Origin of the sequence: Ralstonia pickettii (genome assembly GCF_001699815.1) — a bacterium.
Classification (GTDB): Bacteria; Pseudomonadota; Gammaproteobacteria; order Burkholderiales; family Burkholderiaceae; genus Ralstonia; species Ralstonia thomasii.
Window position 1 is genome coordinate 1 of the sequence record NZ_MCGB01000029.1, and the last position, 56,450, is coordinate 56,450.

56 protein-coding genes and 1 pseudogene (1 of these 57 running past the window's edge) are annotated in these 56,450 nt (G+C 64.1%); 44 read left to right on the plus strand and 13 right to left on the minus strand.

Features of this window, described 5'->3' with window-relative positions:
• Positions 1–217: hypothetical protein (locus BEK68_RS25915; RefSeq protein WP_212634770.1), on the plus strand; the 217-nt coding region annotated here is incomplete at its 5' end.
• Positions 218–536: 319 nt separating this feature from the next.
• Here the strand turns inward: BEK68_RS25915 and BEK68_RS05520 are convergent.
• The 9 genes from BEK68_RS05520 to BEK68_RS05560 all read right to left on the minus strand — a co-directional run bounded on the left by BEK68_RS05520 (position 537) and on the right by BEK68_RS05560 (position 8,796).
• Positions 537–1,001: a peroxiredoxin gene (locus BEK68_RS05520; protein ID WP_012435400.1), complete on the minus strand. Its 465-nt coding sequence runs from the start codon at positions 999–1,001 to the stop codon at positions 537–539.
• A 95-nt stretch (positions 1,002–1,096) separates the two neighbouring features.
• The gene (locus BEK68_RS05525; protein WP_012435401.1) at positions 1,097–1,990 is read right to left on the minus strand and encodes a 4-deoxy-4-formamido-L-arabinose-phosphoundecaprenol deformylase; all 894 of its coding nucleotides are present in this window, start codon (positions 1,988–1,990) and stop codon (positions 1,097–1,099) included.
• 35 nt (positions 1,991–2,025) lie between these two features.
• Entirely contained in the window at positions 2,026–3,084 is a 1,059-nt protein-coding gene (locus tag BEK68_RS05530; protein WP_012435402.1) for a bifunctional UDP-4-keto-pentose/UDP-xylose synthase, read from the minus strand.
• Between the two features lie 16 nt (positions 3,085–3,100).
• Complete coding sequence (locus tag BEK68_RS05535; RefSeq protein ID WP_024541672.1) at positions 3,101–4,030, minus strand: formyltransferase; 930 nt, start codon at positions 4,028–4,030, stop codon at positions 3,101–3,103.
• An 8-nt stretch (positions 4,031–4,038) separates the two neighbouring features.
• Entirely contained in the window at positions 4,039–5,034 is a 996-nt protein-coding gene (locus BEK68_RS05540) for a glycosyltransferase (RefSeq protein ID WP_004626514.1), read from the minus strand.
• Positions 5,035–5,041: 7 nt separating this feature from the next.
• Positions 5,042–6,202: a DegT/DnrJ/EryC1/StrS family aminotransferase gene (locus BEK68_RS05545; RefSeq protein WP_012435404.1), complete on the minus strand. Its 1,161-nt coding sequence runs from the start codon at positions 6,200–6,202 to the stop codon at positions 5,042–5,044.
• 40 nt (positions 6,203–6,242) lie between these two features.
• Positions 6,243–6,614, minus strand: coding sequence for an SMR family transporter (locus BEK68_RS05550; protein WP_012435405.1), 372 nt, complete (start codon positions 6,612–6,614; stop codon positions 6,243–6,245).
• Between the two features lie 126 nt (positions 6,615–6,740).
• The gene (locus BEK68_RS05555; protein WP_012435406.1) at positions 6,741–8,411 is read right to left on the minus strand and encodes a glycosyltransferase family 39 protein; all 1,671 of its coding nucleotides are present in this window, start codon (positions 8,409–8,411) and stop codon (positions 6,741–6,743) included.
• A 4-nt stretch (positions 8,412–8,415) separates the two neighbouring features.
• On the minus strand, positions 8,416–8,796 hold the full coding sequence (locus BEK68_RS05560) for an Mth938-like domain-containing protein (protein ID WP_004626524.1): 381 nt from the start codon (positions 8,794–8,796) through the stop codon (positions 8,416–8,418).
• 298 nt (positions 8,797–9,094) lie between these two features.
• Between BEK68_RS05560 and BEK68_RS05565 the strand changes: the two genes are divergently transcribed.
• The 32 genes from BEK68_RS05565 (at position 9,095) to aceA (ending at position 42,102) form a co-directional block, all read left to right on the plus strand.
• Complete coding sequence (locus BEK68_RS05565; RefSeq protein ID WP_012435407.1) at positions 9,095–10,336, plus strand: pyridoxal phosphate-dependent aminotransferase; 1,242 nt, start codon at positions 9,095–9,097, stop codon at positions 10,334–10,336.
• Positions 10,337–10,434: 98 nt separating this feature from the next.
• Entirely contained in the window at positions 10,435–11,754 is a 1,320-nt protein-coding gene (locus tag BEK68_RS05570) for a homoserine dehydrogenase (protein WP_004626528.1), read from the plus strand.
• Between the two features lie 15 nt (positions 11,755–11,769).
• Positions 11,770–13,215 (plus strand): threonine synthase, encoded by a 1,446-nt coding sequence (gene thrC / locus BEK68_RS05575; RefSeq protein ID WP_004626529.1) that lies wholly within the window; start codon positions 11,770–11,772, stop codon positions 13,213–13,215.
• A 4-nt stretch (positions 13,216–13,219) separates the two neighbouring features.
• Positions 13,220–13,837, plus strand: coding sequence for a uracil-DNA glycosylase family protein (locus tag BEK68_RS05580; RefSeq protein WP_012435408.1), 618 nt, complete (start codon positions 13,220–13,222; stop codon positions 13,835–13,837).
• Positions 13,838–13,918: 81 nt separating this feature from the next.
• The gene (locus BEK68_RS05585; RefSeq protein ID WP_012435409.1) at positions 13,919–15,178 is read left to right on the plus strand and encodes a molybdopterin molybdotransferase MoeA; all 1,260 of its coding nucleotides are present in this window, start codon (positions 13,919–13,921) and stop codon (positions 15,176–15,178) included.
• A gap of 12 nt (positions 15,179–15,190) precedes the next feature.
• Positions 15,191–15,448: a molybdopterin converting factor subunit 1 gene (gene moaD, locus BEK68_RS05590; protein ID WP_004626535.1), complete on the plus strand. Its 258-nt coding sequence runs from the start codon at positions 15,191–15,193 to the stop codon at positions 15,446–15,448.
• Between the two features lie 16 nt (positions 15,449–15,464).
• Positions 15,465–15,986 carry a molybdenum cofactor biosynthesis protein MoaE gene (locus BEK68_RS05595; RefSeq protein WP_004626536.1) on the plus strand — a complete coding sequence of 174 codons (522 nt, stop codon included), beginning with the start codon at positions 15,465–15,467 and terminating at the stop codon, positions 15,984–15,986.
• A gap of 15 nt (positions 15,987–16,001) precedes the next feature.
• Complete coding sequence (crcB, locus tag BEK68_RS05600; protein ID WP_012435410.1) at positions 16,002–16,382, plus strand: fluoride efflux transporter CrcB; 381 nt, start codon at positions 16,002–16,004, stop codon at positions 16,380–16,382.
• A gap of 146 nt (positions 16,383–16,528) precedes the next feature.
• Positions 16,529–18,706 (plus strand): 3-hydroxybutyrate oligomer hydrolase family protein, encoded by a 2,178-nt coding sequence (locus tag BEK68_RS05605; protein ID WP_012435411.1) that lies wholly within the window; start codon positions 16,529–16,531, stop codon positions 18,704–18,706.
• A 170-nt stretch (positions 18,707–18,876) separates the two neighbouring features.
• Entirely contained in the window at positions 18,877–21,465 is a 2,589-nt protein-coding gene (gene clpB / locus BEK68_RS05610) for an ATP-dependent chaperone ClpB (RefSeq protein ID WP_012435412.1), read from the plus strand.
• 283 nt (positions 21,466–21,748) lie between these two features.
• On the plus strand, positions 21,749–22,768 hold the full coding sequence (locus tag BEK68_RS05615) for a sulfate ABC transporter substrate-binding protein (RefSeq protein WP_012435413.1): 1,020 nt from the start codon (positions 21,749–21,751) through the stop codon (positions 22,766–22,768).
• Positions 22,769–22,805: 37 nt separating this feature from the next.
• Complete coding sequence (gene ssuE, locus BEK68_RS05620) at positions 22,806–23,429, plus strand: NADPH-dependent FMN reductase (protein ID WP_004626546.1); 624 nt, start codon at positions 22,806–22,808, stop codon at positions 23,427–23,429.
• A 117-nt stretch (positions 23,430–23,546) separates the two neighbouring features.
• Positions 23,547–24,539 (plus strand): sulfonate ABC transporter substrate-binding protein, encoded by a 993-nt coding sequence (locus BEK68_RS05625; RefSeq protein ID WP_065851590.1) that lies wholly within the window; start codon positions 23,547–23,549, stop codon positions 24,537–24,539.
• Between the two features lie 5 nt (positions 24,540–24,544).
• The gene (locus tag BEK68_RS05630) at positions 24,545–25,576 is read left to right on the plus strand and encodes an aliphatic sulfonate ABC transporter substrate-binding protein (RefSeq protein ID WP_012435415.1); all 1,032 of its coding nucleotides are present in this window, start codon (positions 24,545–24,547) and stop codon (positions 25,574–25,576) included.
• Positions 25,577–25,619: 43 nt separating this feature from the next.
• Positions 25,620–26,783 (plus strand): FMNH2-dependent alkanesulfonate monooxygenase, encoded by a 1,164-nt coding sequence (gene ssuD, locus BEK68_RS05635; RefSeq protein ID WP_012435416.1) that lies wholly within the window; start codon positions 25,620–25,622, stop codon positions 26,781–26,783.
• An 18-nt stretch (positions 26,784–26,801) separates the two neighbouring features.
• Positions 26,802–27,614 (plus strand): aliphatic sulfonate ABC transporter permease SsuC, encoded by an 813-nt coding sequence (gene ssuC / locus BEK68_RS05640; protein ID WP_012435417.1) that lies wholly within the window; start codon positions 26,802–26,804, stop codon positions 27,612–27,614.
• 19 nt (positions 27,615–27,633) lie between these two features.
• Positions 27,634–28,473, plus strand: a complete 840-nt coding sequence (locus tag BEK68_RS05645; RefSeq protein WP_004626557.1) for an ATP-binding cassette domain-containing protein — start codon at positions 27,634–27,636, stop codon at positions 28,471–28,473.
• 70 nt (positions 28,474–28,543) lie between these two features.
• The gene (locus BEK68_RS05650) at positions 28,544–28,759 is read left to right on the plus strand and encodes a TOBE domain-containing protein (RefSeq protein WP_004626558.1); all 216 of its coding nucleotides are present in this window, start codon (positions 28,544–28,546) and stop codon (positions 28,757–28,759) included.
• Positions 28,760–28,799: 40 nt separating this feature from the next.
• Complete coding sequence (locus tag BEK68_RS05655) at positions 28,800–29,684, plus strand: EAL domain-containing protein (protein WP_004626559.1); 885 nt, start codon at positions 28,800–28,802, stop codon at positions 29,682–29,684.
• Between the two features lie 10 nt (positions 29,685–29,694).
• Positions 29,695–30,369: an RBBP9/YdeN family alpha/beta hydrolase gene (locus BEK68_RS05660; RefSeq protein ID WP_004626560.1), complete on the plus strand. Its 675-nt coding sequence runs from the start codon at positions 29,695–29,697 to the stop codon at positions 30,367–30,369.
• Positions 30,370–30,486: 117 nt separating this feature from the next.
• A complete protein-coding gene (gene cysT / locus BEK68_RS05665) occupies positions 30,487–31,401 on the plus strand; it encodes a sulfate ABC transporter permease subunit CysT (protein ID WP_004626561.1) in 915 nt (304 codons plus the stop codon).
• A 1-nt stretch (position 31,402) separates the two neighbouring features.
• Positions 31,403–32,383 carry a sulfate ABC transporter permease subunit CysW gene (cysW, locus tag BEK68_RS05670; protein WP_012435418.1) on the plus strand — a complete coding sequence of 327 codons (981 nt, stop codon included), beginning with the start codon at positions 31,403–31,405 and terminating at the stop codon, positions 32,381–32,383.
• The gene (locus tag BEK68_RS05675; protein WP_012435419.1) at positions 32,380–33,489 is read left to right on the plus strand and encodes a sulfate/molybdate ABC transporter ATP-binding protein; all 1,110 of its coding nucleotides are present in this window, start codon (positions 32,380–32,382) and stop codon (positions 33,487–33,489) included. Before cysW ends, BEK68_RS05675 begins: the two co-directional genes overlap by 4 nt.
• A gap of 40 nt (positions 33,490–33,529) precedes the next feature.
• Positions 33,530–34,489, plus strand: coding sequence for a CysB family HTH-type transcriptional regulator (locus BEK68_RS05680; protein WP_004626564.1), 960 nt, complete (start codon positions 33,530–33,532; stop codon positions 34,487–34,489).
• A gap of 128 nt (positions 34,490–34,617) precedes the next feature.
• Entirely contained in the window at positions 34,618–34,929 is a 312-nt protein-coding gene (locus tag BEK68_RS05685) for a 2TM domain-containing protein (protein WP_004626565.1), read from the plus strand.
• Positions 34,929–36,197, plus strand: a complete 1,269-nt coding sequence (locus tag BEK68_RS05690) for a sensor histidine kinase (RefSeq protein WP_012435420.1) — start codon at positions 34,929–34,931, stop codon at positions 36,195–36,197. Before BEK68_RS05685 ends, BEK68_RS05690 begins: the two co-directional genes overlap by 1 nt.
• 3 nt (positions 36,198–36,200) lie before the next feature.
• Positions 36,201–37,034 (plus strand): LytR/AlgR family response regulator transcription factor, encoded by an 834-nt coding sequence (locus tag BEK68_RS05695; RefSeq protein WP_012435421.1) that lies wholly within the window; start codon positions 36,201–36,203, stop codon positions 37,032–37,034.
• A 68-nt stretch (positions 37,035–37,102) separates the two neighbouring features.
• On the plus strand, positions 37,103–38,830 hold the full coding sequence (locus BEK68_RS05700; protein WP_012435422.1) for a thiamine pyrophosphate-binding protein: 1,728 nt from the start codon (positions 37,103–37,105) through the stop codon (positions 38,828–38,830).
• A 46-nt stretch (positions 38,831–38,876) separates the two neighbouring features.
• Entirely contained in the window at positions 38,877–39,374 is a 498-nt protein-coding gene (gene rraA, locus BEK68_RS05705) for a ribonuclease E activity regulator RraA (RefSeq protein ID WP_004626570.1), read from the plus strand.
• Positions 39,371–39,793 carry a gamma-glutamylcyclotransferase family protein gene (locus BEK68_RS05710; protein WP_012435423.1) on the plus strand — a complete coding sequence of 141 codons (423 nt, stop codon included), beginning with the start codon at positions 39,371–39,373 and terminating at the stop codon, positions 39,791–39,793. Before rraA ends, BEK68_RS05710 begins: the two co-directional genes overlap by 4 nt.
• 344 nt (positions 39,794–40,137) lie before the next feature.
• Positions 40,138–40,401, plus strand: coding sequence for a hypothetical protein (locus tag BEK68_RS05715; RefSeq protein WP_024541673.1), 264 nt, complete (start codon positions 40,138–40,140; stop codon positions 40,399–40,401).
• Positions 40,402–40,797: 396 nt separating this feature from the next.
• The gene (aceA, locus tag BEK68_RS05720) at positions 40,798–42,102 is read left to right on the plus strand and encodes an isocitrate lyase (protein WP_004626576.1); all 1,305 of its coding nucleotides are present in this window, start codon (positions 40,798–40,800) and stop codon (positions 42,100–42,102) included.
• A 168-nt stretch (positions 42,103–42,270) separates the two neighbouring features.
• Here the strand turns inward: aceA and BEK68_RS05725 are convergent, their stop codons facing one another.
• The gene (locus tag BEK68_RS05725; RefSeq protein ID WP_004626578.1) at positions 42,271–42,705 is read right to left on the minus strand and encodes a universal stress protein; all 435 of its coding nucleotides are present in this window, start codon (positions 42,703–42,705) and stop codon (positions 42,271–42,273) included.
• An 84-nt stretch (positions 42,706–42,789) separates the two neighbouring features.
• Positions 42,790–43,719: a LysR family transcriptional regulator gene (locus BEK68_RS05730; RefSeq protein WP_004626580.1), complete on the minus strand. Its 930-nt coding sequence runs from the start codon at positions 43,717–43,719 to the stop codon at positions 42,790–42,792.
• A 218-nt stretch (positions 43,720–43,937) separates the two neighbouring features.
• Here BEK68_RS05730 and BEK68_RS05735 point away from each other — a divergent pair, with 218 nt between their 5' ends.
• The 4 genes from BEK68_RS05735 (at position 43,938) to BEK68_RS05750 (ending at position 48,564) form a co-directional block, all read left to right on the plus strand.
• Positions 43,938–44,636 (plus strand): haloacid dehalogenase type II, encoded by a 699-nt coding sequence (locus BEK68_RS05735; protein WP_004626582.1) that lies wholly within the window; start codon positions 43,938–43,940, stop codon positions 44,634–44,636.
• Positions 44,637–44,721: 85 nt separating this feature from the next.
• Complete coding sequence (aceB, locus tag BEK68_RS05740) at positions 44,722–46,302, plus strand: malate synthase A (protein ID WP_004626584.1); 1,581 nt, start codon at positions 44,722–44,724, stop codon at positions 46,300–46,302.
• Between the two features lie 243 nt (positions 46,303–46,545).
• On the plus strand, positions 46,546–47,016 hold the full coding sequence (locus BEK68_RS05745) for an SRPBCC family protein (protein WP_009238279.1): 471 nt from the start codon (positions 46,546–46,548) through the stop codon (positions 47,014–47,016).
• 90 nt (positions 47,017–47,106) lie between these two features.
• Positions 47,107–48,564, plus strand: coding sequence for a DHA2 family efflux MFS transporter permease subunit (locus BEK68_RS05750; RefSeq protein ID WP_012435425.1), 1,458 nt, complete (start codon positions 47,107–47,109; stop codon positions 48,562–48,564).
• Positions 48,565–48,607: 43 nt separating this feature from the next.
• Here the strand turns inward: BEK68_RS05750 and BEK68_RS05755 are convergent, their stop codons facing one another.
• Positions 48,608–48,877: an acyl-CoA-binding protein gene (locus BEK68_RS05755; protein WP_012435426.1), complete on the minus strand. Its 270-nt coding sequence runs from the start codon at positions 48,875–48,877 to the stop codon at positions 48,608–48,610.
• A 173-nt stretch (positions 48,878–49,050) separates the two neighbouring features.
• On the opposite strand from BEK68_RS05755, the gene tsaB reads away from it, so the two are divergent.
• Genes tsaB through BEK68_RS05770 form a run of 3 tightly spaced genes read left to right on the plus strand, consistent with a single transcriptional unit; the run spans position 49,051 to position 51,106 of the window.
• A complete protein-coding gene (tsaB, locus tag BEK68_RS05760; RefSeq protein ID WP_012435427.1) occupies positions 49,051–49,791 on the plus strand; it encodes a tRNA (adenosine(37)-N6)-threonylcarbamoyltransferase complex dimerization subunit type 1 TsaB in 741 nt (246 codons plus the stop codon).
• Positions 49,788–50,315 (plus strand): ribosomal protein S18-alanine N-acetyltransferase, encoded by a 528-nt coding sequence (gene rimI / locus BEK68_RS05765; RefSeq protein ID WP_004626595.1) that lies wholly within the window; start codon positions 49,788–49,790, stop codon positions 50,313–50,315. Before tsaB ends, rimI begins: the two co-directional genes overlap by 4 nt.
• Positions 50,312–51,106, plus strand: a complete 795-nt coding sequence (locus BEK68_RS05770; protein ID WP_004626597.1) for a uracil-DNA glycosylase — start codon at positions 50,312–50,314, stop codon at positions 51,104–51,106. The genes rimI and BEK68_RS05770 overlap by 4 nt, the downstream gene beginning before the upstream one ends.
• 27 nt (positions 51,107–51,133) lie before the next feature.
• Here the strand turns inward: BEK68_RS05770 and lplT are convergent, their stop codons facing one another.
• Positions 51,134–52,450: a lysophospholipid transporter LplT gene (lplT, locus tag BEK68_RS05775; RefSeq protein ID WP_004626599.1), complete on the minus strand. Its 1,317-nt coding sequence runs from the start codon at positions 52,448–52,450 to the stop codon at positions 51,134–51,136.
• 647 nt (positions 52,451–53,097) lie between these two features.
• Here lplT and alr point away from each other — a divergent pair.
• The 4 genes and pseudogenes from alr to BEK68_RS05795 all read left to right on the plus strand — a co-directional run.
• Positions 53,098–54,222, plus strand: a complete 1,125-nt coding sequence (gene alr, locus BEK68_RS05780) for an alanine racemase (RefSeq protein ID WP_012435428.1) — start codon at positions 53,098–53,100, stop codon at positions 54,220–54,222.
• Positions 54,223–54,290: 68 nt separating this feature from the next.
• Positions 54,291–55,661 (plus strand): DNA repair protein RadA, encoded by a 1,371-nt coding sequence (gene radA / locus BEK68_RS05785; RefSeq protein ID WP_004626603.1) that lies wholly within the window; start codon positions 54,291–54,293, stop codon positions 55,659–55,661.
• Between the two features lie 110 nt (positions 55,662–55,771).
• Positions 55,772–56,251 carry a disulfide bond formation protein B gene (locus BEK68_RS05790; protein ID WP_004626605.1) on the plus strand — a complete coding sequence of 160 codons (480 nt, stop codon included), beginning with the start codon at positions 55,772–55,774 and terminating at the stop codon, positions 56,249–56,251.
• 16 nt (positions 56,252–56,267) lie between these two features.
• Positions 56,268–56,450 (plus strand): annotated as a pseudogene (locus tag BEK68_RS05795) (DUF523 domain-containing protein); it runs 344 nt beyond the window's last position.

Here is a 56,450-nt window from a genome sequence, read left to right on the forward strand (position 1 = left end):
CTTTGCCGAAAGGCTTGAATTCAGCCGGGTCAAGCAATTGGGCTGGCTGGGTGGGCATGGTCGGCAGCGGCATGCTTCGATTACCTCTCTGGGTGGAACAACGACGAAACACCGCCCGCGCACGTGGCGAGGCGGTGCTGGCGGAAAACGCGGGAAAACGGATGGGCGCGTCGCGACGTTTGACGCGCAGACGACGGCCACAAAAAAGCCGCCATGACCTGCGAGAGGTGAGGCGGCCTGGATGAACGCCACGACAAGCTGCACGATTCGGACGTTCTGCCCAGCCTGCTTGCCGGGAAAAACGCAGAAGCGGTATCAGGCCAACTTGGCCGCCGGTACCGTCGTGGGCTATCGGAATGGCATCCGGATTTCGTACTCATCGGTTCCGACTGTATCGGAAGCTTTTGTGATTTGCAATCTGTCACATGTGACGTGTGGTGCGGCGCAAACTGATCACGACGGACGATGCGAAATCGACGGAAAAGCAAACGCCAGAAGCCGTACGGGCGCTTTTCCGACGGGTGGCTACCTTGCTGTTACAGCGCGCGTACCGCCGTCAGAACATCATCCACATGGTTGGGCACTTTCACGCCACGCCATTCCCTGCGCAGCACGCCCTTGTTGTCGATCAGGAATGTGCTGCGCTCGATGCCGCGCACGTCCTTGCCGTACATCTTCTTCATCTTGATCGTGTCAAAGATGTTGCAGACGGCTTCGTCGGCGTCGGAAATCAGCTCGAACGGCATCTCCAGTTTCGCCTTGAAGTTTTCGTGCGATTTCAGGCTGTCGCGCGAGATGCCGAACACCACGGCGCCGGCGGCTTCAAAGGCGTCGTACTGGTCACGGAAGTTCATCGCCTCGGTGGTGCAGCCGGGGGTGTTGTCCTTCGGATAGAAATACAGCACGACGATCTTGCCGCGCTGTGACGCCGGCGAGAACGTGATGCCACTGGTGGCCGGTGCGGAGAAATCGGGAAGAGGCTGGTCGAGCGTGACAGGCATGGTGTGTTCCGGAAAACCGCGGGGAAGAGACGGAAAGCTCGTGGACGGGCAATGCTCAGGCGCTGCGCCTGCCGCCCGACTGGAGATCGTGAGGATCAGGCCGGTTGAACGATCAGGCTGCCGCTGCGGCCGGCAACTTCGCCCCACGTGACGGGCTGCACGGGCAGGGTACTGCGATCGAGCGTTGCGTAGTAATCGCCCATCGACCCAAGCCGATGGCCTTGCGCGCGCCAGCCTCGCAGCAACTCGCTGAAGATCGGGGCGAGTTTCTGCCCTTCAAGTTCTGCATGCAAGGTAAATACCTGGTCGCGGTCGGACTCGGTCATCTTCAGGATGTGCCGGGCGACGTTGTCGAGGGTGATGTCTTCCACGCCAATCAGTTCGTCCAGCGTAGGCAGCGTGGTCGGCAATTGCACGTGGTTCAGCGCTTTGCCGTCAACGCTCGGGATGTACGGATGCGTGCCCCGGCCGTCGGAGGCGTAGGCCATGCCCCAGTTGTCGATCTGGCGGAAGGCGTGGTCGTTCATCTGCCAGCCCGCAGCGCCGTGCGTCACGGGAGGCTTGCCGAATACCTGGGTGAAACGCGCGTGAGCCGCGGTCATTTGGCGCGCGGTCCAGCCGGCATCGCGCTGGCGCACGTTGTCCTGCCAGAGAACGTGGTCCCACGTGTGGATGCCAGTCTCGAAACCTGCTTCGCCAATGGCGCGCATTTCGGCAGCGGCTTTGCGGCCGATGTCTGGTCCGGGCAGCAGCACGCCGTACATCAGCGTACGAAAGCCGTAATGCTCGACGACTGACGTGCGGGAGACTTTTTTCAGGAAACCGGGGCGGAAGGCCCGGCGCAGCGCCCAGCCGGTGTGATCCGGGCCGAGGCTGAAAAGGAAGGTTGCGCCAGCTTCGTGCTCGCGCAGCATGCGCGCGAGGTTGGGTACGCCTTCGCGGGTGCCGCGCAGGGTGTCGACGTCAATCTTGAGGACGATGAGGGCCATGAACCTGCGCGGAAGGTGCGACTGAGATGCGGCTTTTACTTGTTGCCGTTGCCGTCTTCGACCAGGCTGCGGGCTTCAGCCACGTGCGTGCGATACGCTTCGAAGATGTTCGCCAGCGCGTCCTTCATCACGGTGGTCGGCTTCCAGCCGAGGTCTTCCATGGTGTTGGCGATCTTCGGCACGCGGTTCTGCACGTCCTGGTAGCCGTTGCCGTAGTAGGCGCCGGAGGTCGTTTCCACCAGTTGAACCTGCTTGGCGGTGTCCTTGTACTCGTCGATCTGGGCGGCTTGTTCCAGCATCATGTTGGCCAGCTCGCGCACCGAGTAGTTGTTTGACGGGTTGCCAATGTTGTAGATCTTGCCCGAGGCCACGCCGTCCTTGTTGGCGATGATGCGTACCAGTGCGTCGATGCCGTCATCGATATACGTGAAGGCGCGTTTCTGGCTGCCGCCGTCGACGAGCTTGATGTTCTCGCCGCGCACGATGTGACCGAGGAATTGCGTCACCACGCGCGACGAACCTTCCTTCGGGGTGTAGATCGAGTCGAGGCCCGGGCCGATCCAGTTGAACGGACGGAACAGCGTGAAGTTCAGGCCTTCCATGCCGTAACCCCAGATCACGCGGTCCATCAACTGCTTGGAGCATGCGTAGATCCAGCGCGGCTTGTTGATCGGGCCGTAGACCAGCGGCGAGGCTTCTGGATCGAATTCCGAATCGCTGCACATCCCGTAGACCTCGGAGGTCGACGGGAAGACCAGGTGCTTGCCGTACTTGGCTGCCGAGCGAACGATCGGCAGGTTGGCTTCAAAGTCCAGTTCGAACACGCGCAGCGGGTCTTTGACGTAGGTCGACGGCGTGGCGATGGCCACCAGCGGCAGGATCACGTCGCACTTCTTCACGTGATACTCGACCCACTCCTTGTTGATGGTGATGTCACCCTCGAAGAAATGCATGCGGGGGTGGTTGACCAGGTCGCCCAGACGCTCGGTCTGCATGTCCATGCCATAGACCTCCCAATCGGTGGTCTCCAGGATGCGCTTGGACAGGTGGTGGCCGATGAAGCCGTTGACGCCGAGGATCAGTACTTTTTTCATGAAGGCAAACTCAAGATCAGGAGAGGGCGAGCTGGCTGGCGAGCTGCTGCGCAGTCACGACAGACGTTCCGCTGGCAGCTTGGGGCTCGACGCGCCAGAGCTCGTGAATGGCGATGGCTCCCCCATCGCCGCACACGCCGAACATCGCATTATCCACGACGTGCAGGCCCGGCGGCAAATTCGTAAAGGTTTGATGCGCCAGACGGGCTCGAGCGACAACGTAGCGCTCGCTGCTGGCGTCCGTAAAGGCGCCAGGGTAGGGCGGCGCCACGGCACGGATCAGGTTGTAGACCTGCTGGGCCGGTTTGGACCAGTCGATCCGGCCGTCTTCGGGTTTGCGGCCGCCGAAATAGCTGCCGTTGGCCAACACGTTCGGGTGCCGCGGAATGTGCCCGGCAATCATCGCGGGAAGCGCACGCCACAGGGTTTGCTCGGCCGCCACCGTGGCCTTCTCGAACACTTCGTGCGAGGTGTCGTCCGGCAGGATCGGCACGATGGTCTGGTCGACGATGTAACCGGCATCGGGCTTTTCGACCATCTCGTGCAGGGTGGCGCCGGTCTCGGTCTCGCCGTGCAGAACCGCCCAGTTGATGGGCACGCGGCCACGGTACTTGGGCAGCAGCGAACCGTGCATGTTGAACGCGCCGAATTTGGCAAGGCTCAACAGGCGCATCGGGATCATGTGCCGGTAATAGAATGAAAAGATAAAGTCCGGCGCAATGGCGGCGATCCGGGCGTGCAGGTCTTCACCGTTTGCATTGTCTGGCGTGATGTAGGGGATACCCAGTTCTTGTGCGGTCGCGCGCACGCTGCCGAACCAGATGTTCTCGGTGGCATTGTCTTCGTGCGTGACAACGAGTTCGACCTGGATGCCGCGGGCGGCCAGCACGCGCAGGCAGCGTACCCCGACGTTGTGATACGCAAAAACGACGGCGCGCCGCTTGATGTCGGAACTCATGCAACACCTCGCTGCGAGCCCGTCTTCAGATCGGCAGCGCCTGCTTCATGCAAATGTGAGGTTTCCTCCAGCACGCCCTGCACCAGATAGCGCGGGCGCTCACGCACCTGTTGATAGATGCGGCCGATGTATTCGCCCAGCAAGCCGATACCAAACAGCAGTACGCCCATCAGGAAGAACGTGATGGCGAACAGCGTGAACACGCCCTGGACTTCAGCGCCCAGGACGAACCGCCGTACCACCAGCAGGATGAACAGGACCGCCGAGGCGAACGACAGCAGCATCCCGATCGCCGAGAACCATTGCAGCGGTACCACCGAGAAGCCCGTCACCAGGTCGAAATTCAAGCGTACGAGCTTGTACAGCGAGTACTTCGACTCGCCCGCGAAGCGCTCTTCGTGGTCGACTTCGATTTCGGTGGGGTTCTTGCTGAAGGTGTAGGCCAGCGCCGGGATGAAGGTGTTGACTTCGCGGCAGCGGTTGATGGTGTCGACGATGGTGCGGTTGTAGGCGCGCAGCATGCAGCCCTGGTCGGTCATCTTGATGTGCGTGATGCGCTCGCGAAGCGAGTTCATCGCACGCGACGCGGTGCGGCGGAACCAGCTGTCCTGGCGCACGCGCCGGATGGTACCGACGTAGTCGTAGCCTTCGTCGAGCTTTTCCACCAGGCGGCCGATTTCCTCCGGCGGGTTCTGCAGGTCGGCATCGAGCGTGACGACGCGTTCGCCGCGCGCATGTTCGAAGCCGGCCAGGATGGCCATGTGCTGGCCATAGTTGCCGTTGAACAGCACGACGCGCGTGCTGTCCGGGCGCGCGCGGAACTGTTCGGCCAGCATGGCGGCGGAGCGGTCGCGGCTGCCGTCGTTGACGAACACGACTTCGTACGAAATGCCGAGTGCATCGAGTGCGGGATACAAGCGCGCAAACAGCGCGGCGAGCCCGTCTTCTTCGTTGTAAACAGGAATGACGACCGAGAGAGCGGGTGTCTTCATTATTGGATTATTGGTACTGGGCGCAAAGTTGGCGGACCGCGCTGACCACGCGATCCACATCGGAATCTTCCATGCCGGCAAACATCGGCAGCGTAACGATGGCACGGCCAATGCGTTCGGCCACCGGGAACATGCCCGGCTTCCAGCCGAGTTCGCGATAGAGCTTGAACAGGTGGATCGGCGGATAGTGCACGCCCGCGCCGATGCCCAGCGTCTTCAGGCCAGCCATGAACCCGGCGCGATCGACCTTCAGGCGATCCAGCGGCAGCACGATCTGGAACATGTGCCAGTTGGTATTCGTAAAGTTCTCCACCGGCAGCTCGACGCCGAACGACTCGATGTCGGCTGCGCGCATGCCGGCAAAGTAGCGGCGGGCTAGCGCTGCGCGGCGTGCAGTGACGGCTTCCAACTGAGCGAACTGGCCCAGGCCGATGGCGGCATTCACGTCCGTCAGGTTGAACTTGCCGCCCACCAGATCGACTTCCATGCCGTCAAAGCCGGTGCGCACGACGCCTTGCAGGCGATATTTTTCGGCCAGCACGGCTTCTTCGTGCGTGTTGAGCACCAGCGCACCGCCTTCGATGGTGGTGATGTTCTTGTTGGCCTGGAAGCTGAAGCTGACCAGGTCGCCGATCTGTCCGATGCGCTTGTCGCCCCAGCGCGAACCAATGGCCTGTGCAGCGTCTTCCACCACGCGCAGCTTATGGCGGCGCGCGATGTCGTACAGACGATCCATATCCACGGGCAGCCCAGACAGATACACCGGAATGATCGCCTTGGTACGCGGCGTGATGGCGGCCTCGACCTTGTCCAAGTCGATGTTGCGCGTCACGGGGTCGATGTCGACGAAGACGGGCTTGGCACCGACCGTCAGCACCACGTTGGACGTGGCGACCCACGAGATCGGCGTGGTAATCACCTCGTCGCCGGGGCCGATGCCCGCGATGCGCAGCGCGACTTCCATCGTGGCCGTGCCATTGGCGAATGTGCGCACGATGCGGCCGCCGAAGTATTCCGACAGCGCGGCTTCGAATGCGGCAACCTTGGGGCCCGAGGTGATCCAGCCCGAGCGCAGCACATCGGCCACGGCGGCGATGGTCGCCTCGTCAATGGTCGGGCGTACAAAGGGCAGGAACGGCAGCTCGGCAGTGGCGGTGGTTTGCGTCATGACTTGAATAGGGTTGGGTACTGGGCGCGCGCAGATCGGCTCACGAGCGAGCCAGCACAAGCACGCCGACGAGGATGATTGCGATGCCGATCAGGCGCTGCACCGACAGCACTTCGCCAAACAGATACCACGCCAGGAAGGCGTTGACTACGTAGCCCAGCGAGAGCATCGGATACGCGATGGTCACATCCACGCGCGACAGCCCGAGAATCCACACCACCACCGAGATGACGTAGCACGACAGGCCGCCAACGATGGGCCACTGCGTTGCAAGCTTGATGCCGATCGGCAGGATGTTGTCGGCCGAAAACGCAAAGCGGCCGATATTGTTGACGCCCGCCTTGAGTAGCAGTTGAGCGCAGGCATTGAGCATGACGCCTGTCAGGATCAGCCCGAAAGTGACCAGATTCATGTGTTCTTTTGATGTTTTGCAGACTGCGGCGGTTTCCCCGTGCGGATGTTCTCAATCCCGCCGTCGGGGCGCATGTTACGACAATTCCGCTTGCGCGCCCCTTTCGAGAATCCGTGGCGGTAAAACCTAGTTGCGCCGGACAATCACGCGGCGGGCATCGCGGGCGATCACGATCATCGGTACGCTCTGGGCTGTCAGCCGGTCATAGGTGCCCGGTCCCATCATGGCGACAGCTTGGCCGCCGGCTTTCCAGCGGGCCACGAACGCTTCGGTGGTCGGAACCCATTTGGCCGGCTCCTGTTCGACGCCAAAGGCCAATTCGTCGGGTTCCTGCACCATGATGATGGCCCTGCCGAGGTAAAACGGCATTGTATGGTCCAGACGCTCCACCGCATAGAACGGAACGTCTGGCTTGAGCCACGCCTTGACGGCCGGCACGAGATCGATACCCGACATGGAGCGCCCAAATGCCTCGTGACCGAGCATCGCCGCTGTAAAGGTAAGGAACCAAGCGCACGCAAATGCAGCCACGCTTTCAAAGCGCCTGTCCGCCAGGCGAAGCGCGAGCCACGTCAACCCGGCTCCCGCCACGAACGCCACAACCAGGAACATCGCAAACCTAGAAAACACTGCGTTCGGGTACATCTCCGACGACATGGTTGCCACGTAACCGCTGGCCGCAAGGCCAACCAGTGCCAGCGCCAGGAAGGCCTTGAGTTGCCAGCGCCATGCGGGCTCGCTGGTGTGCTCGAGCACCAAGGCCGCCAGAATCGCCAGCGCGGGAATGATCGGGAAGATGTAACCCGGCAGCTTCGAGTCCGAAATGCTGAAAAACGCGAAGATCAGGACGGCCCACAGGCCGAGCACCAGCGTCGGGCGGAAGCCGTTACTCGCGGTTTCGGCGCGCGCCATGGTTAGGCGCGCGGCGCCGGGCAATTGTGCCAGCCAAGGCAGGAAACCGGCGACCAGCAGAGGAACGAAATACCAGAGCGGCGCGTTGCGGTTGTGCACGGTCGACGTGAAGCGCTGGAAGTGCTCGTGCACGAAGAAGAACCAGGCGAATTCGGGGTTGCGCATCGAGATCAACACAAACCACGGCGCGCCCACGGCAAAGAAGACGATCAGTCCGGTCAGAAGATGCAATCGTTTCCACAGGGCCCAGTCGCGCGCGATCAGCGTGTAGACCACGAGCACAAAGCCTGGCAGCACCACGCCGATCAGGCCCTTGCTCAGCACCGCGAGCGCCATCGACGCCCAGCAGGCCCACATCCAGCCGCGTTGTTGAGCGCGTGTGGCATCCGGATGCTGGGCGAGCAGCAGCGCACCCAGCGCCATCGTCATGCAGCCGGCCACGCCCATGTCGAGCGAATTGAAGTGCGAACCGACGTTCCACAGGGGCGCGCTCACGAGCACCAGCCCGCTGATGATCGCCGTCCGCTTGCCCCACCAGCGCGCCGCCGCCAGCATCGTGAACACAATGCCGACGATGCCGGAAAGCGCGGTGAACAGGCGCGCCTGCCAGTCGCCGATGCCGAACAGCGTATAGGCGAGTGCGGTGCCCCACATCTGCAGCGGCGGCTTTTCGAAATACTTCAGGGCGTTGTAGCGGATGGTTACCCAGTCGCCGGAGACGAACATCTCGCGCGCGATTTCGGCGTAGCGGCCTTCGTCGGTGGGAATCAGGTGCCGATAGCCCAGCGTACCGAGCCAGACAGCGAGCAACGCAGCAGCCAGCAGCCACAGGGAGGCATTGCGCCAGGGTAGGGAGGGCGCTTGAGCGGTGCGGTCGATCGGCATGCGGTCAGGCACGCTCGATCAGCAGGGCGGCGGCCACCTTGCGGCCTTCCAGCATCAGGATGTTGTACGTGCGACCGGCCGCCTGCAGGTCCATGGCGTCTACGCCGATGCGCTTTTCGGTGAGCGGCACCGTCAGCCGCGGGTGCGGGAAGCGCAGCTTGTTGCCAGTTCCGAAGATCACCACTTCGGCGCCCAGTTCGAGCAGGCGGGCGAAATGCTCGGACGTCAGGTCTTCAAATCGCGACACATCCCACGGCACCACGGCGCCTTCAGGCATTACCAGCACGGAGTGCTCGTAGCGCATCTTGTTGATTTCGATATAGCCGTCGCCATAGCCGGTAACGGTATTGAGAATGGTCGACGAATCGGATGAATGGAGCTTCAAGGCGGGAATCCTATCGGGCGCGATGACCGCGGCACACAAGGCAGCATGCGGACAAAGGCGCTAGGTTTCAGACTTCCGGGCCGCTTTCGCTGCGTTGCAAAAATGCGCGCCTAAGTCTGTCATAATGGGCTAAATTATATCTTTTTCTCTCCTTCGCCCGCCGCGCCATAAGCGATGTCCGGCAAGGAACAAGCGCAGCGGCGCCTGCCGCTGTGTGGCGTTACCGTCGCCGCTTTGCTGCGCCACAGAATGCCCCGTAGTTCAAGCCCGTTCAACGTCGCCAATCGCCGCCTTGCCCGTGAAAACGATCCAGAAATCCGCCAAGCTCAACAACGTCTGCTATGACATTCGCGGCCCAGTGCTCGAGAAGGCCAAGCAGATGGAAGAAGACGGCCACAAGATCATCAAGCTGAATATCGGCAACCTTGCCCCATTCGGTTTCGATGCCCCGGAAGAGATCCAGCTGGACATAATCCGTAACCTGCCCAATTCGGCCGGCTATTCGGATTCCAAGGGCATCTTCGCGGCGCGCAAGGCGGTGATGCACTACACGCAGGAACAGGGCATCAAGAACGTCACGCTGGACGACATCTATCTGGGCAATGGCGCGTCCGAGCTGATTTCGCTGGCCACCAACGCGCTGCTCGATGCCGGCGACGAGCTGCTGCTGCCGGCTCCCGACTACCCGCTGTGGACCGCCGTGACCAGCCTCTCGGGCGGCACGCCGGTGCACTACACGTGCGACGAAGCCAACGGCTGGATGCCGGACCTGGACGACATCCGCGCCAAGATCACGCCCAACACCAAGGGCATCGTCGTCATCAACCCGAACAACCCGACCGGCGCATTGTATTCAGACGAGCTGCTGCTGGGCATCGTCGCCATTGCGCGGGAGCACGGCCTGGTGATCTTCGCCGATGAGGTGTACGACAAGGTTCTGTTCGACGACAACAAGCACACCGCGATCGGTTCGCTGTCGGAAGACGTGCTGACGGTGACGTTCAACAGCCTCTCGAAGAGCTACCGCTCGTGCGGTTACCGCGCGGGCTGGATGGTCGTGTCCGGCGACAAGCGCCCGGCCAAGGATTACATCGAAGGCCTGAACATGCTCTCGTCGATGCGTCTGTGCGCTAACGTGCCGGGCCAGTGGGCGATCCAGACCGCGCTGGGCGGCTACCAGAGCATCAAGGACCTGGTGGCGCCGGGCGGCCGCATGCGCCGTCAGCGCGACCTTGCGCACGAACTGATCACGGCGATTCCGGGCGTGACCTGCGTGAAGCCCAAGGCTGCGCTGTATATGTTCCCGCGCCTGGACCCGGTGGTGTACCCGATCGAAGACGATCAGACCTTCATCCGCCAACTGCTGGAAGAAGAACGTGTGCTGCTGGTGCAGGGCACAGGCTTCAACTGGCACTCGCCGGATCACTTCCGCATCGTCTTCCTGCCCCACGAAGACGACCTTCGCGAAGCGATCGGCCGAATTTCGCGCTTCCTGGAGCGGTACCGTCAGCGTCACGGTACTGGCATCCGGGCCGCATAACATCGGTCTTCCGCCAGATCAGTAATTGCGGGGCAGACCGAGGTGTCTGCCCTGTGTTTTTTTGCCTTTCGCTTTTTCGTTTCTTTACGACACGTCTCATGAATCCCATCAAGATCGGCCTGCTCGGGCTCGGTACCGTCGGTGGCGGTACCCTCAAGGTTCTGCAACGGAACCAGGAAGAAATCCGCCGTCGCGCGGGTCGCGGCATTGAAGTCGCCATGATTGCCGTGCGCAATCTCGACCGGGCCCGTGCCATCGTGCAGGAGGCCGGTGCGACCGTGCCGGTGGTGAACGACCCGTTTGCGATTGTGGATTCGCCCGAGATCGATATCGTCGTGGAGCTGATCGGCGGCTATGACCTGACGCGCGAGCTGGTGCTGCGCGCCATCGCCAACGGCAAGCACGTTGTCACCGCCAACAAGGCGCTGCTGGCCGTGCATGGCAACGAAATCTTCAAGGCCGCGCAGGACAAGGGCGTGATGGTGGCATTCGAAGCCGCCGTGGCCGGTGGCATCCCCATCATCAAGGCGCTGCGCGAAGGTCTGACGGCCAACCGCATCGAGTGGATCGCGGGCATCATCAACGGCACCACGAATTTCATCCTGTCCGAGATGCGTGACAAGGGTCTGGATTTCGATACGGTGCTCAAGGAAGCCCAGCGCCTGGGCTACGCTGAAGCCGATCCGACGTTCGACATCGAAGGTTTTGACGCCGCGCACAAGCTCACGCTCATGAGCGCCATCGCCTTTGGCGTGCCGGTGCAGTTCGAGCGCGCATATGTGGAAGGCATCACCAAGCTGGAAGCCGTCGACATCCGCTACGCCGAAGAACTGGGCTACCGCATCAAGCTGCTGGGCATCACGCGCCGTGTCGAGGCGGGCATCGAGCTGCGCGTGCATCCGACGCTGGTGCCGACCAAGCGCCTGATCGCCAACGTCGAAGGCGCGATGAATGCCGTGGTCGTCAACGGCGATGCCGTGGGCCCGACGCTGTACTACGGCAAGGGTGCCGGTGCTGAGCCGACCGCTTCGGCCGTGGTCGCCGATCTGGTGGACGTGACGCGCCTGCATACGGCTGACCCCGAGCACCGCGTGCCGCATCTGGCGTTCCAGCCGGACGCGCTGTCCGACACGCCGGTACTGCCGATCGACGAAGTGCGTTCGAGTTACTACCTGCGCATGCGCGTGGCGGATGAAACCGGCGTGCTGGCCGACATCACGCGCATCCTAGCCGAGGGCGGCATCTCCATCGACGCGATGCTGCAGAAGGAATCGCGCGAAGGCGAGCCGCAGACCGACATCATCATGCTGTCGCATGTGACGGTGGAAAAACGCGTGAACGCCGCCATCGCCGCCATCGAAGCGTTGCCGACCGTGCTGTCGAAGGTCACGCGCATCCGCATGGAAGAACTGAACTAAGCGCAGGACATGAGCATGCAATACCGATCGACCCGCGGCCACGCAGAGCCGCAAAGCTTCTCCCGCATCCTGCTGGGCGGCCTGGCGCCGGACGGTGGCCTGTACCTGCCTGAGCAATACCCGCAAGTCAGCGTTGATGAACTGACCCGCTGGCGCGACCTGCCGTACGCCGACCTCGCGTTCGAAATCCTGCGCAAGTTCGCCACCGACATTCCCGAGGATGACCTGCGCGCACTGACCCGCCGCACCTACACGCCTGAGGTCTACAGCAACGCGCGCGCCGGCGACAATACCGCCGACATCACGCCGCTGCACAAGCTGGGCGAGGAGGGCGGCACGTCGCTGTCGCTGCTGTGCCTGTCCAACGGCCCGACGCTGGCCTTCAAGGACATGGCGATGCAGCTGCTGGGCAACCTGTTCGAATACGCGCTCGACCGTGAACACGCCGAGCTGAACATCCTCGGCGCCACCTCCGGCGACACGGGCAGCGCAGCCGAATACGCGATGCGCGGCAAGCGCGGCGTGCGTGTATTCATGCTGAGCCCGCATCGCAAGATGAGCGCGTTCCAGACCGCGCAGATGTTCAGCCTGCAAGACAAGAACATCTTCAACATCGCCATCGAAGGCGTGTTCGACGACGCGCAGGACATCGTCAAGGCGGTGTCGAACGATCTCGAATACAAGGCACGCCAGAAGATCGGCACGGTCAACTCGATCAACTGGGCGCGCGTCGTCGCCCAGGTCGTCTACTACTTCAAGGGCTACCTGCTGGCTGCCCCCAAGATTGGCGACAAGGTGTCGTTCTGCGTGCCGTCGGGCAATTTCGGCAATGTTTGCGCGGGCCACATCGCACGCATGATGGGTTTGCCGATCGACAAGCTGGTTGTGGCCACCAACGAGAACGACGTGCTCGACGAATTCTTCCGCACCGGCACGTACCGCGTGCGTTCGGCTGCCCAGACGTATCACACGTCCAGCCCCAGCATGGACATCAGCAAGGCGTCGAACTTCGAGCGCTTCGTGTTCGACCTGTTGGATCGTGATCCGGCGCGCCTCGCGCAACTCTTCCGCGACGTGGACGAAAAGGGCGGCTTTTCGATGACGGGCAAGCCGGAGTTCGACCGCATCGCCGAGTTCGGCTTTGTCTCGGGCCGCAGCTCGCACGAAGACCGCGTCGATACGATCCGCGATGTGTTTGCCACCTACGGCACCATGATCGACACCCACACTGCCGATGGCGTGAAAGTGGCGCGCGAGAACCTGACGCCGGGCGTGCCGATGGTGGTGCTGGAAACGGCGCTGCCGGCCAAATTTGGCGACACCATTCGCGAAGCGCTGGACCGCGAGCCGGAACGTCCGGCTGGCTACGCCGATATCGAATCGCTGCCGCAGCGCTTCGAAGTCATGCCGGCAGACGCTGACCGCATCAAGGTCTATATCGCCCAGCACACCGGTCTTTAAAGCGATGAAAGCAGTGCCGGATGACGTGGCCGGAGCAGCGTTCGCGCGCTGCCTGCACGACATCCGCGCCTGCCGCGAGTGCAAGGGCGCATTGGCGCACGAGCCTCGCCCGGTGGTCGTGGCGGACCGCCGCGCCCGTGTCCTGATCATCGGACAGGCGCCCGGCCGCATCGTCCACGAAACCGGTATTCCCTGGAACGACCGTTCTGGGGACCGCCTGCGCCAGTGGCTGCAGATCTCATACGACGATTTTTATGCCGACCGGCGCATCGCCGTGGTGCCGATGGGTTTTTGCTTCCCGGGCACCGGTGCGAATGGCGACTTGCCGCCCCGCCCGGAATGTGCACCCAGATGGCACCGGCCCCTGCTGACGGCGATGCCCGACGTGAAACTCGCGCTGCTGGTGGGCACGTATGCCCAGCGCAACTACCTCGACGTGCCGCGCGACTGGTCGCTGACCGACGTGGTGCGCAACGGCCCCGTGCAGGACGCCGACGGCCGTGTGCTCCTCCCGCTGCCGCATCCGAGCCCGCGCAATCTGGCCTGGTTCAAACACAACCCGTGGTTTGACGCGCACATCGTGCCGACGCTGCGGGCCGCGCTGGCCGACGCATTCGCTTGATACGCCTGGGCTGATGCATGGCATTGGCCTGGAACCGATACAATCGAAATCTCCTTTTCGATTTCGCTTTCCCATTCCCGCATGTCCGCCAACGATGCTCCCGCCGTCAAACCGTCCTTGTTGACGCTCGATGCGGCGCTGTCGCAACTGCTTGCCGCAGTGCGCGCTTTGCACGAGACCGAAACCGTGTCGACGTTGCACGCCAACGGGCGCGTGCTCGCGCAGGCCGTGCGCAGCAGCTTGAACGTGCCGCCCGCCGACAACACGCAGATGGACGGTTACGCCGTGCGCGCCGCCGACATCACCGCGCCGGGTGCCCGCCTGAAGGTGGCGCAGCGCATTCCCGCGGGCCACGTCGGCCAACGGCTGAATCCGGGCGAGGCGGCGCGTATCTTTACCGGCGCGCTGATCCCGCCAGGCGCCGACGCGGTGGTCATGCAGGAGCAATGCAAGGCTGACCCGGACACGGGCACCGTCACCATTGACCACGTACCCGAATCCGGCGAATGGATCCGCCGCGCCGGCGAGGACATCGCCGACGGCGCCGAGATCCTGCCGCGCGGCACGCGCCTTGGCCCGCAGCAACTCGGCCTGGCGGCTTCGGTCGGCTGCGCCAACCTGCACGTGGTGCGTCGTCCGCGCGTGGCCGTGTTCTTCACCGGCGACGAGCTTGCCATGCCCGGCGAGCCGCTCAAGCCCGGCGCCATCTACAACTCCAATCGCTTTACGCTGCGCGCGCTGCTGGAAAACCTCGGCTGCGACATCACCGATTTCGGCATCGTGCCCGACACGCTGCAGGCCACGCGCGACACGCTGCGCGAAGCGGCCGAGGAGCACGACCTCATCATCACCTCCGGGGGCGTGTCGGTGGGCGAAGAAGACCACATCAAGCCCGCCGTGGAAGCTGAAGGGCGCCTGAACCTATGGCAGATCGCCATCAAGCCGGGCAAGCCGCTGGCCTTTGGCGAGGTTCGCCGCCCCGAAGGCATGGTGGGCGGCCCCACCGCATTTTTCATTGGGCTGCCGGGCAACCCGGTGTCGAGCTTCGTCACCTTCCTGCTGTTCGTGCGGCCGTTCATCCTGCGCCTGCAGGGCGTGGCCGATGTGGCCACGAAACGCATCCCGATGCGCGCCGACTTTGCGCTGCCCAAGGGCGATCGCCGCAACGAGTTCCTGCGTGCGCGCATCAACGCCAACGGTGGGCTGGACCTGTTCCCGAATCAAAGCTCGGGCGTGCTGACCTCCACCGTGTGGGGTGATGGCCTGATCGACAACCCGCCCAACCAGCCGATCGCGCAGGGCGATGTTGTCAGCTTCCTGCCGTTTGCAGGCCTGGTGTAAGGAGCGATGGCCATGCAGATCGAGCTTCGTTTCTTTGCCAGCGTGCGTGAACAGCTGGGAACCTCGCAGGAGCGGGTGGTTGTGCCGGAAGCGGTGCGCACCGTGGGCGATGTGCGCCGCTGGCTCGCGCAGCGGGGTCCGGTCTGGGGCGAAACGCTGGCCGAAGGCCGTGCGCTGCGCATGGCGGTGGACCACCAGATCGTACCGGCCGATACCGCCGTGCACGACGGCTGCGAAGTCGCCTTCTTCCCGCCCGTGACCGGCGGCTGAGCGCAGGAGACCGACCATGTCCGTCCGCGTACAGGAAGCCGACTTCGACCTCGGCGCCGAGATTGCAGCGCTCCGTGCCGGCCGCCCGAACATTGGCGCGGTGGCCAGCTTCATCGGCACGGTGCGAGATATCAACGACGGCACAGGTGTGTCGGAGATGGAGCTGGAGCACTATCCCGGCATGACCGAAAAGGCGCTCGCCGATATTGTGAGCGCGGCCATGCAGCGCTGGGAGCTGATCGACGCGCTTGTCATCCACCGCGTTGGCAAGCTCAAGCCGCAAGACCAGATCGTGCTGGTGGCGGTCGCGTCCAAGCACCGCGGGGAATCCTTTGCCGCGTGCGAATTCATCATGGATTACCTCAAGAGCGAGGCGCCGTTCTGGAAGAAGGAACAGACGCCCGAAGGCGCGCGCTGGGTTGATGCGCGTGTCACCGACGACAAGGCGCTCGCCCGCTGGGGCATTGCCACCTCCAACGGCGCGGCGAGCACGGCCAATCAGCCCGGCGCATCGGCGCAACCCAACGACTACGAATAACAAGGACGCGACCGCATGAGCGGAATGGGCTTTCTGGCAGTTGGGGTGGGTGCTGCGCTGGGAGCCTGGTTGCGCTGGGCGCTCGCCATCTTGTTGAACGCCGTCAATCCGGCCTTGCCGTATGGCACGCTGGCAGCCAATCTGGTGGGGGGCTACCTGATCGGCGTTGCGGTGGGTTTTTTCGATACGCATGCGGGGCTGCCACCGGAATGGCGTTTGCTGGTCATCACCGGTTTTCTGGGCGGGCTCACCACGTTCTCGACGTTTTCCGGCGAGGTTGTCGCCAACATCCTGGCCGGCGACCACGTGATCGGCGTGCTGCACATCGTGGCGCATCTGGGCGGCTCGCTGTTTCTCACCATGCTGGGTTTCTGGACGGTGCGCACGTTCAGTTGATGGCAAGGCCGATCGCGCGAGTTGAGTTGTAAATGAGAAGTTTGATTCACATACTGGTAGTGCCTGCGGTGGCGTAGGGACGTGCAGTATCGAGGGCCGCCGTGGGTTGCTTTGTGTTGTTCCATCCATAACGAGAAGGAGACGCAATGAAACCAACCCGAACGGCGCGCCTGCGAAGGCACGTCTCGCCAAGCAACCTCATCGCTGTCGGAGCCGTGCTGCTGGCCGGCTGCGGCGTGTTGAGCGCCTGCGGCGGCAGCAATGACGGCAACAACGTGCCGGGCAATACCAAGCCCGCCTTTGCCGGCAAGGTGACCATCAACCGGTACGACGGCATATCAGACGACCTGCTGACCGCCGGCCTGGGCGCAAGCGGCCTGGCTTCGGCCACTGCGCCCGCCATCGCCAACCCCACGGCGCCCACGGCAGCCGAGCTGCGCCGCCTGGCGATCTACGCCAACTACCGTGCGCTGGTCGACACGGCGGCCAAGGGCGGCTACGGCACGCTCTATGGCCCGAACGTCGATGCCAGCGGCAACGTCACGCAGGGCTCCGGCATGATCCCCGGCACCGAATACGTGACGTACTCCGACGACGGCACAGGGCAGCAGAACGTCGTGCTGCTCGTGCAGATTCCGGACAGCTTCGACGTCAACAACCCCTGCATCATCACCGCCACCTCGTCGGGCTCGCGCGGCATCTATGGCGCGATTTCCACCGGCGAGTGGGGCCTCAAGCGCAAGTGCGCCGTTGCTTATACCGACAAGGGCACCGGCGCCGGGCCGCACGACCTGGCTACGGACACCGTCGCCCTGCAGGACGGCACGCGCACCACGCGCAGCGCAGCCGGGTCGAACGCGCACTTTGCTGCGCCGCTCACCAGCAGCCAGTTGGCTGCCTTCAATTCGGCCACGCCGAACCGGCTGGCGTTCAAGCATGCGCATTCGCAGCGCAACCCAGAGAAGGATTGGGGCTTGTTCACGCTGCAGGCCGTGCAGTTCGCGTTCTGGGCGATCAACGACAAGATCGCTGGGACGAGCGGTGCGCTGGTCGGCAGCGCACTGCCGGTCCGTCCGGACAACACCATCGTCATCGCGTCGAGCATCTCCAACGGCGGCGGGGCGGCCATCGCGGCGGCAGAGCAGGACACCGGCGGGTGGATCGACGGGGTGGCCGTCGGCGAGCCCGGCCTGAACCTGCCGCCCAACACCGGTGTGCAGGTCGTGCGCGGCGGCACCACGCTGCCGACGACTGGCAAACCGCTGTTCGACTACGTGAGCTATGCCAATGTATTCCGGCTGTGCGCGGCGTCGTCTGCGAGCGTTGCCACCGCACCCGCGCAGGCGTTCTTTACGAGCCTCACGACGTTCCCGGCAGGCGTGCAGGCCAATCGCTGCGCCGCGCTCAAGGCGGCTGGGCTGCTGACGTCCACCACGGCGGCTGCCCAGGCCGACGAAGCGCTGCAGAAGATGCGCACCTACGGCTGGGAACCGGAGTCGGACCTGGTGCATGCGTCAATGTCGTTCTACGAGATCGACCCATCGGTGTCGACCACATTTGGCAACGCGCTTTCTCGCGCCAGCGTGACCGACAACCTGTGCGGGCTGAGTTTCGCGGCAACCGACGCGTCGTTCCATCCGACGGCGGTGAACGCCACGGCGCTTGCGCAGATGGCGGCGGTTGGCAACGGCATTCCGCCCACCTCCGGCGTGCAACTCGTCAACAACAACGCCCAGGGCGGCCCGACGCGCAGCAACCAATCGGTCGACTCCACCGGCACGCAGGCCGCCAACCTCGATGGCGCGCTTTGCCTGCGCAACCTGTTGACGGGCGCCGATGCCGCTTCACAGTCGCTGCAGGCCGGCATCAGCCAGACGTTGCGCACCGGCAACCTGCAGGGCAAGCCGGCGTTGATCGTGCAGGGCCGCAACGACGCGCTGCTGCCGGTCAACCATGGTTCGCGGCCTTACCTGGGGCTGAACGCCAGGGTGGAGGGCGGCTCGAGCAAGCTGTCGTATATCGAGGTGATGAACGCGCAGCATTTCGATGGCTTCATCGACCTCGTGCCTGGTTACGACACGCTCTTCGTGCCGCTGGTGCTGTATGAGCAGCGCGCGCTGGACGCCATGTACGCCAACCTGAAGAACGGCACGCCGCTGCCGCCTTCACAGGTGGTGCGCACCACTCCGCGCGGTGGTACGCCCGGTGCTGCACCGGCCATCAACGCGGCCAACGTGCCGAACTTCACGAGCACACCGGCCGCGGGCGACCGCATCTCGGTGACTGTGTCGGGCGGCGTTGCGACGGTATCGGTGCCCAACTGATGCGATAGCCAGGACGGTATTGACGCACTTGGGACGGCGGCGTGGCCTGCAGGCGCGCCGCCGTTTGTTCTGGCGCAAATCTGCGTCAAAACTCGCGTTTCCATGCTTGAAATGCCACCGAAGCTCCCTATCTTTCGGAGCAGTGAAACATTTTCCGCAAGGGGTTTTTAATGCGTTTGGACAAATTGACCACCCGCTTCCAGGAAGCGCTGGCCGACGCGCAGAGCCTGGCGCTGGGCAACGACAATCCGTACATCGAACCCGTCCACCTGTTGCTGGCCATGCTGCGCCAGCCGGATGGGGCCACCAAGAACCTGCTGGCCCGTGCGGGCGTCAATACCGGCGCCCTCGACACGGCGCTGGACCGTGCCATCAAGCATCTGCCGCAGGTGCAGGGTGGCGAACAGGTGCAGGTCGGCCGTGATCTGGGCAACCTGCTGCAGCAAACCGAGAAGGAAGGCATCAAGCGCGGCGACCAGTTCATCGCCAGCGAGCTGTTCCTGCTGGCCGCGGCTGACGACAAGGGTGAGGCCGGGCGCATTGCGCGCGAGCACGGCCTGTCGCGCAAGCCGCTCGAAGCCGCCATCGACGCCGTGCGCGGCGGCCAGACCGTCGGCAGCGCCGAGGCCGAAAGCCAGCGCGAAGCGCTCAAGAAGTACACCATCGACCTGACCGAAATGGCCCGGATCGGCAAGCTGGACCCCGTCATCGGCCGCGATGATGAGATCCGCCGTGCCATCCAGATCCTGCAGCGCCGCACCAAGAACAACCCGGTGCTGATCGGCGAGCCGGGCGTGGGCAAGACGGCCATCGTCGAAGGCCTGGCGCAGCGCATCATCAACGGCGAGGTGCCTGAAAGCCTGAAGAACAAGCGCGTGCTGGTGCTTGACATGGCAGGCCTGCTGGCCGGTGCCAAGTACCGCGGCGAGTTCGAGGAACGCCTGAAGGCGGTGCTCAACGACATCGCCAAGGAAGAGGGCCAGACCATTCTCTTCATCGACGAAATCCACACCATGGTGGGCGCGGGCAAGGCCGAAGGCGCGATGGATGCCGGCAACATGCTCAAGCCGGCGCTTGCGCGCGGCGAGCTGCATTGCATCGGCGCGACCACGCTGGATGAATACCGCAAGTACATCGAGAAAGACGCCGCGCTGGAGCGCCGCTTCCAGAAGGTGCTCGTGGGCGAGCCGAGCGTGGAGGCCACCATCGCCATCCTGCGCGGCCTGCAGGAGAAGTACGAACTGCACCACGGCGTGGAGATCACCGACCCGGCGATCGTGGCCGCGGCTGAACTCAGCCACCGCTACATCACCGACCGCTTCCTGCCGGACAAGGCCATCGACCTGATCGACGAAGCTGCGGCGCGCATCAAGATGGAAATCGACTCGAAACCCGAGGCGATGGACAAGCTCGACCGCCGACTGATCCAGCTCAAGATCGAGCGCGAAGCCGTCAAGAAGGAAACCGACGAGGCATCGCAGAAGCGCCTGGAGCTGATCGAGCAGGAAATCGAGCGTCTGCAGAAGGAGTACGCCGATCTGGATGAAATCTGGAAGGCCGAGAAGGGCGCCGCGCAAGGTGCGGCTGCGCTCAAGGAAGAGATCGACAAGATCAAGCTGGAGATCACCAAGCTGCAGCGCGAAGGCAAGCTCGAGAAAGTGGCCGAACTGCAATACGGCAAGCTGCCCGAGCTGGAAGGCAAGCTGAAGGCCGCCACCGCCGCCGAGTCTGCCGGCCAGAAGCAGCCGAACAAGCTGCTGCGCACGCAGGTGGGTGCCGAAGAGATTGCCGAAGTCGTCAGCCGCGCCACGGGCATCCCCGTGGCAAAGATGATGACCGGCGAGCGCGAGAAGCTGCTGAAGATGGAAGACCGCCTGCACGAGCGCGTGGTCGGCCAGGACGAGGCCGTGCGTTTGGTGTCGGATGCCATCCGCCGTTCACGCGCCGGCATTGCGGACGAGAACAAGCCCTATGGCTCGTTCCTGTTCCTGGGTCCGACGGGCGTCGGCAAGACCGAGCTGTGCAAGGCGCTGGCCGGCTTCCTGTTCGATTCGGAAGAGCACCTCATCCGCATCGACATGAGCGAGTTCATGGAGAAGCATTCCGTGAGCCGCCTGATTGGCGCGCCGCCGGGCTATGTCGGCTACGAGGAAGGTGGTTACCTGACCGAAGCCGTGCGTCGCAAGCCGTACAGCGTGGTGCTGCTCGATGAAGTGGAGAAGGCGCACCCGGACGTCTTCAACGTGCTGCTGCAAGTGCTGGACGATGGTCGCCTGACCGACGGCCAGGGCCGCACGGTGGACTTCAAGAACACGGTGATCGTGATGACGTCGAACCTCGGCTCGCAGCTCATCCAGCAGATGGCGACCGAACCGGCGGACGTGATCAAGGGTGCCGTGTGGCAGGAAGTGAAGACGCATTTCCGCCCCGAGTTCCTGAACCGGATCGACGAGGTGGTGGTGTTCCACGCGCTGGACCAACGCAACATCGAATCGATCGCGCGGATCCAGCTCAAGCGCTTGTCGGCACGCCTGGCGCACATGGACCTGGCGCTGGAAATCAGCGACGAAGCGGTGGCCAAGCTGGCCTCTGCGGGTTACGACCCGGTGTTTGGGGCACGGCCGTTGAAGCGGGCGATCCAGCAGCAGATTGAGAATCCGGTGGCGCGGATGATCCTGGAGGGCAAGTTCGCGCCTAAGGATGTGGTGCCGGTGGATTATCGGGACGGGCAGTTCTCGTTTGAGAGGATTGTGCACTAAGGCTGTTGCTGGGCTTCAAAGAACCGCTCTGGTTTTTCCAGAGCGGTTTTTTTTTGTTCTGTTTTTTTTGTTGGTGGTGCATCTCTTGTTTCACCCCCTGCCGGGCCCGGAGGGTACGAGACAAGGGATGGACCATCATAGTTTTCCTTCAGCCACGAGCCTCACCGACCTATATGCAAAAAACGATGAACATTCCCTGAAACCATTCGTTCCCCGTACAAGACCCGCTCGGTAGTCTTGCTCCTATTCCAAATCCATCAGAGATCAGAAACGGAGCTGCAAGATGATTCGCAAGTTTGTTTTCAACACGCTTGTACGTGCTACAGCGGCTGCCATCGTGGCGGGGGGAACCGTGGGTGCGCATGCGGCGACGACACTGCTGAATGTGTCGTACGACCCGACGCGCGAGTTGTATAAGGAAATCAACACCGAATTCGCCAAGAAGTGGAAGGCCGAAACGGGTGAGGACATCACCCTGCGCGCTTCGCATGGCGGTTCGGGCAAGCAGGCGCGCTCCGTGATCGACGGGCTGGATGCCGATGTGGTGACGCTGGCGCTCGGCTATGACATCGACGCGATCGCCGAGAAAGGCCTGACCGGCAAGGACTGGCAGAAGCGCCTGCCGCACAACGCCTCGCCGTACACGTCGACCATCGTCTTCCTGGTGCGCAAGGGCAACCCGAAGGGCATCAAGGACTGGAATGACCTGGTCAAGCCGGGCATCGCCGTCATCACGCCCAACCCGAAGACCTCCGGTGGTGCACGCTGGAATTACCTGGCCGCCTGGGCCTATGCGCTGAAGCAGCCGGGCGGTTCGGATGCCACCGCCAAGGACTTTGTGCAGAAGCTCTACAAGAACGTGCCGGTGCTCGATTCGGGCGCGCGCGGTGCGACCACCACCTTTACCGAGCGTGGTATCGGCGATGTGCTGATCGCGTGGGAAGACGAGGCGCTGCTGGCGGCGCGCGTGGAAGGCAAGGACAAGTTTGACGTGGTGGTGCCGTCGATTTCCATCCTGGCCGAGCCGCCGGTGGCGGTGGTCGACAAGGTGGCCGACAAGAAGGGCACGCGCAAGGCCGCGGAGGCGTATCTCAAGTTCCTCTACACGCCGCAAGGGCAGGAGATCGGTGCGAAGAACTTCTATCGCCCGACCGATCCGGCCGTGGCCAAGAAGCACGAGAGCGAATTCCCGAAGGTGAAGCTCGTGACCATCGACGACACGTTCGGCGGCTGGCAGAAGGCGCAGAAGACGCACTTTGCCGACGGCGGGGAGTTTGACCAGCTCTATCAACCGGGCAAGTAAGCCCCACACGACGTAACGACATCGGGTGATCCGCATCATGCAAATCCTGACGATTTCCGGCAGCCCTTCGGCGCAATCGCGATCTGCGCGCCTGCTGGGCCACGTGCGTGCGCAGCTCGAACGCGCCGGCGAGCAGGCGGACCACCTGGACCTGCGCAGCCTTCCAGCCGACGCGCTGCTCGGCGCGCAGGTGTCCGACCCCGCCATCGCCGATGCGGTGGCGCGGGTGGAAGCGGCGGGCGTGGTGATTCTTGCCACGCCGGTCTACAAGGCGGCCTACAGCGGGCTGCTCAAGACGTTTCTCGATCTGCTGCCGCAGAGCGGGCTGCGCGACAAGGTCGTGCTGCCGATTGCCACTGGCGGCAGCCTGGCCCATACGCTGGCGATCGATTACGCGCTGCGCCCCGTGCTGACGGCGCTGGCGGCGCGCTCGATCCTGCCCGGCATCTTTGCAGTCGACTCGCAGATCGTCGTGGCGGATGACGGCGTGACCGTTGACCCATCGCTGCAGCAGCGCCTGGATGACGGCGTGGAGCGCGTGCATCAGGCACTGGCGCTGGCACGGCATCCGGCCGTGGCGCAGGTCATCGTTTCGAGCCGCAGCGCGGTGCGTGCCACGTTCCAGGCCGCCGACGAAGAACGAATGCGATGTCTGGCGTGATGCGCTGAACGCGCCGCCGTATACACACGCTCTCTGGATTTTTCCGTTGTTGTCACGCCGCGCGGCTGCCGCGCGCGAATCGTGTCGCCCATACACCCCGCATCGATCGAACTTGCCATGAAAACCAACTCGCCCCTGCGCAGGACTTTGACCATTGCCGCCACGTTGCTTGCAACGCTTGGCGTGCCCGCCGCATTTGCCAATAGCGATGCGCCGCCCCCGACCGCAGCCAAACAACTGCGCATCGGCTATCAGAAATACGGCACGCTGACGGTGCTCAAGGCACGCGGCACGTTGGAAAAGCGCCTTGCCGCTCAGGGCATCGAAGTGAAGTGGACCGAGTTTCCGGCAGGCCCGCAGTTGCTGGAAGGCCTGAACGTGGGCGCCATCGATTTCGGCACCACGGGTGAAGCACCGACAATCTTCGCGCTGGCTGCCGGGGCGCACCTCGTCTATGTCGGCAACCAGCCGCCCGCGCCGGCCGGCGAGGCGATCATCGTGCCGAAGACGTCGCCGCTCAAGAGCGTGGCCGATCTCAAGGGCAAGCGCGTTGCCTTCAACAAGGGCTCGAACGTGCATTACCTGCTGGTGAAGCTGCTGGAAAAGGCCAATGTGCCCTACAGCGATATCCAGCCCGTATACCTGACCCCCGCCGATGCGCGTGCCGCCTTCGAGCGCGGCGCCATCGACGCCTGGGTGATCTGGGATCCGTTCTTTGCCGCGGCCGAACAGCAGCTGGGCGCGCGCGTGCTGGCCGATGGCACGGGCGTGGTCAACAACTCGCAGTACTTCCTGGCATCGAAGGGCTATGCAGGCGCGCGGCCCGATGTGCTGAACATCGTGCTCGATGAGCTGAAGAAGACCGACACCTGGGCCGCTGCCAACCCGAAGGATGTGACAAACATTCTTGGCCCGCAGCTCGGCCTGGAGCCGGCCGTGGTGGCGCGTTCGGTGTCGCGCATTGCCTATGGCATCCAGCCCGTCGGGCCCGAGGCCCTGGCTGACCAGCAGCGCATTGCCGATACGTTCCACACGCTCAAGCTGATCCCGCGCCCCGTCAAGGTGGCCGACTCTGCGTGGCAGCCGACGACGCAGCAAGCCGCGCGCTGATCGCCATGATCGTCAACATCCAACGCCGCCGCCTGTTGAGCGCCACCGTGGCGGGCGCATCGCTGGCCACGCTCGGGCCGGTCGCACACGCCGCTAATGCCGCAACCGCCACCCCCGCGGCTGCCGGTCTGCCCAAGGTGACGCCGCCGGCGCAGCTGCGCATTGGTTTCCAGAAGAGCGCAGTCAACCTCGTCATCGTCAAAGAGAACCGGGCGCTGGAGCAGCGCTTTCCGGGCACCAAGATCAGCTGGCTGGAGTTTCCGGCCGGGCCGCAGCAGCTCGAAGCGTTGTCCGCGGGCAGTCTCGACCTCGCCATCACGGGAGATACGCCGCCGGTGTTCGCGCAGGCTGCCGGCAAGGACCTGCGCTACGTGGGCGTGGAGCCGCCCAAGCCGGACAGCTCCGCCATCCTCGTGCAGCAGGATTCGACGCTCAAGACGCTGGCCGACCTGAAGGGCAAGCGCGTGGCGCTGCAGAAGGGTTCGAGCGCGCATTTCCTGATCGTGCGGGGCCTGCAGAAGGGCGGGCTGAGCTTTGCCGACATCCAGCCCGTGTACCTGACGCCGGCTGATGCGCGCGCCGCCTTCGAGCGCGGCAGCGTCGACGCCTGGGGCATCTGGGATCCGTACTACGCCGCCACCGAACTCGCGATCAAGCCGCGCGTGCTGGCCACCGGGCGCACGCTGTCGTCCAACAACTCGTTCTATTTCGCGCCGACGGCCTTTACGGAAAAGCACGGCGACACCATCGCCGCCATCTTTGCGGAGCTCTCGCGCGCCGACCGCCTCGTGCAGGAGAACCGAAAGGAAGCCGCGCAGCGCATTGCGGACTTCTCCGGGCTGTCGCTGGCGACGGTGCATCTGTTCCTGTCGCGCCGGCCGCCTTCGCCCGTGCGGCCGGTCACGCCGGAAGCGGTTGCCGAGCAGCAGCGCGTGGCCGATGCGTTTCACGGGTTGGGGCTGATTCCGCGCCCGGTCAAGCCGATCGAACTGGTCTGGCACCCGACCCCGGCGCAACTGGCCATTGCCCGCGCTTGAGTTGTTGCGTTGATCTGAGAACAACACAGTCCAAGGAGCTGTCATGCAAGTTTTCTGGTTCATCCCGACGCACGGCGACAGCCGCTATCTCGGCACCGCCGAGGGCGCACGCCAAGTCGATCACACCTATCTGCAGCAGGTGGCCGTGGCCGCCGATACGCTCGGCTACGAGGGCGTGCTGATTCCCACCGGCCGCTCGTGCGAAGACCCGTGGGTCGTGGCCGCGAGCCTGATTCCGGTCACGAAGCGCCTGCGTTTCCTGGTGGCGGTGCGCCCCGGGTTGATGGCGCCCACGCTGGCTGCCCGCATGGCCGCCACGTACGACCGTCTGTCGAATGGCCGCTTGCTGGTGAACCTTGTCACGGGTGGCGATCCTGCAGAGCTGGCCGGCGATGGCCTGTTCCTGGATCACGCGCAACGCTACGAGGCCTCGGAAGAGTTCATCCGCATCTGGCGTGAAACGCTGGCGGCAAGCCACGAAGGTGCAGCGCTGGACTACACCGGCAAGCACCTCAGCGTGAAGGGCGCGAAGGTACTGTATCCGCCCGTGCAGCGGCCGCATCCGCCCGTGTATTTCGGTGGGTCGTCGGAAGCGGCGCACGAGCTGGCTGCGGAACAGGTCGACTCGTATCTCACCTGGGGCGAACCGCCTGCCGCCGTGGCCGAAAAGATTGCCGACGTGCGTGCGCGCGCTGCCAAGCATGGCCGCACCGTGCGCTTCGGTATCCGCCTGCACGTGATCGTGCGCGAGACGGAAGACGAAGCCTGGGCGGCCGCCGACAAGCTCATCAGCAAGCTCGACGACGACACCGTGGCCCGTGCGCAAGAGGCTTTCCGCAAGATGGATTCGGCCGGCCAGCAACGCATGGCCGCGCTGCATGCCAACGGCGTCAAGCGCACGCGCGCCGATCTGGAGATCAGCCCGAACCTGTGGGCCGGCGTGGGTCTGGTGCGCGGTGGTGCCGGCACGGCGCTCGTGGGCGATCCGCAAACCGTGGCCGCGCGCATGAAGGAATACGCCGATCTGGGGATCGATACGTTCGTGCTGTCCGGCTATCCGCATCTGGAAGAGGCCTATCGGTTTGCCGAACTGGTGTTCCCGCTGCTGCCGCGCTCGGTGCGCGACAAGCTGCCGGGCAACGTGCTGAACGGCCCGTTTGGCGAAGTGATCGCCACCGGTATCGTGCCGCGCGTGGCGGCAAGCTGAGCCGAAAGGAGCAGGGCAATGGCATCCCAATCCAAACCGAAACCGAAGGCAAACACCTTCCTGCGTACCGCCCGGCAACGATTGGCGCCGTGGATCGTGCCGCTTGTGCTGCTGGTGCTGTGGCAGGCCTCTGCCCAATGGGGCTGGCTGTCGAACCGCATCCTGCCGGCACCTCTGGACGTGGCGAAATCCGCCGTTGCGCTGGCGCGCTCTGGCGAGCTGTGGACCCACGTGGCCGTGAGCACCTGGCGCGCGCTGCTGGGCTTTGTAATCGGCGGCTCGCTGGGTCTGGCGCTGGGGCTGCTGACCGGCACCTTCCGCACAGCCGAGACGCTGCTCGACACCACGCTGCAGATGGTCCGCAACATCCCGGTGCTGGCGTTGATTCCGCTGGTGATCCTGTGGTTCGGCATCGATGAATCGGCCAAGCTGTTCCTGGTATCGCTGGGCGTGTTCTTCCCGATTTATCTGAACACGTATCACGGCATCCGCTCTGTCGACCCTGCCCTGGTGGAGATGGCCCGCAGCTACGGCCTGTCGCGTGCGCAGTTGTATCGGGAGGTGATCCTGCCCGGTGCGCTGCCGCAGATCCTGGTGGGCGTGCGTTTCTCGCTCGGCCTGATGTGGGTGACGCTGATCGTGGCGGAGACGGTGTCTGCGCAGGCCGGCATCGGCTACATGACGATGAATGCGCGCGAGTTCCTGCAGACCGATGTGGTGCTGCTGGGCATCCTGCTGTATGCGCTGCTCGGCAAGCTGGCGGATTGGTTGTCGCGCGGGCTGGAACGTTACTGGCTGCGCTGGCACCCTGGGTATCAAGCGGCGGCCTGAGGCTGAATTGGAGAGACGCATGCAAAGCAATGCCACTGAACACGCCGCGCTGGCCGGCACCGCCCTGCACATCGAACACGTCGTCAAACGCTACGGCGATCGTGAAGTGCTGCATGGCATCGATCTGGACATCACGCCGGGCGAGTTTGTCGTCATCGTTGGCCGCAGCGGCTGCGGCAAGAGCACGCTACTGCGATTGATTGCCGGGCTGGAAGGCATTGACGACGGCCACCTGCGTCGCGACGGTGAAGCAGAAGACGGCCTGCATGACGATGCCCGCGTGATGTTCCAGGACGCCCGTCTGTTGCCGTGGAAGAAGGTGCTCGACAACGTCGCGCTGGGCTTGCCGAAAACGCAGCGTGCGCAAGCCGCTGAAGTGCTTGCGCAAGTCGGACTGGCCGAGCGGGCAGGGGAATGGCCGGCACGCCTGTCAGGCGGACAGCGCCAGCGCGTGGCATTGGCGCGTGCGCTGGTGCATCGACCGCGCTTGCTGCTGCTGGATGAGCCGCTGGGCGCGCTTGATGCGCTCACCCGCATCGACATGCAGAACCTTATCGAAGGCCTGTGGCAGCGCCTGGGCTTTACGGCCGTGCTCGTCACGCACGACGTGGCCGAGGCGGTGGCGCTCGCCGACCGTGTGGTGCTGATCGAAGACGGCCGCATCACACTCGATGAACGCATTGATCTGCCGCGTCCGCGCCATCGTGGTTCGCCCGCGTTTGCGCGGCTGGAGGAATCCATCCTCAACCGTGTGATGCAGCGCAAGATCGATCCGAATGAAGTGACCGATGTGCGTTCGCACACGGCGTGGGCATCACCCTTTGACGTGTCCGCCACATCCGTGCGCTGGGCCGTGTAAGGCGCTGCAAACCTTTCTCCTGAAAACATTCATTGGCACGTAGTGCCGTTGTCATCTAAGAAGGATCATCATGAGCATCCAAGCGATTAACGTACGCAACCAGTTTCGCGGGCAGATCAAGGAGATCATCCGGGGCGACGTGCTCTCGGAGATCGACGTGGAGACGCCGGCCGGCATCGTCACCTCGGTCATCACCACGCGCTCGGTCGACAGCCTTGGCCTGAAGATCGGCAGCGAAGTGGTTGCGCTGGTGAAGGCGACTGAAGTATCGATCGCCAAACTGTAAGGATGGGGAGGAGACGGCGACCCAACAAGGAGCCTCACCCATGAGCCTGATGCACACCACAGCACTCGCACAATTTCTCGGCACGCTGCCGAGCGCCCCGACGCCGGACCGCCAGTTGTGGCGCGACGCCGCCGGCCGCGTGCAGGGCCAGTTCTTCCACTGCGCGCTGACCAGCCTGTTTGAACCGGTCTGGCAACTGGCTGCCGATGGCGCGCTGGCGCCCGCCGGCCACGAAGCGCTGATGCGCACGTGGACGCGCGACGGCGATCTGGGCCTGAACCCGTGGAAGGTGTTTTCGCTGGCGTCGGATGACGGCACGCTGGTCGAACTGGACCGCCTGTGCCGGCTGGTGCATACGCTCAACTATTTTTCCCGCACCGATGCGCGGCGGCTGGTCGTCAATGTGCATGGCCGGTTGCTGGCGGCGGTGGCGGCCGATCATGGCAAGGCGTTTCACCGTGCGGTGACGGCGCTTGGGCTGCATCCCGAGCAGTTCGTCATCCAGGTGCCGTCCACGGCCAATGACGATCTGGGGCTGCTGCTGTTCGTGGTGGACAACTATCGGCGCAACGGTTTTGCTGTGGCGGTGCAGGCATCGGACCCGGCGGAAGCCGGCGCGCTGCTCGTGCATGCCCGGCCCGCCTATCTGAAGCTCGATGCACGGCGCGACTGGCGTACACGAAACGTGGTGTCGCTGGCCGATTCCGCACGGGAGTTGGGCGTGACGCTGGCCTTGCGGCGGTGCGAACGCCCGAGCGACCTGGAGCTGGCCCGCGCTGCCGGTATCGCCTATGTGCAGGGCAGCATCCTGCCCGGCGCGGAGCCCGAGCCGGACGCTGTGCCCACGCCACTGGTGGTACCGATGGCGCAGGCGCCGCTGGTGCAACAGCAGCAGTGCGCCGCCGGCCTTTCTCTGACGCAATGAGCACGACCCCATGGCACGCAGCGCACCCGCAACCGCATCGGACGCACCCGCCTGGCAGTGGCCGGCAGACGCCGTCATCCTGACCGTTCCCGGCTTGCATGGCAGCGGCCCTGGCCACTGGCAGACGCGCTGGGAGCAGCGCTTTCCGGCGTGGCGGCGCGTGGTGCAGACGGATTGGTCAACGCCGGACCTGCCACGCTGGTCTGCCCGTGTGGGCGAAGCGGTGCATGCGGCGGTTGCCGAGCGTGCGCCAACCCGCAGCAGGCGCCCTGTGATTCTGGTGGCGCATAGCTTCGGCTGCCTGGCGTCGCTGCACTGGGCGGCTCAGACCAAGGAGGCCGTGGCTGCGGTGCTGCTCGTCGCGCCGGCCGATCCGGACAAATTCGGTGTGCGGGATCTGCTCCCGGCGCGCGCCTTGCCGTTCCCGGCCACGCTGGTCGCCAGTCGCAACGACCCCTGGATGCCGCAAGGCAACGCCATCGACTGGAGCGCGCGCTGGGGCGCCGAATTCATTGACGCAGGCGAGGCGGGCCATATCAACGCCGATTCCAACCTCGGCGAATGGGAAGCCGGCCTGGTCTTGCTCGACCGCCTGATCGGCCGCGCAAGTGCGCAAGACACCACGCGCGATGGCGCCGACTGGCAGGCGCAGTGGGATGTCTTACCGAGCACCCCTTATATCTAAAACGATGATGCACATGCGCAAATATTCGTTTTCGTCATAAGAACAGTCCGCCACAATTGGTTCATCTGCATATCGGCCGCAGTGTTTTGCTCTGCGGCCATTTTTATCGGTGCGCTGATGAGCCTGCCTTCCGCGTTTTTTTCGTCCAAGCGGCGTAAGCCCGCCAACGTGCTGCCCGGCTTCGGGCTGGCGCTGGGCTTTTCGCTTCTGTACCTCGCGCTGATCGTCCTGATCCCGCTGTCGGCAACCGTCCTCAAGACGTTCACCATGACGTGGGATGCGTTCTGGACCACCGTCACCGCGCCGCGCGTGGTGGCGTCGTACAAGCTGACCTTTGGCGCCTCGCTGATCGCTGCGGTGATCAACCTCGTGTTCGGGCTGATCGTGGCGTGGGTGCTGGTGCGCTATCGCTTTCCGGGCAAGCGGTTGATCGACGCGCTGGTGGATCTGCCTTTTGCGCTGCCGACGGCCGTGGCTGGTATCGCGCTCACCGCGTTGTATGCGCCGAATGGCTGGATCGGCTCGCGGCTGGAGCCGCTGGGGCTGAAGGTGGCGTTCACGCCGCTGGGCATCGTGGTGGCGCTCACGTTCATCGGCTTGCCGTTTGTCGTGCGCACGGTGCAGCCGGTGCTGGAAGATCTGGAGACCGAACTGGAAGAGGCGGCTGCCAGCCTGGGTGCCACGCGCTGGCAGACCTTCATTCGCGTGATCCTGCCGACCTTGCTGCCTGCATTGCTGACCGGTTTCGCGCTGGCGTTTGCGCGGGCCACGGGCGAGTACGGCTCGGTCATCTTCATCGCCGGCAACATGCCGATGGTCTCCGAGATCACGCCGCTGATGATCTATTCCAAGCTGGAGCAGTTCGACTACGCGGGCGCCACGGCCATTGCCGTCGTCATGCTCGGCATCTCGTTCACGCTGTTGCTGGTGATCAACCTGCTGCAGGCCTGGACGCGCCGCCGCGGCAATCGCAACGACACCATCGAGCGCGCCCCTGAACCTTCGACCGCCCACGCGGCAGCTGGAGCCTGACATGGCCGGTACTGTTTCCCGTCAACTTGGTCAGGCGCCCGCTGTTGGCCGCCGTGGGGCCACCGCAGAATCCGCTTGGGTGCGCGCCACGCTGATCCTCATATCGTTCGTGTTCCTGGCGCTGTTCCTGTTCGTGCCGCTGGCGAGCGTGTTCTACGAGGCGTTCAAGAAAGGCATCGACGTCTACCTTGAAGCGCTGATCGAGCCCGATGCGCTGTCCGCGATTTACCTGACACTGACGGTCGCGGCGATTGCGGTGCCGCTGAACGTGGTGTTTGGCGTAGCCGCGGCGTGGGCGATCGCCAAGTTCGAGTTTCGCGGCAAGAACCTGCTGCTCACGCTGATCGACTTGCCGTTCTCGGTATCGCCCGTCATTGCCGGCCTGATCTACGTGCTGCTGTTCGGCGCGCAGGGCTGGTTCGGGCCTTACCTGTCCGACCACGACTTCAAGGTCATCTTTGCTGTGCCGGGCATCGTGCTGGCCACGGTGTTCGTCACGTTTCCGTTTGTGGCGCGCGAGCTGATTCCGCTCATGCAGGCGCAGGGCAGCGAAGAGGAAGAGGCCGCCATCGTGCTCGGCGCCTCGGGCTGGCAGACGTTCTTTCGCGTGACGCTGCCGAACATCAAGTGGGGCCTGTTGTACGGCGTGATCCTCTGCAACGCGCGGGCGATGGGCGAGTTTGGCGCGGTGTCGGTGGTGTCTGGCCACATTCGCGGGCTGACCAACACGATGCCGCTGCACGTGGAAATTCTCTACAACGAATACAACTTTGCGGCCGCGTTTGCCGTGGCGTCGTTGCTGACGTTGCTGGCGCTTGTGACGCTGGCACTGAAGACGCTGGTCGAATGGCGCAGCCGCCGCGAGCTGGCAGACGCAGATGCCGGCGTGGGCGAGGGGCCGGGCCAGCGCGTTACGCAACAAACACCGATTTCGAATTCGCACGTCGCCGTGCAATCTCCGCTCGAAGGGAGCGCAGCATGAGCATCCAGGTTCAACACATCACCAAGCGCTTTGGCAACTTCGTTGCCCTCGACGATGTTTCGCTCGACTTCAAGCAGGGCGAACTGACCGCGCTGCTGGGCCCGTCGGGCTGCGGCAAGACCACGCTGCTGCGCATCATTGCGGGGCTGGAGCATGCGGATTCGGGCAGCATTCATCTGAACGGCGAAGACGCATCGGACCAGCATGTGCGCGAGCGCCAGGTCGGCTTCGTGTTCCAGCATTACGCGCTGTTCAAGCACATGACGGTGTTCGAGAACGTGGCCTTCGGCCTGCGTGTGAAACCGCGTGCGCAGCGGCCGAGCGAAGCGCAGATCCGAGCGAAGGTGAAGGAACTGCTGGAACTCGTGCAGCTGGATTGGCTGGCCGATCGTTACCCGCCGCAACTGTCGGGCGGACAGCGCCAGCGGATTGCCCTGGCGCGTGCGCTGGCGGTGGAACCTCGCGTGCTGCTGCTCGACGAGCCTTTCGGCGCGCTCGATGCGAAAGTCCGCAAGGAACTGCGCCGGTGGCTGCGCCGCCTGCACGACGATCTGCATGTCACGAGCTTGTTCGTCACGCACGACCAGGAGGAAGCGCTGGAAGTGGCCGACAACGTGGTGCTGATGAACCGTGGCCAGGTGGAGCAGGTGGGCAGCCCCGGCGCCGTCTACAACACCCCGGCCACGCCGTTCGTCTACGGCTTCCTCGGCAACGTCAATCTGTTCCACGGCCGCCTGGAAGAAGGCGAGAGCGGCAGCGTGCTGCACGTGGGCGATTCGGCCATCGCCGTGCCGTCAGGCGGTGTTGATTCGTCCCGCGCCGATCAGGCGGTGGCCTTCGTGCGCCCGCACGAGATCGACCTGGAGCGCTATGCGCCGGGCGCCGAGGGCATTCCCGTGACGCTGCGCCGTGCGCTCACGCTGGGCGCCATCGCGCAGCTTGAGCTGGAGCGCGAAGATACCGACGACATCATCGAAGTCTCCCTGCCCATCGAGCGCTTCCGCGCCGAGGGCTTCCGTGAAGGCGAAACGCTGGTGGTGCGCCCGCGCGCGATCCGCGTGTTCGCGCAAGGCAATGCACGGCCCGTCGCGCAAGCCGCCGTGTAACACGCCGCTCCGACGACAACCAATACGAGAGGACACGAGCATGAACTTCCAACAACTGCGTTCCATCCGTGAGGCGGTGCGCCGCCAGTTCAACCTGACTGAAGTCGCCAACGCGCTGTACACGTCGCAGCCCGGCGTGTCGCGCCAGATTCGCGAGCTGGAGGATGAACTGGGCGTGGAGATTTTCGAGCGCTATGGCAAGCGCCTGACGGGCCTGACCGAGCCGGGCCGCGAGATCGTCCGCATTGTCGAGCGGTTGTTGCTGGAAGCGGAAAACCTGCGCCAGGCCGGCGAGGAATTCTCGGGCCGACAATCCGGCCGCCTGACCGTGGCGACGACGCACACGCAAGCGCGCTATGCGCTGCCCAAGGTGGTGCAGTCGTTCCGCAAGGAGTATCCGCACGTCACGCTGGCGCTGCAGGAAGCGTCGCCTTCGCACATCGTCGAGCTGTTGCTGACAGGGCAGGCCGATATCGGCATCGCCACCGAGGCGGTGGCCAACGAGCCGGGGCTGACGTCGTTCGAGGCGTACCGCTGGCGCCACGTGCTGGTGGTCAGCCCGGACCATCCGCTGACCAAGAACCCGCTTCCCACGCTCGAAGACGTGGCGCAGTATCCGCTCATCACGTACGACGCGGGCTTCACGGGCCGACGCAACATCGACGCGGCATTTGGCAGCGCCGGCCTGCATCCCGAGATCGTGCTGACCGCCATGGACGCCGACGTGATCAAGACCTATGTGGCGCTGGACGTGGGCGTGGGCATCATCGCGTCGATGGCGTATGACGGGCGCAAGGACGACAACCTTGTCTGCATCGGCGCGGACCATCTGTTCGAGCCGAATACCACGCGTGTGGCGGTGCGCCGTGGCGCGTACCTGCGTGGCTATGCGCATGATTTCATCGGGATGTTCGCGCCGCATCTGTCGCGCGAAACGGTTGCCGAGGCGGTGGCTTCCACGGTGGTGACGCAATCCGCGCGGGAGGCGCTGGCGGCGTAATCGTCCCGCGCTCGGAGCCGGCTGCGCGCCGTTCATCCGTCCAATCGCACCATTCGTCGCATACGCATGGCGCCTGCCCAGGCGCCATTCCTATACTGCGGACATCCTCGGCTCCACAAGAGACCGCCATGTCCGCCGTGCCCTACACCCAAACTTCCGCAACCGTCGAGTCTGACGACGCTCTGCTGCGCCGCGCGCGCCACCGCGCGGGCGCGCGCCTGGGGTTCCGCATTCACCTGATGTCATTCATGGCTGTGAGCGCCGGGCTGGCGGCGATTGCGCTGTCGCGCGGCCAGCTCTGGTTTGTCTGGCCACTGTTGGGTTGGGGGTTGGGCCTGGCCGCGCACGGCCTCAGCCTGGCCTGGAGCCGGGGCAACGGCTACCAGCGCATGGTCGACCAGGAACTCGCCCGTTTGCGCGAGCAGGCCGCCCGCCGGTGATGCGGGAAACCCCAAGCTTCAACGCCGGAGAACCGTCCGGTAAGATCGCCAGCATGTTCGCCAATGTGTCGTTCCCTTCGCTTGCAGACTGCATGCGCCTGGCCCGGCGCTGGGTGATCCGCTATACCGTCATCATCGTCATCAATACGGTGATTGCGGCGGTGCTGGCGTTCGGCATCCGGCCGGAAGAGACCTTCTGGAAAGACTTCATCTTCAGCCAGGCAATTGGGCTGTCGATGTTTTCGTTGATCGGCATCCCGCGTCACGTGCTCTGGGGCGACGGCCCGCCCAACAAGAAAATGTTTCCGTGGATCATCGTGGGCGCAGTGCTGATCGGCGTGCCGCTGGGGCAGTGGATCGCGCGGACGATCCTGTGCCTGAACAACCCTAACGCGGAACCCTGGCGAGCCGACAGCCTGCGCATGAGTTTCATCATCGCCATGCTGGCCGCGCTGGGCGCAACGTATTACTACTGGTCGCGCGGCAAGCTGGCCGCATTGCAGCGCCAGGCTGCGCTCGATGCGCTGGAGCGGGAAGAAGCCGAGAAGCAGGTCGTACGTGCGCAACTGATGGCGCTGCAGGCGCAGATCGAGCCGCACTTCCTGTTCAACTCGCTGGCCCACGTCGATGTGCTGATCGCCCGGGACCCGGCTGCGGCGCGGCGTCTGCTGCAGCATTTGATCGGCTTTCTGCGCAGCTCGCTCTCGCACGCACGCGCCGAGCAGTGCACGCTCGCGCAGGAATTTGCCCTGCTGCGCGCGTATCTCGACATCCAGGCGCTGCGCTTCGGCAATCGCCTGCGTTTCTCCTTGGCGCTGAACGACGCCATCGCCAACATCGTCATCCCGCCGATGCTGATTCAGCCGCTGGTGGAAAACGCCGTGGTGCACGGTATCGAGCCCGCACGCGAGGGCGGCGAGATCGCCTTGTCTGCGCGCCTGGCGGCCAGCAGCGAGGGCGAGCGGCTCGTGCTGGAAGTGCGCGATACGGGTGTCGGTTTCGGCAATGACGGCGCCAAGGGATCGGGGCTGGGGCTCACGCACGTGCGTGAACGCCTGTCGCGCTTGTTTGATGGCGATGCACGCCTGACGATCACGGAGACCGTTCCGCACGGCGTGACGATCATCGTCGAACTGCCGCTGGTGCACGAAACGGCGCCCGTACCGTCTCAAGCCGACGCGCCGGAATGGCGCTGCCGCTTTTCGCGCTCCGCGGCCAACGCCACTGCCACCGATGCACTGTCTTCGCGCGTATCCGCCGGAACCTGATCGATGCCTGCTTCCCCACGCTTGCTGATTGCCGACGACGAACCGGCACTGGCTGAGAACCTCGTCGCTGAACTGGCGGCGCTATGGCCCGAGGCCACGTTGCTGCCGGCCGTGCACGATGGGCAATCCGCGCTCGACGTGGTTGACGACGCGGCCGACGGGCAGGCGCCCGATGTGGTCTTTCTCGACATCCGCATGCCGGGGTTGTCGGGCATTGACGTGGCGCGCGAGCTGTCGGATCGGGAAGACCGTCCGCTGGTGGTGTTCGTGACCGCGTATGACCAGTTCGCGCTCGATGCCTTCGAGCAGGCCGCGGTCGACTACGTGCTCAAGCCCGTGCAGACCGAGCGCCTGGCCGAGACCATCAAGCGGCTGAAGGACCGGCTCGGCACGCGCCCGAACGGCAACGCCAGCGCCGCTGCCACGGACCCCGCGCAGACGCTGGCGGAACTCGTCGAGCGTCTTGCCGGCCTGCAGGGCGCTGCGCAAACGCGTGCCACGCCGCAGGGCGGCTATCTGCGCTTTATCAAGGCGCTGGTCGGGCAGGAGGTGCGCTTCATCCCCGTGGATGACGTGATCTATCTGGAAGCGACCGACAAGTACGTCAACGTGGTTTCGGCCAGCGGAGAATCCCTCATCCGCACCAGCCTGCGTGACCTGCTGACCCAGCTCGACCCCGAGCACTTCTGGCAGGTGCATCGCGGTACGGTGGTCAACGTGGCGCATGTGTCGAGCGCGGTGCATCTGTCGCTGGGCCGCCTGGGGCTGAAAATCCGCGGGCGCACCGAGACGCTGCCCGTCGCGCGGCAATACGCACATTTGTTCCGCCAGATGTAGTCGCCACGGCGGCGCGTTCCGCTATGATCCATCGTGTCGTCAACGGATCGAGAGCGCGAGCACCCGCCATGGAGACACCAGCCGCACGCCCCGCCAGCCTTGTCGTTGAGCCCCGCCACGGCGGCCAGATTCTTGTTGATGCACTGCTGGCCCATGGCGTCGACATGGCCTTCGGCGTGCCCGGCGAGAGCTACCTGTCTGTGCTCGAAGGCTTTTATCAGCGCCGCGACCGCGCACGCTTCATCGTCTGCCGGCAAGAGGGCGGTGCGGCCAACATGGCGGATGCGTACGGCAAGCTCACCGGCCGCCCCGGCATCGTCTTCTGCACGCGCGGGCCGGGCGCCACCAACGCCAGCATTGGCGTACACACTGCGTTTCAGGACTCCACGCCGCTGATCCTGTTCATCGGCCAGGTCGGCCGCGATTTCGTCGACCGGGAAGCGTTTCAGGAAATCGACTACCGCCGCATGTTCGGCCAGATGGCCAAGTGGGTCGCGCAGATCGATAGCGTCGAACGCATCCCCGAATACATCGCACGCGCCTTCCAGACTGCCACCGCCGGCCGCCCCGGCCCGGTTGTGCTGGCGCTGCCCGAAGACATGCTGACCGACGTCGCCACCGTGGCTGATGTGCCGCCCGAGGTGGCAACGAAAGCCCGCGCGATGGCGTGGCCCAGCCCGCATGATCTTGCCCGGCTGAAGACGCTGCTGCAGGACGCCGAGCGCCCGATGCTGCTGCTGGGCGGTTCCGGCTGGACGCCGCAAGCCGCCGCCCGCATGCAGGCCTTTGCCGAGCGCTGGAATCTGCCCGCAGGCTGCGTGTTCCGTCGGCAAGACCTGTTCGACAACCGCCACCCCAATTACGCCGGTGATGTCGGTATCGCCATCAACCCGAAGCTCGCGGCGCGCGTGAAAGACGCCGACGTCGTGCTTGCCATCGGCACACGCCTGGGCGAAATGACGACCTCGGGCTACACGCTCTTCGATGTGCCGCGCCCGAAGCAGACGCTCGTCCACGTGCACGCCGGTGCGGAAGAGTTGGGACGCGTCTACCAGGCTGATCTGATGATCCACGCGTCGATGCCCGCGATTGCCGAAGCGCTGGATGGCGTGTCGCCTGATGCGCCGCCGCGTTGGTCCGCCTGGACAGAAGCCGCCAATGCCGATTACCGCGCCAACATCGTGCCACCGCCGTTTGGCGGCAAGGGCATCGACATGGCCCGCGCCATGCAATGGCTGCGCGAGCGCCTGCCTCGCCACAGCATCTTGACCAACGGCGCAGGCAACTACGCCACGTGGCTGCATCGCTTCTATCAATACGGTGCGCTGGCGGCAGGCTCGCGAACGCAACTCGCCCCCACGAGCGGGGCGATGGGCTATGGCGCCCCCGCTGCGGTGGCCGCCAAGATCGTCAGCCCCGACACGCCCGTCATCTGCATGGCCGGTGACGGTTGCTTCCTGATGAACGGCCAGGAACTGGCGACCGCCATGCAGTACAACGCGCCGGTGATCTTCATCGTGGTCAACAACGGCATGTACGGCACCATCCGCATGCACCAGGAACGCGAGTACCCCGAGCACGTGAGCGGTACCGAGCTGCGCAACCCGGACTTCGCCGCATTGGCCAGAGCCTACGGCGCCGAAGGGCATACGGTGCGCTCGCTTGAAGGCTTCCAGTCTGCGGTGGAGACGGCACTTGCCGCGCTTGTGGCGAGCATCATCGAAGTGCAGACCGATCCGAACATCATCAGCCCACGCGCGACGATCGATTCGTTGCATGCACAGTCACGCAGTTGATTCCGCTTTCATTTCTTGTTTTCGCCAACGCCCATCCACCATTGCCATGACGATGATTCCCGTAACTGACTTGTGCGACATGCACGAAGACAAGCTGGTGTATGGAAGCCTGCGCGTGCTCACGCCGGTGTTCCGCAGCTTCGGCAAGCGCGCCGCGTTTGCCGGCCCGGCTTCCACGCTCAAGGTGTTTGAAGACAACGGCCTGGTACGCGCCGCGCTGGAAGAACAGGGCGCCGGCCGCGTGCTGGTGATCGACGGGGGTGGCTCGCTGCGCTGTGCGCTGGTGGGCGGCAACCTCGGCAAGCTGGCCGAAGAGAACGGTTGGGAAGGGATTCTGCTCAACGGCTGCGTGCGCGATACGCGCGAGCTGGCCGAATGCAACGTCGGCATTCACGCCCTGGCCGTGCATCCGCGCAAGAGCATCAAGAAAAACGCCGGGCAGCGCGAAGTCGGCGTGCAGATGCCGGGCGCTTACATCCAGTCTGGCGAGTGGATCTATGCCGATGAAGACGGCGTGCTGGTTTCGCAGGACATGCTCGAATGACCCGCGCCAATGCCATCCACGTATTCGTCTACGGCACGCTGCGGGCCGGTGAGGCGAATGATTTGCGCGTTGCCGCGGCCAAGCGTGGCATTCCCGAACCGGAGCTGCTCGGTACCGCCACGTTGCACGGCCGTCTGTACGACTTTGGTGCGTACCCCGGCCTCGTGCTGGACCCGACCGGCACCGCCGTACGTGGCGATGTATATCGCATCGATGCGGCGCTCGTTCCCGTGCTGGACGAGATCGAAGAGGTCTACCCCGGCGGCGATGCGCTGTTCCTGCGGGAGAACCACGCCGTCGTCATGCTGGGCAGCGAACCGGTCGACTGCATTGTCTATCCGGTCAGCCCGCAGCACATTGCGGGGCGCCCCGTCATCACGGGCGGAGATTGGGTGGCGCATCGACTGTCTCGAGGCTGATTCCGATTTTGAGGGGGAGGGGCGCGCGATATAATTCGCGCGCTGTTCATTCGAGCAGCCGGGTTTAGCAGCCCACCAGATGTGCCATCTAGACGGACAATGTCCGGTGCTTGCACACGCCTATGCTTCATGGCGGGCCGGGCGGTGAGACCTTCGGGTCTGCCGGTTTCTAGATGGCCGGTCTGCTAACGCCGTCGTCAGGCCCGCCACCCTCGTTTAGCAGCGAGCGGCTGGCCTCTTCATCTAGGAGACGTCATGTCTATCGCATCAAGCGGGCATCGCCCCGCGTCTTATCCTTCCCCACCGTCTTGCATCCCCTGGCATCCGTTTTACGGAGGTGCACGTTGAACGCGCTACGGCACTACCAATCGGGCGCCCTCGCAGCCAAGGATTTTCTTTGCCGTACGCACGTTGATGCGCGTGCCGGCCGGCCCTTTGTGGCTATGCGGCTACGCTCGAAAATCGACGGCATCACGCATGCCCTGCCGCGCGAGTTTCGGGCCGGTTTCATCGATGCGATCTATGTGTTCTTAGCGGCGGCCCTGCAAGGCAAGGCGCCCGATCTTCTGCAGTGGGACGTTTTGGCGGACGTAGAGCGGGCGTCCTGATTCCCCACACTTATCCTTCACCATCCCGAACGCCGCACCTGCGGCGTTTTTTGTGGCACCGCGATGTGATGGAGAGATATCCACGATTTTTCATAATGCGGAAAGGGGTTTTGGTCCGCAAAAATTCGTACCGCGCGGCACCATCCCTGCCTTTCATGATAGAAAAAATCTTTCCGTATCATGAAATATGGTTCATAAGTATTTGAAAAATAAAGAATAAAAAGTTTTGCCTGTACACATGTTCTCCTTGTTGCGCTGCACCCGCCCTTTCTACACTCTTATATAAGACATATGACTTGAGCCAACCAGCAGCGCCCCAAGAAGGCGCCAGCGGCTCAAGGCGCAGAGTGAGATACCGGTTTTTATTTGATGGATGCGATCAAACAGGAGAGTGCGATGTCACGCGAACTCGAAGTGCAAAAGCTGCAGAAGGAATGGGATACCAACCCGCGTTGGAAGGGCATCAAGCGTGGTTACACCGCTGAAGATGTCGTGCGCCTGCGTGGTTCGCTGCAGATCGAACATACGCTGGCCAAGCGTGGTGCCGAAAAGCTGTGGAACCTGATCAACAACGAACCCTTCGTCAACGCCCTGGGCGCACTGACGGGCAACCAGGCCATGCAGCAGGTCAAGGCCGGATTGAAGGCGATCTATCTGTCGGGCTGGCAGGTTGCGGGCGATGCCAACAGCAACGGCGAGATGTATCCGGACCAGTCGCTGTACTCGGTGGACTCGGTGCCCAAGGTCGTGAAGAAGATCAACAACACCTTCCAGCGCGCTGACCAAATCCAATGGTCGGAAGGCAAGGACGACATCGACTTCTTCGCCCCGATCGTGGCGGACGCAGAAGCCGGTTTCGGCGGCGTGCTGAACGCGTTCGAACTGATGAAGGCCATGATCGAGGCTGGAGCCGCGGGCGTGCACTTTGAAGACCAGTTGGCCGCCGTGAAGAAGTGCGGCCACATGGGCGGCAAGGTTCTGGTGCCGACCCGTGAAGCCGTGAGCAAGCTCGTCGCCGCGCGTCTGGCTGCCGACGTGATGGGCGTGCCGACCGTGCTGATCGCCCGCACCGACGCAGAGGCGGCGGACCTGTTGACTACCGATGTGGACGAGAACGACAAGCCGTTCTGCACCGGCGAGCGCACCGTCGAAGGCTTCTACCGCACCAAGCCCGGTCTGCAGCAGGCCATCTCGCGCGGTCTGGCCTACGCAGAAGTGGCTGACCTCGTGTGGTGCGAAACCGGCAAGCCGGATCTGGAATACGCCAAGAAGTTTGCGGAAGCCATTCACGCCAAGTTCCCGGGCAAGATGCTGGCCTACAACTGCTCGCCGTCGTTCAACTGGAAGAAGAACCTGGACGACGTCACGATCGCCCGATTCCAGAAGGAGCTTGGCGCAATGGGCTACAAGTTCCAGTTCATCACGCTGGCCGGTTTCCACGCCCTGAACTACTCGATGTTCAACCTGGCCTACGGCTATGCCCGCAACCAGATGAGCGCTTTCGTGGAGCTGCAAGAGGCCGAATTCAAGGCGGCGGAAAAGGGCTTCACCGCGGTGAAGCACCAGCGCGAAGTCGGCACGGGCTACTTCGATGCCGTGACGCAGACCATCGAACGCGAGGCGTCGACCACGGCGCTCAAGGGCTCGACGGAAGACGAACAATTCTTCGAAGAAACGGCGCAAGCCAAGAAGGTTGCCTGAGGCTGCCGACGCATCCGGCACCTAGGTATCCGGGCCGGCCGTGCTGACCACACGCCGGCCTCTCGAACCGCGCTTCCTCAACGGCGCGGTTTTTTTTTCGTTTTGGCTGATAAAAAAAGAGAAGCCGCCCGGGGCGGGGCGGCTTGCGTAGCGTGAGCGCCGCGGGCTTCAGCGATAGACGATCACCGGAATCTCGGTATGCGTGAGCACCTTCTGCGTTTCGCTGCCGAGCAGCAGCCCGGCCAACCCGCGCCGGCCGTGCGAGGCCATGAAGATGACGTCGCAGCCATGGCGTTCGGCCGCGTCGATGATGCCCATGTACGGGACGGCGAAGCAGCTCATGTCGGTGTCGCAGCGAATACCAGCGCTGACGGCGGCGTCCTCCACGTCCTTGAGGACCACGCGGGCCTGCGCTTCGACCCGCTCCTTGAACGCCTGCGGTGTCTCCACAACGATCTCGGAGAACGGCGTGTACGGGTATTCCTCAAGGCAGGTGTAGGCCGTCAGGCGCGCGCCCAGCGTCTTGGCAAAGTCGAGCGCGCCCGCCACCGCCTTGCGCGACAGCTCGGAACCATCGGTGGGGATGAGGATGTGCTGGAACATGCGGCCTCCTGAGGTGGTATGCGGGAAGATGTTCTTGTCTTGATTGTAGGCCGCATGCGGCGTTTCACCCACTCGGGGTGATTGCTAATCCATCCCGATCAAGGCGTCTGCCCGGCGCCAGTAGGCCGGGTTGCCATACGTGTTCTTTAGAAAATCGATAAAAAGACGCACGCGCAGCGGCAGATGCTTGCGCTGCGGAAACACCGCATGGATGCCAATCGGCGGCGCTTCAAAGGCATCGAGCACCGTGACCAGCTTGCCCGTGGCAATGTCGTGTCCGACCTCCCACCATGAGCGCCACGCCAGGCCATAGCCTTGCAGGCACCACTCGCGCAGCACGGCGCCGTCGGTGCATTCCATCGTGCCCGACACCTTGACGGTGACGGCCTTGCCGCCTTGCTGGAAGACCCAGCCGCGCTGCACGTTGGCACTGGCGCCAAAGGCCAGACAGTTGTGCGTCGAAAGCTGCTCCACCTGCGTTGGAACGCCGCGGCGCTCCAGGTACGACGGCGCAGCCACCACCACGCGGCGGTTTTCCCACAGGCGGATCGAAACGAGGCTCGAATCGGGCAGGTCGCCCAGGCGGATCGCGCAATCGAAGCCTTCGTTGACCAGGTCGACGACACGGTCGCCCAGGTCCAGCGTCATCGAGACATCGGGATGCGTCTCGATGAAGTCCGGCACCATCGGCGCGACATGGCGGCGGCCAAAACCGGCCGGGGCGGTCACGCGCAGGTGCCCGCTGGCTTTTACGCCACCGGCCGAGACGCTGGCCTCGGCGTTGTGCAGGTCATTGAGAATACGTTGGCAATCTTCCAGGAACGCCGATCCCTCGAACGTGAGGGTGATGCGCCGCGTGGTGCGCACGAGCAGCTTTACGCCCAGGCGCTCCTCCAGCGCGTCGATGCGGCGCCCGATGATGGCAGGCGCCACGCCCTCCGCGGCGGCGGCGGCGGACAAGCTGCCGCGTGTGGCGACGGCGACAAAGGTTTCGAGCTGCTTGAAATGATCCATGCCTGATGTATACCGTGGCAACCGGGGCCTGCGGGATTGTGACGAATATAAAGGTTATCACTCGTCATTCCATTGGTAAAAGTTAAAGATCAAGTGACCATTGCCGTCTTTGTGCGGTGCGTCAGCTTTTCTACAATGGCCCTCGTTGCGAAGGTCGGCAAGGCGTTCTGCGTAATGGAACGTACAAGCGGGTAGCCTTCGGGTCCGTGGAGCTTCTGATGCGTTCGATTCGGGCGGTGGTGTTCGATGCCTATGGCACGTTGTTCGACGTGTATTCCGTGGCCGCGCGCGCCGAGCAACTGTTTGCCGGCAAGGGCGAAGCACTGTCGGTGCTGTGGCGCGACAAGCAGATCGACTACACGCGCATCCGCTCGCTGGCCGGCCCCTCGGGTGAACACTACAAGCCGTTCTGGGACATCACCGTCGATGCGCTGCGCTATGCGGCGGCACGCCTGGGCGTAGAGCTTTCCGCCCACGACGAAGCCACGCTGATGCGCGAATATGCCTGCCTGTCGGCGTTTCCCGAGAACGTGCCCGCGCTGCGCCGCCTGCGTGAGATGGGCTTGCCGCTGGGCATCCTCTCCAACGGCAACCCGCAGATGCTCGACATTGCCGTGAAGAGTGCCGGCATGTCCGGGCTGTTCGATCACGTGCTGTCGGTCGACGCGGTCAAGCTCTACAAGACCGCGCCGCAGGCCTATGCGCTGGCGCCACAAGCGTTTGGTGTGCCGGCGGAACAGATTCTGTTTGTCTCGTCCAATGGCTGGGATGCCTGCGGCGCGACGTGGTACGGCTTCACAACGTTCTGGATCAACCGCCTGGGGCATCCGCCCGAGGCACTCGACGTGGCGCCTACCGCGGCCGGCCACGATATGCGCGATCTGCTGCAGTTCGTGCAGGCAACACAAGCGACGTAAGGCATTGCATTGAATCGGCCCAGTCATAGGGCCAAAGTAAGACCAAAGCGCGTTCAACCCTCACATCATCCTCTGGAGAACAACCATGGCGCTCACGCTGCCCCAAGGCATGGAGATCAAGGCTGAGATTCTGCCGGCCTATGAAGACATTCTGACCCCCGAAGCGCTGGCGCTGGTCGCCAAGCTGCACCGTGCCTTCCAGCCGCGTCGTAAAGAGCTGCTGGCTGCCCGTGTCGAGCGCGCCAAGCGCCTGGACGCCGGCGAGCGCCCGGATTTCCTGCCGGAAACCAAGGCCGTGCGTGAAGGCGACTGGAAGGTTGCTCCGATCCCGCCGGCACTGCATTGCCGCCGCGTGGAAATCACCGGCCCGGTCGATGCCAAGATGGTCATCAACGCGTTCAACTCGGGCGCGGACAGCTACATGACCGACTTCGAAGATTCGAATTCGCCGAGCTGGCACAACCAGATCCAGGGCCAGGTCAACCTGAAGGCTGCCATTCGCCGCACGCTCACGCTGGAGCAGAACGGCAAGACCTACAAGCTCAACGACAAGATCGCCACGCTGCAGGTGCGTCCGCGCGGCTGGCATCTGGACGAGAAGCATGTGCTGATCGACGGCGAGCGCGTGTCCGGCGGCATCTTCGACTTTGCGCTGTTCCTCTTCCACAACGCAAAGGAGCAGATCGCGCGTGGCGCCGGCCCGTTCTTCTACCTGCCGAAGATGGAAAGCCATCTGGAAGCGCGCCTTTGGAACGACATCTTCGTGATGGCACAGAACGAGATCGGCCTGCCGCAAGGCACGATCAAGGCCACTGTGCTGATCGAAACCATCCTCGCCGCGTTCGAGATGGAAGAAATCCTGTACGAACTGCGTGAGCACAGCGCAGGCCTGAATGCCGGCCGTTGGGACTACATCTTCTCGTGCATCAAGAAGTTCAAGGTCGACAAGAACTTCTGCCTGGCCGATCGCGCCAAGGTGACGATGACCTCGCCGTTCATGCGCGCCTACGCGCTGCTGCTGCTCAAGACCTGCCACAAGCGCGGTGCGCCCGCCATCGGCGGCATGAGCGCGCTGATCCCGATCAAGAACGATCCGGAGAAGAACGCCATCGCCATGGCCGGCATCATCGGCGACAAGAAGCGCGATGCGACCGACGGCTACGATGGCGGCTGGGTGGCGCACCCGGGCCTGGTCGAGCCGGCCATGAAGGAATTCGTGGCAGTGCTGGGCGACAAGCCGAACCAGTTCGAGAAGCAACGCCCGGACGTGGAAGTGAAGGCTGCGGACCTGCTGGACTTCCAGCCGGAAACGCCGATCACCGAAGCTGGCCTGCGCATGAACATCAACGTCGGCATCCACTACCTGGGTGCCTGGCTGGCCGGCAACGGTTGCGTGCCGATCCACAACCTGATGGAAGACGCCGCCACGGCGGAAATCTCCCGCTCGCAGGTGTGGCAGTGGATCCGCTCGCCCAAGGGCAAGCTGGAAGACGGCACCAAGGTCACGGCCGAACTGGTGCGCAAGCTGATCCCGGAAGAATTGGCCAAGGTGAAGGAGACGGGCGCGGTGGGCCACTTTGACCGCGCTGCAGTGATCTTCGAACAGATGTCGACGTCGGAAGACTTTGCGGAATTCCTGACCCTGCCGCTGTACGAAGAAATCTAAAAAAAATCGCTCACAGTCCTACTGCGCGGCCCGATCTTGGCCCTGCGATGCTCGCCGTACTCATGTACGGCTGCGCTTCTCGCGCCAACCTCGGGTCGCTCGCTACGGACCGTGAACGATTTTTAAGCGACGCTTAAAGTGCGCAACGGAAACGCCGGTTGGGGCAACCCGCCGGCGTTTTTTCATTTGGCGCAAGGTCGCCCGCGCCGCGCGATAATGTCACGAAATCTTGCGGAGGCCGCTTTGCGCTTTGAACACCTGGTGGAAGTCAACGATCCACTGAACCCCCTCATCGACACGCTCACCCTGAACCAGATCTGGCAAGGTCTGGTGCTGCGCGTGCGCGAGCAAACCGAATTTGTCGAAAGCCTGGACGCATGCATCATCACCGCTGAAGGTGACGGCTGGGTCGAGCGCGAACTCGTCTTCGGCAAGGCGCGCATCCAGGATCGCGTGACGCTCGAGCCGCACAAGCGCGTGACCTACACCACGGCAGCCACCGGCGAACACGCCGGCGGGTCGCTGACGATGACAATCGAGAGCAACGAGGCCAACGCCGCGTTCATCCGCTTCGTCTACGACACGACGCTGCCCAATGCCGATGAAACCGGCGACACGCGCTACGCCGAGATCGTCAAATCCGCCTACCGCGAATCCGACATCGACACCGTACGCCGCATCCGGGAGATCGCCGCCACCGGCCGCCTCGGCTGACGTGTCTTGCCCGGCCGGCGCTGGAGGAGGCGCCGGCCGGGTTTGCTCTGCCTGCACCCTGGTCGTCTCACACATCACGACAACGAGACCATGACGACATTCACGCCCACCCTGGAGGCGCTGCGCGCGCGTTACGGCGAGCGCTTCAAATGGCTCGTTCTCTTCACGCTGATGGTGGGTGCGGTGTCGTCCGTCATCTCCGCCACGATCGTGAACGTGGCGATTCCCGACCTAAGCCGGCATTTCGTGCTCGGGCAGGAACGCGCGCAGTGGGTATCGGCCAGCTTCATGGTGGCGATGACGTTGTCGATGCTGCTGACACCGTGGCTGCTGCTGCGTTTCGGGCTGCGTCGCACGTTTATCGGCGCGTTGCTGCTGCTGGGCGTCGGCGGGCTGGCGGGTGGCCTGTCGCCCAATTACGAAGTAATGATCGCCATGCGCGTCGTGGAAGGGATTGCGGCCGGCATCATGCAGCCGCTGCCCAACATCCTGATCCTGCGCGTGTTTCCCGAGCGCGAGCAGGGCAAGGCGTTCGGCCTGTTCGGCTTTGGTGTTGTGCTCGCGCCGGCCGTGGGCCCGAGCGTGGGCGGTTTCCTGGTGGAATTGTTCGGCTGGCGCTCGATCTTCTTCGTGGTGATGCCGTTCACGCTGATCGGCTGGGCGATGGCGCGGCGCTTCATGGCCATCAACTCGTCGATGGCAGGCGAGCCCAAGCCGCTCGATTGGCGTGGCCTGCTGCTAATCGGCGGTGCGACCGTCACGCTGCTCAACGGACTGGTCGCGCTGCATGGCGATGCTGCGCACGGCATAGTGCTGATGCTCGTGTCGGGCGTGTGCCTGGCGGGCTTCGTGTTCTGGCAGCGGCGGGTGGAGTCGCCGTTGCTGAACCTGCGGCTGTTCAGCTACCGGCAGTTTGCGATGGGGGCAGTCGTGGCTTTCATCTACGGGGCAGGGCTGTACGGTTCGACGTACCTTGTGCCCGTGTATATGCAGGTGGCGCTGGCCTATGCGCCGTCGCGCGCCGGGCTGGTGCTGCTGCCGGCCGGCCTCGTGCTGGCCGTGACGATCATGCTGGCGGGGCGCCTGACCAATCGCATCGAGCCTTTCCGACTGGTGTCGTTCGGGCTGGCGGCCCTGGCGCTGTCGTTTTTCCTGATGGCCACCAACACCCGGGCAACGAGCTATCTGCTGCTGATCGCCATCGCCGTCATCGGGCGGGTTGGGCTCGGTTTCGTGCTGCCATCGCTGAGCCTTGGCGCCATGCGCGGTGTTGATTTCACGTTGATCCCCCAAGGCTCCAGCGCCGTCAATTTCCTGCGCCAATTAGGCGGGGCGATCGGTGTGTCGGCTACGGGCATTTTTCTGCAATGGCGGCTCGCCACGCGGGGTATCGAAACGGTGCACGGTGCGGCAGTTGACCCCGAAGCTCGCATCCTGGCCTTTGACGAGACCTTCGTCTTTCTCGGGACGCTGTGCGCACTGGCCGTGCTGGCTGCATGGCGCATGCGCCGCCGCGAGCTGCCGTCCGCCATTCCTGCAGCGCAATAAAAAACCGGGCACGGGGCCCGGTTCTTCGTTGGCGATTCGACGATCAGGTCGTTGCGCCGCTCTTCAGTTCTTCGACGAGGTCGACGTACTTTTGCTTGGCTTCGTCCTGCGACGTGCCTTTCAAGCCTTCCCACGCCTCAAACTTGTAGCGCCCGACGATGTCGGTAAAGCCCGGCTTGTCGCCGTGCGCGTCGCCTTCGGCGCCTTGCTTGTACAGCGCGTACAGACGCAGCAGCGTCATGTTGGCGGGGCGCTCGGAGAGGCCCTTGACGTCGATTTGGGCTTGGTCGAAACGGGCTTGCAGGTCGCTCATGATGATTCCCGGCTGAAAACAATGGTCAGGCGATGATAGCGCCGGGGTTGGGCGGTCGGGCCGTTTGAATTCGAGGACGGCTTCGGTTTTCTGGTCGATTTTTCGCTCGGTTTCCCCGTCGGCGGCCACGGGTTTGCGCCTTCGGGCGCCACACCAGCCGTTACAATGCCGCCATGCCCTGGATTCTTGCTTTCGACACCTCCACCGAGTTCTGTTCCGTCGCCCTTGGTGACGGCACGCGCACGCTGTTCCGACATGAACACACTGGCCCGCGCTCCAGTAGCCGCGTGCTGCCCGCGGCCTCCGAATTGCTGGCCGAGGCGGGCATCGCCCTGGCCGATTGCGCGGCGATTGCCTTTGGCGCTGGCCCTGGTTCGTTTACTGGCCTGCGCACAGCGTGTGGCGTGGCGCAGGGTTTGGCCTTTGGTGCGGACTTGCCTGTCGTGCCGGTCAACTCGCTCGTCGCCTGCGCGGAACAGACGCGCGCAACATTGCCCACCGGCACAGCCGTGACCATCGCACTCGATGCGCGCATGGACGAGTGCTACTGGGCCAGCTTCGTGCCCGCCGATGCGGCGCAGGATGCCTCGGGGTGGCATGCGCTTTCCGCCATCCAGGTGAGCGGGCCGCAGAGCGTTGCCGCGCCGTCGCAGCGGTACTGGCTGGCAGGCAATGCCGCCGCGGTGTTCGGCGATCAGTTAAGCATTGCCGCAGGCGCCGAGGCTTTGTTGCCCGAAGTCGCGCCGCACGCCCGCGAGATCATCGCCGTGGGTCTGCGCCTTCTGGCAGCCGGCCATACGGTCCGACCCGAAGACGCGGCGCCGCTCTATGTGCGTGACAAGGTTGCGCTCACCATTGAAGAGCGGCAGGCGGTGCAGCTGGCCAAGGCCGCTGCAGCAGGTGCCCAGCCATGAGCCTGATCGAGAGCACGTTGGCCCGCGTCATCACGCAAGCGCCGTTGCCTGCGGGCTGGCGGGCGGAGCGCATGACGGCACTCGATGTGGCTGGCGTTGCGGCGCTCGAGCAGGTGGCGTTCACGTTTCCCTGGTCACGCGGCAACTTTGAGGATTCGCTCAAGTCCGGGCACCTCGGCATTGTGTTGCGTGATGGCGGCAACGAGGTCGCGGGCTACCTGATCCTCATGCCGGTGGTCGACGAGATGCACCTGCTCAACGTAACCGTTGCGCCGGCGTGGCAACAGCAAGGGCTTGGCCGTTGGCTGCTGCGCCTGGCCGCGGCGCTCACGTTGTCGCATGGCTTCGGCAGCCTGCTGCTGGAAGTGCGCCCCTCCAATACCGGCGCGATTGCGCTGTATCACCGTGTCGGGTTTGCCGAGATCGGCCGGCGCAAGCGCTATTACCCGGCCGAGAACAACGCGCGCGAAGATGCGCTCGTCATGCGCATGGTGTGCGAGGCGAGCGGGGTGGAGGCAGCATGAATCGTCGATCCCGAATGCTCGAAGCGCTGGGCGTTTCGACCGAATGGACCTTGCGCGGGGCTGAGCCGGCCGGGTTGGAGGCCGTCGAGGTCGCCGCCGCCGAGCCGGTTGCCGTAGAGGTGGAAGCCGATTCGTTTGTTGCGGCCGAGTCCGTGCCCGTGCGAGGTGAACCGCCTGTCATGCACGCGTTATCGGACACGGCTGCACCACGCGCCCAGCGCATCGCCGCGTTCGACTGGGCGCAGCTCGAAGCTGCCGTTTCCAACTGCACATCGTGCAAGCTCTGCGAGCGTCGCACGAACACCGTTTTCGGCGTTGGCGATCGCGAGGCGGAATGGATGCTGATCGGCGAGGCGCCGGGTGAGCAGGAAGACAAGCAGGGCGAGCCGTTTGTCGGCCAGGCCGGCAAGCTGCTCGACAGCATGCTGCGATCGATCGGCTTGTCGCGCGAGAAGGGCGTGTTCATCGCCAACGTGCTCAAGTGCCGCCCGCCCGGCAATCGGGACCCGGAGCCGGACGAAGCAGCGATGTGCGATCCGTATCTCAAGCGTCAGATTGCGCTGGTCAAGCCGCGCATCATCGTCGTGCTAGGCCGCGTTGCCGCGCAGAACCTGCTGCAGACGCAGACGCCTGTCGGCAAGCTGCGCGGCACGGTGCATGACGTGGAAGGCGTGCCCGTGGTGGTGACCTATCACCCGGCCTACCTGCTGCGTACGCTGACCGACAAGGCGCGTGCCTGGGAAGACCTCTGCCTGGCGCGTAAGATCTACGCGGAGCGCGGCGGCCAGTAGCTGTCCGCCGGCGGGGCGGGCACTGTGTCAGTGGTGCTTGTCTTCGCCGATGAGCGCGGCGGTGTGGAACAGTTTCTCGTTGATGCGATGCCGGCGCATGACCAGCGCCATCGTCAGGCAGACGAAGATGCCGAACGACACGATCACCACGCCCACCGACACATTGAGCTTGATGAGCAGCGCGTAGAGGCACAGCATCAGCAGCACCGAGACGTTTTCATTGAAGTTCTGCACCGCAATCGAGTGGCCGGCGGAGAGCAGCACGTGCCCGCGGTGCTGCAGCAGCGCGTTCATCGGCACCACGAAGAAGCCCGACATCGCACCCACGATCATCAGGAACAGGTAGGCGATCATCATGTACAGCGGCAGCTTCATGTGGCCGATGTGGAATGTGATTTCGGGAATCGTGTGCTTGGTGTAGAACGCCATCAGCATGACGACCGCGCCCATTGCCACGCCCACCGGCAACACGTCGAGCGACCGGCGCAGGGGGATCTTCACGGCGGCAGCCATGGCGCCCGCGGCCACCCCTACGGCGACCACGGCCTGCAGAATGGCACCCTGCGAGAGGTTCAGCTCCAGCGATTGCTCTGCCCACTTCAGCACGATGAATTGCAGCGTGGCGCCCGCTCCCCAGAACAGCGTCGTCACCGCCAGGGAAATCTGGCCCAGCCTGTCGTGCCACAGGGCGTTGAAGCAGTCGGCAAACTCGGAAATGAGACGTACCGGATTCTTTTCCTGCTGCGGATAGCGTGCGCCGGTATCGGGAATGCGCGTGTTGAACAGCGCCGCGATCAGGTAGATCACCATGATCACCAGCATGGCCGCTTCGGCCGGTGTATCGATGCGCTCAAGCCCAGGAATGTCGAACGACAGCAGCCATGCCGAGACATGGTTGGAGATCAAGGCCCCACCTAGCACGGTGCCGAGGATGATCGAGCCGACGGTCAGGCCTTCGATCCATCCATTGGCCGCGACCAGCTTTTCAGGGGGGAGGAGTTCGGTAAGGATGCCGTACTTGGCCGGCGAATATGCCGCCGCACCGAAGCCGACCACACCATAGGCGAGCAACGGATGCAGGCCGGTGAGCATCACGCCACAACCAACCAGCTTGATGGCATTGGTGATGAGCATCACCTTGCCTTTGGGGCGGGAGTCGGCAAATGCGCCCACGAAGGCGGCAAGTAGAACGTAAGAGAGTACGAAGAACAATTTGAGCAGCGGGGTCATCCACTGCGGCGCATGCATCTCTGTGAGAAGGGCGATGGCGGCAATGAGCAGCGCATTGTCAGCGAGCGACGAAAAAAACTGCGCCGCCATGATGGTGTAAAAACCCTTCTTCATACCTTCGAATTCGTCCCCGTAGACCGCGGTGCCATGTTCGTCTTCACGTCTTGCCGGCAGCGTGCCAGCACCCGGAAGCGCCCTCCGGGAGGTGCCGGCCAAGCGGTGCGTCGGCTGAGTGGCCGCGCAGCGCACAGGTGCGCGGTGGCGGCATTGAAGCCAGCGCCCGCGTGGGCTCCCCTGATTGTGGTTCCCTTGGACGGGGCCCGTTCGGTGCTGCAAGCCGCGCACCGCCGGACAACCGTGGGAATCTTCACTGACAGGCGTTCGGGCCATGCGTTCCGCCCGCAGTTTGTTTTGGTCTCGCCTGTTTGCATGCTCAAACCCGATGTGACGCCATCGCGCAAAGAGAAGTGGCTGGTGCCCAACTTTCCTCATGCTGGCTGCGCATCACGACGGTTTTCCCATGCCTAAATTGAACGGCTTTATATCATGAAACTTGTGCGCTTCCGGTGACGGCGGCGCACTTTCTTTCTGAGCATGCTGATGACAGGCGCGAACCAGTTGGTGTCCTGTGGTCAAATAGAACGCTCACCGCGTGAGGCCGGGCGCACCGGCCTCCGCACAGTCAATTTGCCTGTTGCACTGCAGCACCGACGCCGCGCCACGAGCGCGCCATCGCATTCACGTTTTGCAGGTTTGCCGTCATGCCAAGACCCATCCAGGCCGTCATCCACGGCCCAGCACTTGCCAATAATCTCCAGATTGCCCGCCGTCATGCGCCCAACTCGCGCGTGTGGGCTGTCGTCAAAGCCAACGCGTACGGCCACGGTATCGAACGCGTGTATGAAGGCCTGCGCCAGACCGACGGTTTCGGTCTGCTCGATCTGGACGAGGCCGTCCGCCTGCGCCAACTCGGCTGGCAGGGGCCGGTCCTCCTGCTCGAAGGCTTTTTCAAGCCGGAAGACCTGGCCATCGTCGAGCAGTACCGCCTGACGACCACCGTCCACTGCGAAGAGCAACTGCGCATGCTGGAACTGGCGCGCCTGAAAGGGCCCACCAGCGTGCAGCTCAAGATCAATACGGGCATGAGCCGACTCGGCTTCGCGCCCGCCGCCTACCGCGCCGCATGGGAGCGCGCCCGCGCCATTTCAGGCGTCGGCACGATCGTCCACATGACGCATTTTTCGGATGCCGACGGCCCGCGTGGCATCGAGCATCAACTCGCGGCGTTTGAGCGCGCCACGCAAGGTTTGCCGGGCGAAGCGTCGCTGTCCAACTCCGCGGCCACGCTGTGGCATCCGAAGGCGCATCGCGACTGGGTGCGCCCAGGCGTGATCATGTACGGCGCATCGCCGACGGGCGTGGCGGCGGATATTGACGGCACAGGCCTGATGCCCGCCATGTCGCTCAAGAGCGAGCTGATCGCCATCCAGGATCTGCAGCCGGGCGCGACGATCGGTTACGGCTCGCGCTTTACCGTGGAGCACCCGATGCGCATCGGCGTCGTCGCGTGCGGTTATGCCGACGGCTACCCGCGCCATGCGCCGGGCTGGGACGGCAACCATACGCCGGTGCTGGTCGACGGCGTGCGCACGCACATCGTGGGCCGCGTGTCGATGGACATGATCACCGTGGATCTGGCCGGCGTGCCCGAGGCGCGTGTCGGCACGCCCGTCACGCTGTGGGGCGAGGGCTTGCCGATCGACGACGTCGCACAGGCCTCCGGCACGGTTGGCTATGAGTTGATGTGCGCACTGGCGCCGCGCGTGCCGGTATTGGTCGAGCCCGTCGGCACGGCAGAGGCCGGCGACCTGGGCAAGGCTGCCTGAGCGCCGCATCGTTAATACAAAGATCAAGCGGCGGTCGCCCATGCGCGGCGCCGTAAGCAGGGGGTTGTTTGGCCAAGAGCAAGACGGTCTATACGTGCACCGAATGTGGTGGCACGGCACCGAAGTGGGCGGGGCAGTGCCCGAATTGCCAGCAGTGGAACACGCTGGTGGAAACCGTCGCGCAGCCGACGTCCGGCGCCGGCGCGCGCTTCCAGTCGCTCGCCTCCAGCGCGACGGTGCGCAAGCTGTCGGACATCGACGCGGTGGATGTGCCGCGCTTCTCCAGCGGCATCGACGAATTTGACCGCGTACTGGGCGGTGGCCTGGTCAGCGGCGGTGTTGTGCTGATCGGCGGCGATCCCGGGATCGGCAAATCGACGCTGTTGCTGCAGGCGCTGTCCAACCTGTCGGCCGATCGGCGGGTGTTGTACGTGAGCGGCGAGGAGTCCGGCTCGCAGATCGCGCTTCGTGCGCGTCGCCTGGGCATCGAAAGCCCGAACCTTGCGCTGCTGGCGGAGATCCAGCTGGAGCGCATCCAGGCGACGATAGAAACGGAAAAGCCGGAAGTCGTCGTCATCGATTCGATCCAGACGCTGTATTCCGAGGCGCTGACCTCGGCGCCAGGCTCCGTGGCCCAGGTGCGGGAATGCGCGGCGCAGTTGACGCGCATTGCCAAGCGGCTGGATGTGACGACCATTCTCGTTGGCCATGTGACCAAGGAAGGCGCGCTGGCAGGCCCCCGTGTGCTCGAACACATTGTCGATACGGTGCTGTATTTCGAGGGCGATACGCATTCCGCCTACCGGCTGGTGCGGGCGTTCAAGAACCGTTTCGGCGCCGTCAACGAGCTGGGCGTGTTTGCGATGACGGAGCGCGGCCTGCGTGGCGTGGCGAATCCGTCGGCGCTCTTCCTGTCGCAGCACGAACAGGTGGTGCCGGGCTCGTGCGTGCTGGTGACGCAGGAGGGCACGCGGCCGCTGCTGGTGGAAATCCAGGCGCTGGTGGATACGGCCAACGTGCCGAACCCGCGCCGCCTGGCGGTGGGCCTGGAGCAGAATCGGCTGGCGATGTTGCTGGCGGTGCTGCACCGCCACGCCGGCATTGCGTGCTTTGACCAGGACGTGTTCCTGAACGCGGTGGGCGGCGTGAAGATTACCGAGCCCGCGGCGGACTTGGCGGTGCTGTTGGCGATCCATTCGTCGATGCGCAACAAGGCGCTGCCGCGCGGGCTGGTCGTGTTTGGGGAGATCGGCCTTGCCGGGGAAATCCGCCCGACGCCGCGCGGTCAGGAGCGGTTGAAGGAAGCGGCCAAGCTGGGCTTCTCGATTGCCGTGATCCCGAAATCCAACGCCCCGAAGCAGGCAATCGATGGGCTGGAGGTCATTGCCGTCGAGCGCATTGAACAGGCCATCGATCGGGTGCGGGCGCTCGAGGCTTGAACGTTCAAAATTTCACTACGGTATCGCTCGTGCCATTTGAAAATGCGTGTGCCGTTGCGGTGCGATAATCCGCCAACTTTTCTCCACGACTCCTCTGTACTGACGCCGCCATGCAAGCCAACTCGCGCGCCTTTTTCCTGCTGATTGCCGTGATCTCCTTCGGGGTGGTCGGCTATGCGCTGTACCTGCAGCACGTCGAGGGGCTGCAGCCGTGCCCGCTGTGCATCCTGCAGCGGTTTGCTTTCCTGGGCATTGGTGTGTTCTCGCTGCTGGCGGCCCTGTCGTCGGCCACGCGGCTGCTGTGGCACGGGCTGGCGATGCTGTCCGGGCTGGCCGGCCTGTGTGTGGCGGGGTACCACGTATCGCTGCTGCTGAACCCGAAGGCAACGTGCGGGATCGATCCGATTGAGAACTGGGTCAACGCGCTGCCGACTGCCAAATGGTTGCCGCAGGTGTTCGAAGCCGATGGCCTGTGCGTCGGGCCGATGCCGCCGGTGCTGGGCCTGTCGGTGCCGGTGTGGTCGCTGATCTGGCTGGTGATTCTGTCGCTGACGCTGGTGGTGGGGATGATCCGCCGCGAGCGCCGCTAACCCAGAGCCGCAGATCATGCAACGCGTGCTGGTGAGTGCCTGCCTGCTGGGCCAGCCGGAGCGCTATGACGGCGGCACGGTCGCCACCGAGGGCGGCATCCTGGCGCGCTGGCAGATGGAAGGGCGTATCGTGCCGATGTGCCCGGAGATGGCCGGCGGTTTGCCGGTGCCGCGTCTGCCCGCGGAAATTCACGGCGAG

Coding starts and splice junctions, on each gene's coding strand:
- BEK68_RS05520 (WP_012435400.1), bottom strand. CDS start 1,001: ATGCCTGTCACGCTCGACCAGCCTCTTCCCGATTTCTCCGCACCGGCC.
- BEK68_RS05525 (WP_012435401.1), bottom strand. CDS start 1,990: ATGGCCCTCATCGTCCTCAAGATTGACGTCGACACCCTGCGCGGCACC.
- BEK68_RS05530 (WP_012435402.1), bottom strand. CDS start 3,084: ATGAAAAAAGTACTGATCCTCGGCGTCAACGGCTTCATCGGCCACCAC.
- BEK68_RS05540 (WP_004626514.1), bottom strand. CDS start 5,034: ATGAAGACACCCGCTCTCTCGGTCGTCATTCCTGTTTACAACGAAGAA.
- BEK68_RS05545 (WP_012435404.1), bottom strand. CDS start 6,202: ATGACGCAAACCACCGCCACTGCCGAGCTGCCGTTCCTGCCCTTTGTA.
- BEK68_RS05550 (WP_012435405.1), bottom strand. CDS start 6,614: ATGAATCTGGTCACTTTCGGGCTGATCCTGACAGGCGTCATGCTCAAT.
- BEK68_RS05555 (WP_012435406.1), bottom strand. CDS start 8,411: ATGCCGATCGACCGCACCGCTCAAGCGCCCTCCCTACCCTGGCGCAAT.
- BEK68_RS05570 (WP_004626528.1), top strand. CDS start 10,435: ATGAATCCCATCAAGATCGGCCTGCTCGGGCTCGGTACCGTCGGTGGC.
- thrC (WP_004626529.1), top strand. CDS start 11,770: ATGCAATACCGATCGACCCGCGGCCACGCAGAGCCGCAAAGCTTCTCC.
- BEK68_RS05580 (WP_012435408.1), top strand. CDS start 13,220: ATGAAAGCAGTGCCGGATGACGTGGCCGGAGCAGCGTTCGCGCGCTGC.
- BEK68_RS05585 (WP_012435409.1), top strand. CDS start 13,919: ATGTCCGCCAACGATGCTCCCGCCGTCAAACCGTCCTTGTTGACGCTC.
- moaD (WP_004626535.1), top strand. CDS start 15,191: ATGCAGATCGAGCTTCGTTTCTTTGCCAGCGTGCGTGAACAGCTGGGA.
- BEK68_RS05595 (WP_004626536.1), top strand. CDS start 15,465: ATGTCCGTCCGCGTACAGGAAGCCGACTTCGACCTCGGCGCCGAGATT.
- crcB (WP_012435410.1), top strand. CDS start 16,002: ATGAGCGGAATGGGCTTTCTGGCAGTTGGGGTGGGTGCTGCGCTGGGA.
- BEK68_RS05605 (WP_012435411.1), top strand. CDS start 16,529: ATGAAACCAACCCGAACGGCGCGCCTGCGAAGGCACGTCTCGCCAAGC.
- clpB (WP_012435412.1), top strand. CDS start 18,877: ATGCGTTTGGACAAATTGACCACCCGCTTCCAGGAAGCGCTGGCCGAC.
- BEK68_RS05615 (WP_012435413.1), top strand. CDS start 21,749: ATGATTCGCAAGTTTGTTTTCAACACGCTTGTACGTGCTACAGCGGCT.
- ssuE (WP_004626546.1), top strand. CDS start 22,806: ATGCAAATCCTGACGATTTCCGGCAGCCCTTCGGCGCAATCGCGATCT.
- BEK68_RS05625 (WP_065851590.1), top strand. CDS start 23,547: ATGAAAACCAACTCGCCCCTGCGCAGGACTTTGACCATTGCCGCCACG.
- BEK68_RS05630 (WP_012435415.1), top strand. CDS start 24,545: ATGATCGTCAACATCCAACGCCGCCGCCTGTTGAGCGCCACCGTGGCG.
- ssuD (WP_012435416.1), top strand. CDS start 25,620: ATGCAAGTTTTCTGGTTCATCCCGACGCACGGCGACAGCCGCTATCTC.
- ssuC (WP_012435417.1), top strand. CDS start 26,802: ATGGCATCCCAATCCAAACCGAAACCGAAGGCAAACACCTTCCTGCGT.
- BEK68_RS05645 (WP_004626557.1), top strand. CDS start 27,634: ATGCAAAGCAATGCCACTGAACACGCCGCGCTGGCCGGCACCGCCCTG.
- BEK68_RS05650 (WP_004626558.1), top strand. CDS start 28,544: ATGAGCATCCAAGCGATTAACGTACGCAACCAGTTTCGCGGGCAGATC.
- BEK68_RS05655 (WP_004626559.1), top strand. CDS start 28,800: ATGAGCCTGATGCACACCACAGCACTCGCACAATTTCTCGGCACGCTG.
- BEK68_RS05660 (WP_004626560.1), top strand. CDS start 29,695: ATGGCACGCAGCGCACCCGCAACCGCATCGGACGCACCCGCCTGGCAG.
- cysT (WP_004626561.1), top strand. CDS start 30,487: ATGAGCCTGCCTTCCGCGTTTTTTTCGTCCAAGCGGCGTAAGCCCGCC.
- cysW (WP_012435418.1), top strand. CDS start 31,403: ATGGCCGGTACTGTTTCCCGTCAACTTGGTCAGGCGCCCGCTGTTGGC.
- BEK68_RS05675 (WP_012435419.1), top strand. CDS start 32,380: ATGAGCATCCAGGTTCAACACATCACCAAGCGCTTTGGCAACTTCGTT.
- BEK68_RS05680 (WP_004626564.1), top strand. CDS start 33,530: ATGAACTTCCAACAACTGCGTTCCATCCGTGAGGCGGTGCGCCGCCAG.
- BEK68_RS05685 (WP_004626565.1), top strand. CDS start 34,618: ATGTCCGCCGTGCCCTACACCCAAACTTCCGCAACCGTCGAGTCTGAC.
- BEK68_RS05690 (WP_012435420.1), top strand. CDS start 34,929: ATGCGGGAAACCCCAAGCTTCAACGCCGGAGAACCGTCCGGTAAGATC.
- BEK68_RS05695 (WP_012435421.1), top strand. CDS start 36,201: ATGCCTGCTTCCCCACGCTTGCTGATTGCCGACGACGAACCGGCACTG.
- BEK68_RS05700 (WP_012435422.1), top strand. CDS start 37,103: ATGGAGACACCAGCCGCACGCCCCGCCAGCCTTGTCGTTGAGCCCCGC.
- rraA (WP_004626570.1), top strand. CDS start 38,877: ATGACGATGATTCCCGTAACTGACTTGTGCGACATGCACGAAGACAAG.
- BEK68_RS05710 (WP_012435423.1), top strand. CDS start 39,371: ATGACCCGCGCCAATGCCATCCACGTATTCGTCTACGGCACGCTGCGG.
- aceA (WP_004626576.1), top strand. CDS start 40,798: ATGTCACGCGAACTCGAAGTGCAAAAGCTGCAGAAGGAATGGGATACC.
- BEK68_RS05725 (WP_004626578.1), bottom strand. CDS start 42,705: ATGTTCCAGCACATCCTCATCCCCACCGATGGTTCCGAGCTGTCGCGC.
- BEK68_RS05730 (WP_004626580.1), bottom strand. CDS start 43,719: ATGGATCATTTCAAGCAGCTCGAAACCTTTGTCGCCGTCGCCACACGC.
- BEK68_RS05735 (WP_004626582.1), top strand. CDS start 43,938: ATGCGTTCGATTCGGGCGGTGGTGTTCGATGCCTATGGCACGTTGTTC.
- aceB (WP_004626584.1), top strand. CDS start 44,722: ATGGCGCTCACGCTGCCCCAAGGCATGGAGATCAAGGCTGAGATTCTG.
- BEK68_RS05750 (WP_012435425.1), top strand. CDS start 47,107: ATGACGACATTCACGCCCACCCTGGAGGCGCTGCGCGCGCGTTACGGC.
- BEK68_RS05755 (WP_012435426.1), bottom strand. CDS start 48,877: ATGAGCGACCTGCAAGCCCGTTTCGACCAAGCCCAAATCGACGTCAAG.
- tsaB (WP_012435427.1), top strand. CDS start 49,051: ATGCCCTGGATTCTTGCTTTCGACACCTCCACCGAGTTCTGTTCCGTC.
- rimI (WP_004626595.1), top strand. CDS start 49,788: ATGAGCCTGATCGAGAGCACGTTGGCCCGCGTCATCACGCAAGCGCCG.
- BEK68_RS05770 (WP_004626597.1), top strand. CDS start 50,312: ATGAATCGTCGATCCCGAATGCTCGAAGCGCTGGGCGTTTCGACCGAA.
- lplT (WP_004626599.1), bottom strand. CDS start 52,450: ATGAAGAAGGGTTTTTACACCATCATGGCGGCGCAGTTTTTTTCGTCG.
- alr (WP_012435428.1), top strand. CDS start 53,098: ATGCCAAGACCCATCCAGGCCGTCATCCACGGCCCAGCACTTGCCAAT.
- BEK68_RS05790 (WP_004626605.1), top strand. CDS start 55,772: ATGCAAGCCAACTCGCGCGCCTTTTTCCTGCTGATTGCCGTGATCTCC.